The sequence below is a fragment of the Geomicrobium sp. JCM 19038 genome, from assembly GCF_000698125.1.
In the GTDB taxonomy this organism is placed as follows: Bacteria; Bacillota; Bacilli; order Bacillales; family Marinococcaceae; genus Geomicrobium_A.
Genome location: NZ_BAXA01000006.1, coordinates 1 through 55,081 on the forward strand (window position 1 = coordinate 1; position 55,081 = coordinate 55,081).

The 55,081-nt window shown below is 40.9% G+C and carries 71 protein-coding genes, 4 pseudogenes and 1 riboswitch; of the genes and pseudogenes, 20 read left to right on the plus strand and 55 right to left on the minus strand.

Annotated features, from left to right (window positions below):
• Window positions 1-79: 79 nt before the first annotated feature.
• The 7 genes and pseudogenes from JCM19038_RS08960 to JCM19038_RS08990 form a co-directional block, all read right to left on the minus strand.
• Complete coding sequence (locus JCM19038_RS08960; RefSeq protein ID WP_042416984.1) at window positions 80-1,360, minus strand: aspartate aminotransferase family protein; 1,281 nt, start codon at window positions 1,358-1,360, stop codon at window positions 80-82.
• A 66-nt stretch (window positions 1,361-1,426) separates the two neighbouring features.
• A complete protein-coding gene (locus tag JCM19038_RS08965; protein WP_042416987.1) occupies window positions 1,427-2,791 on the minus strand; it encodes a YjiH family protein in 1,365 nt (454 codons plus the stop codon).
• Window positions 2,792-2,941: 150 nt separating this feature from the next.
• A pseudogene (locus tag JCM19038_RS08970) lies at window positions 2,942-4,179 on the minus strand (dicarboxylate/amino acid:cation symporter).
• Window positions 4,180-4,542: 363 nt separating this feature from the next.
• Window positions 4,543-4,986 (minus strand): NUDIX domain-containing protein, encoded by a 444-nt coding sequence (locus tag JCM19038_RS08975; RefSeq protein ID WP_042416990.1) that lies wholly within the window; start codon window positions 4,984-4,986, stop codon window positions 4,543-4,545.
• Between the two features lie 210 nt (window positions 4,987-5,196).
• Window positions 5,197-5,838, minus strand: coding sequence for a DsbA family protein (locus JCM19038_RS08980; RefSeq protein ID WP_042416994.1), 642 nt, complete (start codon window positions 5,836-5,838; stop codon window positions 5,197-5,199).
• Window positions 5,839-6,026: 188 nt separating this feature from the next.
• Window positions 6,027-6,296: a hypothetical protein gene (locus tag JCM19038_RS08985; RefSeq protein ID WP_042358600.1), complete on the minus strand. Its 270-nt coding sequence runs from the start codon at window positions 6,294-6,296 to the stop codon at window positions 6,027-6,029.
• Window positions 6,297-6,570: 274 nt separating this feature from the next.
• Window positions 6,571-7,023, minus strand: coding sequence for a DinB family protein (locus tag JCM19038_RS08990; RefSeq protein WP_042416996.1), 453 nt, complete (start codon window positions 7,021-7,023; stop codon window positions 6,571-6,573).
• 110 nt (window positions 7,024-7,133) lie between these two features.
• On the opposite strand from JCM19038_RS08990, the gene JCM19038_RS08995 reads away from it, so the two are divergent.
• Complete coding sequence (locus JCM19038_RS08995; protein WP_052361325.1) at window positions 7,134-7,835, plus strand: 1-acyl-sn-glycerol-3-phosphate acyltransferase; 702 nt, start codon at window positions 7,134-7,136, stop codon at window positions 7,833-7,835.
• On the opposite strand, the gene JCM19038_RS09000 is transcribed toward JCM19038_RS08995, so the two are convergent.
• The 5 genes from JCM19038_RS09000 to JCM19038_RS09015 all read right to left on the minus strand — a co-directional run bounded on the left by JCM19038_RS09000 (window position 7,832) and on the right by JCM19038_RS09015 (window position 10,453).
• Window positions 7,832-8,563 (minus strand): tryptophan-rich sensory protein, encoded by a 732-nt coding sequence (locus JCM19038_RS09000; protein WP_052361328.1) that lies wholly within the window; start codon window positions 8,561-8,563, stop codon window positions 7,832-7,834. The two genes, JCM19038_RS08995 and JCM19038_RS09000, sit on opposite strands and share 4 nt — an antisense overlap.
• Before the next feature lie 127 nt (window positions 8,564-8,690).
• A complete protein-coding gene (locus tag JCM19038_RS22760; protein ID WP_193745091.1) occupies window positions 8,691-8,858 on the minus strand; it encodes a hypothetical protein in 168 nt (55 codons plus the stop codon).
• Window positions 8,859-9,022: 164 nt separating this feature from the next.
• Window positions 9,023-9,481, minus strand: a complete 459-nt coding sequence (locus JCM19038_RS09005) for a hypothetical protein (protein ID WP_152549384.1) — start codon at window positions 9,479-9,481, stop codon at window positions 9,023-9,025.
• Between the two features lie 303 nt (window positions 9,482-9,784).
• Window positions 9,785-10,141 (minus strand): VOC family protein, encoded by a 357-nt coding sequence (locus JCM19038_RS09010; protein ID WP_042417001.1) that lies wholly within the window; start codon window positions 10,139-10,141, stop codon window positions 9,785-9,787.
• Between the two features lie 117 nt (window positions 10,142-10,258).
• A complete protein-coding gene (locus JCM19038_RS09015) occupies window positions 10,259-10,453 on the minus strand; it encodes a hypothetical protein (protein ID WP_042417005.1) in 195 nt (64 codons plus the stop codon).
• Window positions 10,454-10,549: 96 nt separating this feature from the next.
• Between JCM19038_RS09015 and JCM19038_RS22265 the strand changes: the two genes are divergently transcribed.
• The 4 genes from JCM19038_RS22265 (at window position 10,550) to JCM19038_RS09025 (ending at window position 11,801) form a co-directional block, all read left to right on the plus strand.
• Window positions 10,550-10,693 (plus strand): lmo0937 family membrane protein, encoded by a 144-nt coding sequence (locus JCM19038_RS22265; RefSeq protein ID WP_152549385.1) that lies wholly within the window; start codon window positions 10,550-10,552, stop codon window positions 10,691-10,693.
• 293 nt (window positions 10,694-10,986) lie between these two features.
• Window positions 10,987-11,319 (plus strand): hypothetical protein, encoded by a 333-nt coding sequence (locus JCM19038_RS09020; RefSeq protein WP_042417008.1) that lies wholly within the window; start codon window positions 10,987-10,989, stop codon window positions 11,317-11,319.
• Window positions 11,309-11,485, plus strand: a complete 177-nt coding sequence (locus tag JCM19038_RS22765) for a hypothetical protein (protein WP_193745092.1) — start codon at window positions 11,309-11,311, stop codon at window positions 11,483-11,485. Before JCM19038_RS09020 ends, JCM19038_RS22765 begins: the two co-directional genes overlap by 11 nt.
• A gap of 52 nt (window positions 11,486-11,537) precedes the next feature.
• Window positions 11,538-11,801, plus strand: coding sequence for a DUF1450 domain-containing protein (locus tag JCM19038_RS09025; protein ID WP_307190001.1), 264 nt, complete (start codon window positions 11,538-11,540; stop codon window positions 11,799-11,801).
• Window positions 11,802-11,812: 11 nt separating this feature from the next.
• Here JCM19038_RS09025 and JCM19038_RS09030 read toward each other — a convergent pair whose 3' ends face one another.
• Window positions 11,813-12,430, minus strand: coding sequence for an HAD family hydrolase (locus JCM19038_RS09030; RefSeq protein WP_042417011.1), 618 nt, complete (start codon window positions 12,428-12,430; stop codon window positions 11,813-11,815).
• A gap of 106 nt (window positions 12,431-12,536) precedes the next feature.
• Between JCM19038_RS09030 and JCM19038_RS09035 the strand changes: the two genes are divergently transcribed.
• Window positions 12,537-13,409 carry a DNA-3-methyladenine glycosylase gene (locus tag JCM19038_RS09035; RefSeq protein ID WP_373902784.1) on the plus strand — a complete coding sequence of 291 codons (873 nt, stop codon included), beginning with the start codon at window positions 12,537-12,539 and terminating at the stop codon, window positions 13,407-13,409.
• Between the two features lie 29 nt (window positions 13,410-13,438).
• On the opposite strand, the gene JCM19038_RS09040 is transcribed toward JCM19038_RS09035, so the two are convergent.
• Window positions 13,439-13,942, minus strand: coding sequence for a DinB family protein (locus JCM19038_RS09040; RefSeq protein WP_042417017.1), 504 nt, complete (start codon window positions 13,940-13,942; stop codon window positions 13,439-13,441).
• 140 nt (window positions 13,943-14,082) lie between these two features.
• Here JCM19038_RS09040 and JCM19038_RS09045 point away from each other — a divergent pair, with 140 nt between their 5' ends.
• On the plus strand, window positions 14,083-14,586 hold the full coding sequence (locus JCM19038_RS09045; RefSeq protein ID WP_042417019.1) for a cupin domain-containing protein: 504 nt from the start codon (window positions 14,083-14,085) through the stop codon (window positions 14,584-14,586).
• Here JCM19038_RS09045 and JCM19038_RS25450 read toward each other — a convergent pair.
• The 5 genes from JCM19038_RS25450 to ssuE all read right to left on the minus strand — a co-directional run bounded on the left by JCM19038_RS25450 (window position 14,570) and on the right by ssuE (window position 18,593).
• Complete coding sequence (locus JCM19038_RS25450; protein ID WP_373902714.1) at window positions 14,570-14,716, minus strand: hypothetical protein; 147 nt, start codon at window positions 14,714-14,716, stop codon at window positions 14,570-14,572. The two genes, JCM19038_RS09045 and JCM19038_RS25450, sit on opposite strands and share 17 nt — an antisense overlap.
• Complete coding sequence (locus JCM19038_RS09050; protein WP_238554354.1) at window positions 14,713-15,621, minus strand: nitronate monooxygenase family protein; 909 nt, start codon at window positions 15,619-15,621, stop codon at window positions 14,713-14,715. Before JCM19038_RS09050 ends, JCM19038_RS25450 begins: the two co-directional genes overlap by 4 nt.
• A gap of 71 nt (window positions 15,622-15,692) precedes the next feature.
• Complete coding sequence (locus tag JCM19038_RS09055; protein ID WP_042417022.1) at window positions 15,693-16,499, minus strand: hypothetical protein; 807 nt, start codon at window positions 16,497-16,499, stop codon at window positions 15,693-15,695.
• 23 nt (window positions 16,500-16,522) lie between these two features.
• A complete protein-coding gene (gdhA, locus tag JCM19038_RS09060; RefSeq protein ID WP_042417025.1) occupies window positions 16,523-17,869 on the minus strand; it encodes an NADP-specific glutamate dehydrogenase in 1,347 nt (448 codons plus the stop codon).
• A 181-nt stretch (window positions 17,870-18,050) separates the two neighbouring features.
• On the minus strand, window positions 18,051-18,593 hold the full coding sequence (gene ssuE, locus JCM19038_RS09065; RefSeq protein WP_042417027.1) for an NADPH-dependent FMN reductase: 543 nt from the start codon (window positions 18,591-18,593) through the stop codon (window positions 18,051-18,053).
• Between the two features lie 350 nt (window positions 18,594-18,943).
• On the opposite strand from ssuE, the gene JCM19038_RS09070 reads away from it, so the two are divergent.
• From JCM19038_RS09070 to JCM19038_RS09080, 3 genes are read left to right on the plus strand one after another with little or no spacing between them, the layout of a single operon-like run.
• Window positions 18,944-19,276, plus strand: coding sequence for a PadR family transcriptional regulator (locus tag JCM19038_RS09070; protein WP_042417030.1), 333 nt, complete (start codon window positions 18,944-18,946; stop codon window positions 19,274-19,276).
• Window positions 19,263-19,811 (plus strand): HAAS domain-containing protein, encoded by a 549-nt coding sequence (locus tag JCM19038_RS09075; protein ID WP_042417033.1) that lies wholly within the window; start codon window positions 19,263-19,265, stop codon window positions 19,809-19,811. Before JCM19038_RS09070 ends, JCM19038_RS09075 begins: the two co-directional genes overlap by 14 nt.
• Window positions 19,808-20,566 (plus strand): DUF4097 family beta strand repeat-containing protein, encoded by a 759-nt coding sequence (locus JCM19038_RS09080; RefSeq protein WP_042417036.1) that lies wholly within the window; start codon window positions 19,808-19,810, stop codon window positions 20,564-20,566. Before JCM19038_RS09075 ends, JCM19038_RS09080 begins: the two co-directional genes overlap by 4 nt.
• 71 nt (window positions 20,567-20,637) lie before the next feature.
• Here JCM19038_RS09080 and JCM19038_RS22770 read toward each other — a convergent pair whose 3' ends face one another.
• The 4 genes from JCM19038_RS22770 to JCM19038_RS09095 form a co-directional block, all read right to left on the minus strand.
• Window positions 20,638-20,889 carry a hypothetical protein gene (locus JCM19038_RS22770; RefSeq protein ID WP_042417037.1) on the minus strand — a complete coding sequence of 84 codons (252 nt, stop codon included), beginning with the start codon at window positions 20,887-20,889 and terminating at the stop codon, window positions 20,638-20,640.
• Between the two features lie 287 nt (window positions 20,890-21,176).
• Window positions 21,177-21,323 (minus strand): hypothetical protein, encoded by a 147-nt coding sequence (locus tag JCM19038_RS22775; RefSeq protein ID WP_193745093.1) that lies wholly within the window; start codon window positions 21,321-21,323, stop codon window positions 21,177-21,179.
• Window positions 21,299-21,616: a hypothetical protein gene (locus JCM19038_RS09090; RefSeq protein ID WP_042417038.1), complete on the minus strand. Its 318-nt coding sequence runs from the start codon at window positions 21,614-21,616 to the stop codon at window positions 21,299-21,301. The genes JCM19038_RS22775 and JCM19038_RS09090 overlap by 25 nt, the downstream gene beginning before the upstream one ends.
• Window positions 21,600-22,034: a TetR/AcrR family transcriptional regulator gene (locus tag JCM19038_RS09095; RefSeq protein WP_042417040.1), complete on the minus strand. Its 435-nt coding sequence runs from the start codon at window positions 22,032-22,034 to the stop codon at window positions 21,600-21,602. The genes JCM19038_RS09090 and JCM19038_RS09095 overlap by 17 nt, the downstream gene beginning before the upstream one ends.
• A gap of 145 nt (window positions 22,035-22,179) precedes the next feature.
• Between JCM19038_RS09095 and JCM19038_RS22780 the strand changes: the two genes are divergently transcribed.
• Window positions 22,180-22,329 (plus strand): hypothetical protein, encoded by a 150-nt coding sequence (locus JCM19038_RS22780; RefSeq protein ID WP_193745094.1) that lies wholly within the window; start codon window positions 22,180-22,182, stop codon window positions 22,327-22,329.
• On the opposite strand, the gene JCM19038_RS25455 is transcribed toward JCM19038_RS22780, so the two are convergent.
• The 5 genes from JCM19038_RS25455 to JCM19038_RS09115 all read right to left on the minus strand — a co-directional run bounded on the left by JCM19038_RS25455 (window position 22,326) and on the right by JCM19038_RS09115 (window position 26,738).
• A complete protein-coding gene (locus tag JCM19038_RS25455) occupies window positions 22,326-22,601 on the minus strand; it encodes a hypothetical protein (protein ID WP_373902719.1) in 276 nt (91 codons plus the stop codon). The two genes, JCM19038_RS22780 and JCM19038_RS25455, sit on opposite strands and share 4 nt — an antisense overlap.
• 40 nt (window positions 22,602-22,641) lie before the next feature.
• The gene (locus tag JCM19038_RS09100) at window positions 22,642-23,586 is read right to left on the minus strand and encodes an MFS transporter (RefSeq protein ID WP_373902721.1); all 945 of its coding nucleotides are present in this window, start codon (window positions 23,584-23,586) and stop codon (window positions 22,642-22,644) included.
• 181 nt (window positions 23,587-23,767) lie between these two features.
• Window positions 23,768-24,610, minus strand: coding sequence for an ABC transporter ATP-binding protein (locus tag JCM19038_RS09105; RefSeq protein WP_042417042.1), 843 nt, complete (start codon window positions 24,608-24,610; stop codon window positions 23,768-23,770).
• Complete coding sequence (locus JCM19038_RS09110; RefSeq protein WP_042417045.1) at window positions 24,607-25,611, minus strand: iron ABC transporter permease; 1,005 nt, start codon at window positions 25,609-25,611, stop codon at window positions 24,607-24,609. Before JCM19038_RS09110 ends, JCM19038_RS09105 begins: the two co-directional genes overlap by 4 nt.
• Window positions 25,612-25,631: 20 nt before the next feature.
• Window positions 25,632-26,738 (minus strand): ABC transporter substrate-binding protein, encoded by a 1,107-nt coding sequence (locus JCM19038_RS09115; RefSeq protein ID WP_042417047.1) that lies wholly within the window; start codon window positions 26,736-26,738, stop codon window positions 25,632-25,634.
• Between the two features lie 147 nt (window positions 26,739-26,885).
• Here JCM19038_RS09115 and JCM19038_RS09120 point away from each other — a divergent pair, with 147 nt between their 5' ends.
• Together JCM19038_RS09120 and JCM19038_RS23550 are read left to right on the plus strand one after the other, a co-directional pair.
• Window positions 26,886-27,521, plus strand: a complete 636-nt coding sequence (locus JCM19038_RS09120) for a hypothetical protein (protein WP_042417050.1) — start codon at window positions 26,886-26,888, stop codon at window positions 27,519-27,521.
• A 318-nt stretch (window positions 27,522-27,839) separates the two neighbouring features.
• Complete coding sequence (locus JCM19038_RS23550; protein ID WP_238554355.1) at window positions 27,840-28,118, plus strand: hypothetical protein; 279 nt, start codon at window positions 27,840-27,842, stop codon at window positions 28,116-28,118.
• Between the two features lie 53 nt (window positions 28,119-28,171).
• On the opposite strand, the gene JCM19038_RS20670 is transcribed toward JCM19038_RS23550, so the two are convergent.
• Together JCM19038_RS20670 and JCM19038_RS20675 are read right to left on the minus strand one after the other, a co-directional pair.
• Complete coding sequence (locus JCM19038_RS20670; protein ID WP_152549386.1) at window positions 28,172-29,836, minus strand: hypothetical protein; 1,665 nt, start codon at window positions 29,834-29,836, stop codon at window positions 28,172-28,174.
• Entirely contained in the window at window positions 29,767-30,663 is an 897-nt protein-coding gene (locus JCM19038_RS20675) for a M14 family zinc carboxypeptidase (RefSeq protein WP_052361330.1), read from the minus strand. The genes JCM19038_RS20670 and JCM19038_RS20675 overlap by 70 nt, the downstream gene beginning before the upstream one ends.
• A gap of 303 nt (window positions 30,664-30,966) precedes the next feature.
• On the opposite strand from JCM19038_RS20675, the gene JCM19038_RS09135 reads away from it, so the two are divergent.
• Window positions 30,967-31,185, plus strand: a complete 219-nt coding sequence (locus tag JCM19038_RS09135; RefSeq protein WP_042417053.1) for a hypothetical protein — start codon at window positions 30,967-30,969, stop codon at window positions 31,183-31,185.
• Window positions 31,182-31,730 carry a hypothetical protein gene (locus JCM19038_RS09140; RefSeq protein ID WP_042417055.1) on the plus strand — a complete coding sequence of 183 codons (549 nt, stop codon included), beginning with the start codon at window positions 31,182-31,184 and terminating at the stop codon, window positions 31,728-31,730. Before JCM19038_RS09135 ends, JCM19038_RS09140 begins: the two co-directional genes overlap by 4 nt.
• Before the next feature lie 227 nt (window positions 31,731-31,957).
• Here the strand turns inward: JCM19038_RS09140 and JCM19038_RS25460 are convergent.
• The 10 genes and pseudogenes from JCM19038_RS25460 to JCM19038_RS22795 form a co-directional block, all read right to left on the minus strand.
• Window positions 31,958-32,967: pseudogene (locus JCM19038_RS25460) on the minus strand (LLM class flavin-dependent oxidoreductase).
• A gap of 18 nt (window positions 32,968-32,985) precedes the next feature.
• A complete protein-coding gene (locus JCM19038_RS09150) occupies window positions 32,986-33,546 on the minus strand; it encodes a pentapeptide repeat-containing protein (protein ID WP_042417057.1) in 561 nt (186 codons plus the stop codon).
• Window positions 33,547-33,625: 79 nt separating this feature from the next.
• Window positions 33,626-33,799 (minus strand): hypothetical protein, encoded by a 174-nt coding sequence (locus JCM19038_RS22785; protein ID WP_193745095.1) that lies wholly within the window; start codon window positions 33,797-33,799, stop codon window positions 33,626-33,628.
• A gap of 118 nt (window positions 33,800-33,917) precedes the next feature.
• Entirely contained in the window at window positions 33,918-34,310 is a 393-nt protein-coding gene (locus JCM19038_RS09155; protein ID WP_042417060.1) for a hypothetical protein, read from the minus strand.
• 22 nt (window positions 34,311-34,332) lie between these two features.
• Entirely contained in the window at window positions 34,333-34,635 is a 303-nt protein-coding gene (locus JCM19038_RS09160) for an HNH endonuclease (protein ID WP_238554358.1), read from the minus strand.
• Between the two features lie 90 nt (window positions 34,636-34,725).
• Complete coding sequence (locus tag JCM19038_RS09165; RefSeq protein WP_052361332.1) at window positions 34,726-35,217, minus strand: GNAT family N-acetyltransferase; 492 nt, start codon at window positions 35,215-35,217, stop codon at window positions 34,726-34,728.
• Between the two features lie 11 nt (window positions 35,218-35,228).
• Window positions 35,229-35,960, minus strand: coding sequence for a nucleotidyltransferase domain-containing protein (locus JCM19038_RS09170; RefSeq protein WP_052361333.1), 732 nt, complete (start codon window positions 35,958-35,960; stop codon window positions 35,229-35,231).
• A 76-nt stretch (window positions 35,961-36,036) separates the two neighbouring features.
• On the minus strand, window positions 36,037-36,546 hold the full coding sequence (locus tag JCM19038_RS09175; protein ID WP_042417071.1) for a MepB family protein: 510 nt from the start codon (window positions 36,544-36,546) through the stop codon (window positions 36,037-36,039).
• An 11-nt stretch (window positions 36,547-36,557) separates the two neighbouring features.
• Window positions 36,558-36,716 carry a hypothetical protein gene (locus JCM19038_RS22790; RefSeq protein ID WP_193745096.1) on the minus strand — a complete coding sequence of 53 codons (159 nt, stop codon included), beginning with the start codon at window positions 36,714-36,716 and terminating at the stop codon, window positions 36,558-36,560.
• 77 nt (window positions 36,717-36,793) lie between these two features.
• Window positions 36,794-36,961 (minus strand): hypothetical protein, encoded by a 168-nt coding sequence (locus tag JCM19038_RS22795; RefSeq protein ID WP_193745097.1) that lies wholly within the window; start codon window positions 36,959-36,961, stop codon window positions 36,794-36,796.
• A 514-nt stretch (window positions 36,962-37,475) separates the two neighbouring features.
• On the opposite strand from JCM19038_RS22795, the gene JCM19038_RS24725 reads away from it, so the two are divergent.
• Both JCM19038_RS24725 and JCM19038_RS24730 read left to right on the plus strand, forming a co-directional pair.
• The gene (locus JCM19038_RS24725) at window positions 37,476-38,285 is read left to right on the plus strand and encodes an ATP-binding cassette domain-containing protein (protein ID WP_202963047.1); all 810 of its coding nucleotides are present in this window, start codon (window positions 37,476-37,478) and stop codon (window positions 38,283-38,285) included.
• On the plus strand, window positions 38,177-39,091 hold the full coding sequence (locus JCM19038_RS24730) for an ABC-F family ATP-binding cassette domain-containing protein (RefSeq protein WP_304412582.1): 915 nt from the start codon (window positions 38,177-38,179) through the stop codon (window positions 39,089-39,091). Before JCM19038_RS24725 ends, JCM19038_RS24730 begins: the two co-directional genes overlap by 109 nt.
• Window positions 39,092-39,132: 41 nt before the next feature.
• On the opposite strand, the gene JCM19038_RS25005 is transcribed toward JCM19038_RS24730, so the two are convergent.
• From JCM19038_RS25005 to JCM19038_RS09210, 7 genes are all read right to left on the minus strand, one after another.
• Window positions 39,133-39,381, minus strand: coding sequence for an SDR family oxidoreductase (locus JCM19038_RS25005; protein WP_081831716.1), 249 nt, complete (start codon window positions 39,379-39,381; stop codon window positions 39,133-39,135).
• Window positions 39,377-39,874, minus strand: a complete 498-nt coding sequence (locus tag JCM19038_RS09185; RefSeq protein ID WP_052361334.1) for an SDR family NAD(P)-dependent oxidoreductase — start codon at window positions 39,872-39,874, stop codon at window positions 39,377-39,379. Before JCM19038_RS09185 ends, JCM19038_RS25005 begins: the two co-directional genes overlap by 5 nt.
• A gap of 19 nt (window positions 39,875-39,893) precedes the next feature.
• Window positions 39,894-40,826, minus strand: coding sequence for a phosphotransferase enzyme family protein (locus tag JCM19038_RS09190; protein WP_042417073.1), 933 nt, complete (start codon window positions 40,824-40,826; stop codon window positions 39,894-39,896).
• Between the two features lie 16 nt (window positions 40,827-40,842).
• On the minus strand, window positions 40,843-41,559 hold the full coding sequence (locus JCM19038_RS09195; RefSeq protein ID WP_042417076.1) for an N-6 DNA methylase: 717 nt from the start codon (window positions 41,557-41,559) through the stop codon (window positions 40,843-40,845).
• A 205-nt stretch (window positions 41,560-41,764) separates the two neighbouring features.
• On the minus strand, window positions 41,765-42,700 hold the full coding sequence (locus JCM19038_RS09200) for an ABC transporter permease (protein WP_042417078.1): 936 nt from the start codon (window positions 42,698-42,700) through the stop codon (window positions 41,765-41,767).
• Window positions 42,690-43,568, minus strand: a complete 879-nt coding sequence (locus JCM19038_RS09205; RefSeq protein WP_042417081.1) for an ABC transporter ATP-binding protein — start codon at window positions 43,566-43,568, stop codon at window positions 42,690-42,692. Before JCM19038_RS09205 ends, JCM19038_RS09200 begins: the two co-directional genes overlap by 11 nt.
• On the minus strand, window positions 43,565-43,948 hold the full coding sequence (locus JCM19038_RS09210) for a GntR family transcriptional regulator (RefSeq protein WP_042417084.1): 384 nt from the start codon (window positions 43,946-43,948) through the stop codon (window positions 43,565-43,567). The genes JCM19038_RS09205 and JCM19038_RS09210 overlap by 4 nt, the downstream gene beginning before the upstream one ends.
• Before the next feature lie 279 nt (window positions 43,949-44,227).
• On the opposite strand from JCM19038_RS09210, the gene JCM19038_RS09215 reads away from it, so the two are divergent.
• Window positions 44,228-45,109, plus strand: a complete 882-nt coding sequence (locus JCM19038_RS09215; RefSeq protein ID WP_042417087.1) for a glycine betaine ABC transporter substrate-binding protein — start codon at window positions 44,228-44,230, stop codon at window positions 45,107-45,109.
• A 35-nt stretch (window positions 45,110-45,144) separates the two neighbouring features.
• Here JCM19038_RS09215 and JCM19038_RS09220 read toward each other — a convergent pair.
• From JCM19038_RS09220 to JCM19038_RS09255, 8 genes and pseudogenes are all read right to left on the minus strand, one after another.
• A pseudogene (locus JCM19038_RS09220) lies at window positions 45,145-46,715 on the minus strand (acyl-CoA synthetase).
• Between the two features lie 140 nt (window positions 46,716-46,855).
• A complete protein-coding gene (locus JCM19038_RS09225) occupies window positions 46,856-47,260 on the minus strand; it encodes an NUDIX hydrolase (RefSeq protein WP_042417091.1) in 405 nt (134 codons plus the stop codon).
• Window positions 47,261-47,340: 80 nt separating this feature from the next.
• Window positions 47,341-47,820 (minus strand): 6,7-dimethyl-8-ribityllumazine synthase, encoded by a 480-nt coding sequence (gene ribH / locus JCM19038_RS09230; protein WP_042417094.1) that lies wholly within the window; start codon window positions 47,818-47,820, stop codon window positions 47,341-47,343.
• A 17-nt stretch (window positions 47,821-47,837) separates the two neighbouring features.
• Window positions 47,838-49,027 (minus strand): annotated as a pseudogene (gene ribB, locus JCM19038_RS09235) (3,4-dihydroxy-2-butanone-4-phosphate synthase).
• A gap of 58 nt (window positions 49,028-49,085) precedes the next feature.
• Window positions 49,086-49,619, minus strand: coding sequence for a riboflavin synthase (locus JCM19038_RS09240; RefSeq protein WP_081831718.1), 534 nt, complete (start codon window positions 49,617-49,619; stop codon window positions 49,086-49,088).
• Window positions 49,600-50,673: a bifunctional diaminohydroxyphosphoribosylaminopyrimidine deaminase/5-amino-6-(5-phosphoribosylamino)uracil reductase RibD gene (gene ribD / locus JCM19038_RS09245; protein WP_042417097.1), complete on the minus strand. Its 1,074-nt coding sequence runs from the start codon at window positions 50,671-50,673 to the stop codon at window positions 49,600-49,602. Before ribD ends, JCM19038_RS09240 begins: the two co-directional genes overlap by 20 nt.
• Before the next feature lie 161 nt (window positions 50,674-50,834).
• Window positions 50,835-50,982: riboswitch (FMN riboswitch) on the minus strand.
• 159 nt (window positions 50,983-51,141) lie between these two features.
• A complete protein-coding gene (locus JCM19038_RS09250) occupies window positions 51,142-51,447 on the minus strand; it encodes an MTH1187 family thiamine-binding protein (RefSeq protein WP_042417100.1) in 306 nt (101 codons plus the stop codon).
• A 79-nt stretch (window positions 51,448-51,526) separates the two neighbouring features.
• Window positions 51,527-52,147 (minus strand): hypothetical protein, encoded by a 621-nt coding sequence (locus JCM19038_RS09255; protein WP_152549389.1) that lies wholly within the window; start codon window positions 52,145-52,147, stop codon window positions 51,527-51,529.
• 186 nt (window positions 52,148-52,333) lie between these two features.
• Here JCM19038_RS09255 and JCM19038_RS09260 point away from each other — a divergent pair, with 186 nt between their 5' ends.
• Both JCM19038_RS09260 and JCM19038_RS09265 read left to right on the plus strand, forming a co-directional pair.
• Window positions 52,334-53,692 (plus strand): sigma-54-dependent Fis family transcriptional regulator, encoded by a 1,359-nt coding sequence (locus tag JCM19038_RS09260; protein ID WP_042417106.1) that lies wholly within the window; start codon window positions 52,334-52,336, stop codon window positions 53,690-53,692.
• Window positions 53,693-53,834: 142 nt separating this feature from the next.
• Entirely contained in the window at window positions 53,835-54,965 is a 1,131-nt protein-coding gene (locus JCM19038_RS09265; protein ID WP_042417110.1) for an acyl-CoA dehydrogenase family protein, read from the plus strand.
• The last annotated feature ends 116 nt before the right edge of the window (window positions 54,966-55,081 follow it).

Consider the following 55,081-nt stretch of genomic DNA (forward strand, 5'->3'; position numbering starts at 1 on the left):
CTCCCGCGCTTGGCTCTTGCTACACCACGCCTGGCTCTTGCTACACCTCGCACGCTGCTAACTACATCAGAGCACTAGTTCAACTAAGGCGTCCTAGTGCGATATCCAACATCCGCAGTCCATCGTCAATTTGCTCTTTAGTGACGGTGAGCGGTGGAATCATGCGGATCACTTCGCCTTTGTTGCCACAAAAGTAAAAAAGAACGCCTTCTTCAAGGGCAAGATCGAGTATGCGCATAGAACGTACTCCGTCAGGTTTTCCTGTTTCTGGATCTATGATTTCAATGCCGATCATGAGACCGAGTGAGCGAATGCTACCGATCATAGGATGCTTCTCTTTGAGCTTTTCTAATTGTTCGTGTGCGTATGCACCGACGTTCTTTGCATTTGTTATCAATTCTTCTTCTTTTAGTACTTCTAGCGTTGCGAGTCCGACGCGACAGCCGATCGGATTGCCACCGTATGTTGTGGCGTGACTTCCGAGTGGCCATTGTTGCATTAATTGATGATTAGCAACGGTTGCACTGATCGGTTGTCCTGAAGCCATGGCTTTAGCAATCGCCATAATGTCTGGCACAACGTCAAATACGTCTGATGCGAACCATTCTCCCGTACGTCCAAAGCCGGTTTGTACTTCATCAAAAATCAAGAGAAATCCTTTTTCATCGCAAATTTCTCGGATGCGTTGTACCCATCCTTTTGGAGGGATTACATAGCCGCCTTCACCGAGCACTGGTTCCATAATGACCGCTGCAACTTCTTCTGCTTCCACTTGATGCGCGAAGAGCTTATCAAACTGGTCATCAAGTTTTTGAATCGCCTCCTGCTCATCATCGCTCGGATCGTAATATGGAATTTGGTACGTTCCACTAACTGGTTGATGTTTACGGTATTTCGCTTTTGATGTACTTACCGCTAGCGACCCGAGTGTACGGCCGTGAAATCCTCCGACAAAAGAAATTACGTACGGCTTTTTCGTAACATGACGAGCCAGCTTTAACGCGCCTTCGATTGCTTCTGTCCCGCTATTGCCAAAGAAAAAGCAGTCTAAATCCCCAGGCATGACGTTTGCCAATTCATCAGCATACTTCAAAATTGATTCATATTGGATCACACCAATCGGTCCGTGAGTTAACTCGTCCGCAGCATCTTTGATTGCTTGAACAACTTTCGGGTGACGATGACCGACATTTGTTACGGCAATGCCTGACGTGAAATCAAGGTATTCCTTGCCATCAAGACCGTAATAATAGACGCCTTCTTCTTTGACGACCGGTAAATTCGGGTGATCTTTTGCCATACTCGGCGCTAAACGCTCTGGTAATTTCTCAATAAGGTGATTCCAATTATTATGTGACACGAAAACGTCTCCTTCTATAGAAAAGAGGCCCGCTCGGGAGCCTCAACATCGTTTGCTTTATTATACTTAAAAAATAATGAAATGAGCAATGAAAACAACGATCGGTAGTGTAATCGCTGTACGGATTAAGAAAAGTGCGAGCAGTTGCCAGAAGTTCACAGGAATCTTTGAGCGGATTAGCATAACGCCAATTTCAGATAAATAGATGAGCTGCGTGAGAGAAACAGCACCAACTACGAAACGAGTCAGTTCGCTCTCTATACCACTTGCGAGGATCGCTGGCAAGAACATGTCTGCAAAGCCTACAAGTAGTGCAGGAGCTGCTAAGTGCGCTTCAGGAATTTGCATCCATTCCAGGATTGGAATTAACGGATACGAAATGATTTGGAAAAAGCTTGTGAACTCAGCAATGATTAGTGCCAGTGTACCAATCGCCATAACAATCGGAAGCATCCCTAGCCAAATATCCGTAGCATTGAACAATCCTTTTTTAACGATTTGTACAGGCTTGTCTGATTGAGCCGCTTTTTGAACTGCTCGTTCAAACGCAAATGATAACGTTGATTGATTGTTTGGTACTTCTTCTTTTATTTGTTTCCCAACTGGACCGTAATACTCATTTTGCATTTTAGAAAGTGGTGGAATTCTTGGGCAGATGATTGCTGCAACAAACACCCCTACGAGTACCGTTCCATAGAAAGGTAAGAACATGCCTTCGAGTTCTAACATTGAAGCAATAATTAATGCAAAGCCGATGCTCGTAATTGTAAAGTTTGTTACAATGACCGCTGATTCTTTCTTTGTATAATAGCCATTTTCATATTGATCAATTGTAATTAAAATACTTACCATGTTGTTACCCATCCATGATGCCATCGCATCAACTGCAGATCTACCTGGAAGTTGGAAGAACGGACGCATCACTTTACGTGCCATCGTTCCAAGCCATTCCATCAGACCGTAGTTAACGAGAAGAGGAAGTAGCATCCCCATCACAAACGTCCAAACAGCGAGAGTCGGTAAAAGTCCTGTTAAAACCTCTCCTCCGGTCGTTTCATGCAAAACGACTGTTGGTCCAATTTGAAAGTAAACGAGAACAGCAAACACGGCACCAACAACACGAATGGATAGCCAGATTGGATGAACGACAACAAGTGGATGAAGATTTGATTTCATGAGCCATTCTGGCTTTGTCATCGTTGCTAATAGCGAACCAAAACCAGAGAAAAATAACACGGCTACGAGTAGCTCAACAATCATGGGCTCAAGAAAGCTTTGAACACTATTCGCCAAGACGGCAATAAGTACAAGCCATTGTCCATCGATAGGAAGTGGAATAAGAAATAAAAATGCGCCGATAATCGTCGGTATTAAAAACTTTAATTTATGATTAGTCATTTTTGTATTTGTAGATTGAATTGCTGTCTTCATGACATTCCCTCATTTCTATATTTATTAATATACATTAATAATAATAAGTATGCAATTGAAATAATGACTATATAAAAATAAGAGAATTGCGAATGTGTTACTTATTCCATATGAGTATACAAAAAAAGACGAGTGCCTAAGCACTCATCCTTATGATAATTCGTCTGCATTTTTGTAATCACGCTTCTTTTCCATTCGAGCAACAATAACGGATGCAGCAGCGTCACCTGTAATATTAACAGCGGTACGTGACATGTCTAGAATACGGTCTACGGCTAGAATTAATGCAATACCGTCGAGCGGAATTCCTACTGATTGTAATACCATTGCAAGCATAATGATACCGGCACCTGGAACACTGGCCGTACCTAAGCTTGCGAGTGTTGCTGTAAGAATAATTGTTAGTAACTCTGTTACTCCTAGGTCAACAGCATAAACTTGCGCTAAGAAAATCGTAGCCACAGCTTGCATAATCGCCGTACCGTCCATATTGATCGTTGCACCTAACGGTAGTGTAAAGGAGCTAATCGATTTAGGTACGCCTAAATTCTCTTCTGCTGAGCGCATGGTAACTGGTAGTGTTGCAGAACTACTTGACGTACTAAAAGCAACTGCCATCGCTGGCATAAAGCCTTTAAAGAATGCAATAGGATTCATTCGCCCCCATACGGAGACGAGTCCACCATAAATGAGCATCATTTGAATTCCTAATGCAAGAATAATTGCAAGCATATACATAAACATTGATTGTAATGCGCCCCAGCCAAGTTCTCCAATGGCCGATGCGATTAATGCAAAAGCACCGAATGGCGCGAGCTTCATGACAAGTTTAACGAGCCAAATCATGACTTCATTTGCTTGTTCTACGAGACTTAATAAACCTTTTGTCTTCTCACCTAGCATTGCAATACCGAAACCGATCAGTAAAGCAAAGACGATAATTTGTAGCATCTCACCTGTTGCTAATGATTCAACAGGGTTGTTCGGGATAATATTTACGAGCGTCTCCATGATCGGTGGTGCTTCATTCGGCTCGTAACCCTCCATGTCTTGGGTCATTAAGCCTCTGTACCTGGTTGTAAAAGGTACGCAACAGCAATACCAATTGTAAGCGCTATCGGTGTCGTTAATAAATAAAAACCCATGGTGAAACCACCGATACGTCCAAGTCGTTTTACATCGCTCATGCTCGCAGCTCCAAGCACTAACGAGAAGAATACGAGCGGGACAACGAGCATGGAGATTGCTCTTAAGAAAATGTCTCCTACTGGGCTAAGTAGGTAGTAATCAATCTGATTAAACGTTTCTGTAGGTAGAAATGCATTTAAAGAAAGACCGACAATTAGGCCGGCAATTAATGCAATTATAATCTTTTTTGTTAAACTCATTAAAATTCCTCCCCTAAACCACATGGCAAACAATATAATCTAATAGTTCACAATCGTTAAATAATATCGTTAATTTCCTTTTGAGATGTGATTGGAAAGTTTCGTCGACTTCTTTCTCAAACAGTAGATACATCATATTATGTATGTTTGCTATTTGTCTATATTTTTTTTTAGATGAATGTTTATTCATCTGCTTTTCCACTAAAAAATTCAGTGCTATCAAGCCTTTGCTTTCATTTTGGATATGAACGGAAATGTGTATTTTTCGTGCATTTCTATGTTCCTTTGCTTAATATGCTCAAATAGTAACAGGCTCATACAGCTATTTTTTGATTCAAAAAAGACGAACTCGTGGCTCGTCTTTTAAAGCAATTTGTACAGTTCAACTAAACCAGGTTGCAATTTGTCCGCGAGTTTTATTACGTGATTGATATTCATCGTCTTCCATTCATAGTGATAGAGCCATCCATGATCAATGTCATTGCTTTCTACACTATGTGTAAACGCATGTTTACTATCACCCGTAAAGATCAAATGGTAATTGTGTCTTGTCATGATTTCTTGCGTTGTGCGTGATTGATAGGTATTGTGACCCAAATAATGAACCATCATTAATTGATTTTTAGAAATTCCAGATTCTTCAGCAATCTCTCTATACAATGCTTGTTCTAACGTTTCTCCAGGATCAACGGTGCCACCAGGTACTTCTACACCTGCCCAATTCGTATCCTCAGAAGTTAGCGTTAGTAACTGTGTTTCGCCAGCGTATTCTCGAGTAATATACGCCGTCACTTTTTGTTGTGACATGATGTATCAAACCCCTTTTACACTACGTATTAGTATAGCATGGGAAACAACGAATGAAATCATGCAACTGCCTATCTTAACGCCTAAAAATTTAAATTCTCTTTATTCATTATTATGTATATCTATAAATTCGTTGAATGGCGTTAGCGTTGTTTCTACATATAAAAGGCAATGACGTCTTACAACGATCATTGCTTAGCACTTTATTTATTACAATTCTGCCTCAATCGTCTTAACGATTTCTTCGTAATCAAAAGGGTCTTCTATTACATGACCATTGATAACAATCGTTGGCGTTAATTGAATGTCATGTTCTTGAACAAGATCAATATCTTCCTCAACCTGCTCGCTATACGTTTGATCTAACAGATCATTCGTCAGAATCTCAAGGTCGATCTCTTGGTCGACGTCTTCAGCAGCAACACGCAGTAACTCATCAACGGTCACCCACTGGGCGTCATGCCCTGCTGCTTCAGGTTGTGCATGGTAAAGTGCCTCATGGTATTCCCAAAACGCCTCAGGATGATTGTGCCAAACCGACTCACTAGCAAGAGCTGCAAGCATTGATTCTGCACCGTGGAAAGGAGCATTAATTAACGCGAAATTCGCTTGTCCATTCTCTATGTAATCGTCTTTTAGTTGTTGAAAAACCGTCTCATCCCAAACTTTACAAGCTGGGCACTTATAATCACCAAACTCAATAATCGTCACTTCAGCCTCTTCTTCACCGAGGGTAGGTTGTGTTGCTACTTCAATTTGTTCCATTGTATCTTGACTGCCAGGGTAGAAAAAGTAGAAGCCTGCAATAACAAGTACTGCTACCGCAATCGTCACAGAAACTAGATATTTCATAAAATAATTCCCCTTTCTTCTATTCTATCCTACATGCTTTTTTCTATTAAGTCGGAACTAAATCGTGACAAGTTTTTAACGGATAAGCTGCGTAAATTTTTTCATTATTAATCATAACGTTGTCTAAGCTTCCCACATTCAGACAAAAATAAAACGCTGCAATCGCTCGCAGCGTATGTTCATTCATATTAGTTTGCGTTTTGTAACCCACCAGGTTGGCATGTGACGATTAAAACATCGGCATCAGTATCTGTAAATTCATTGAGTGTGACTGGAATGTCGGTCGTTGCTGGATGATGGTCCATTGCAAAACGCATAAGGGCGTAATCTCTAGAACATTCTCTCCAGTCATCTGGCCCATTCTCCCAAACTCTTTTTTTATAGATACTCATTGCCTTCTGCTTCGTCGGTGCCTTTACTAACGCATAAAATGGCGCAAAGAACTCGTAGTACTTCATCCCCTAATCCTCCAACATTGCAGTCTCGTGCTGTGAATCTATACAGCTTATGCACGTAAGATAAGAAAATCCATTTCATTTACCTACAGCACGGAAAATTAGGCTCCAAAAATGATGAATGTGACAATTTGCCAACAATGTTATTTATGGTAGCCGGAGACTAGAGTACTCCTATTCTGAAGGACTGTCAACACCTTTAATGCAAAAAATATTCGTCAATTTTTGCATGTGTAATTGTAAGGCTTTTCATATGAAAATTAGCAGAAAACATTGCTCATTGATCATTTAATTTTGTATGAATTTGTTCAAGGTGATGTTGATCGTGTTTAGCAAACATTTTCGCAAAGCTTTCCGCAGAAAATTCACGTTTCCCCTCGCCAATTGTAAATCGAACCTCAGGGTCTACCGTCGATAATTGATGCACAAGTTTTCGACGGTCTGTTGTGAATGCCGAAATAATCTCTTTTACACCTAGTTCTTCTCGTACTTGCAACTGTTCTTTGTTAAACTGCTCTACTTCTGGAAATGCTTCCAAGACAGCACCTTCTTTCATATCTGGTAACCAGTTGTGTAAGCATTGTTCGTCCCAAGCGTTCAAATGAGCAACGATTTCTCGAATTGACCATTTTCCTTCCTCAATTGGATCCACGAGATCTTGTTCAGGAAATTCTTGTAGTCGTTCAATTTCTACAATGGTTTGTGTAAATGATTCGAATGGTTTTTTCAAAATCGTTCACTCCTTATAAATTGTTGATTTCCTGTCATTCAAAGTAGTTGATAACGAATAACTGACGCGGTATAGTACTCTCGTACTGATTTTAAGAGGTGAGACATATCATGAGGACTTTTTTAGCCTATACACATGCTGCACTCTACTTGCTACGTATTCTTCCGTCGATGATAATACTTAAACGCAAGCAAGACGAGCACGCGTATAATAAAACGAATCAATTTGCCAAAATTTTATCTGATCGTACGTTGCGCATTGCAAAAACTGAAGTTGTCGTAAACGGAAAAGAAAATATTCCTGATGACAATCGTTACGTGCTCGTTTCTAATCATCAAGGAAACTTCGACATTCCAATTCTTTTATCTCACATCAATCCAAATCTTGCTTTTATCGCAAAAACCTCACTACAAAAGGTTCCATTCTTCGGTACTTGGATGACGTTAAAACGATGCATCTTTATTGATCAATCCGACCCAAGGCAATCTGTGCGCCAACTCTCTAAAGGCGGCGAGCAAGTGAATCACGGTACGCCACTTTGTATTTTCCCAGAAGGCCATCGAAGTAAAGACCATTCAGTGCAATCGTTTAGCAACGCTGGCGCTAGAATGGCTAAAAAAGCAGGTGTGCAGATCTTACCTGTGAGCATTAGTGGCTCTTATCGCGTCATGGAAGAAAATGACGGTAAGATTAAACCAGCACATGTCGTGGTCACCGTTCATCCTTTAGTAAACCCTGAAGAACATGCAAGCGCGTCAACACTCAACACGCACATTCACACGATGATTACGAGTAGCGTCAACACTCCTTAACGAGAGCGTTGACGTGCTTTTTGTCGTACGACAAGTAAAAACATTGCTAGAATAACAATCACACTTACGACCGTTATAACTTGTATGAAAGTAGATGGTGTTTCAGCAAAGATTGCTACATATGACCATACGATCACGAGTGGATAAATCACATCTTTGAAATAGAGCGTAATACCAACTGCTAATGCAGCTCCAATCAACAACATAATAACTGACCAAGCCATTTCATTTAAACCGAGAAACGTTGGTACATCATTTTGAACGAATGTAACAAATACATTCGCGATGCTTGCCACAGTGATCCAGCCTAAGTACATAGAGAAAGGCAAGCGATCAAAGAACTTAGCGTCTCGTGAATTCGTAATTCTTAAATACATCACAACAAGTGTAATTAACAACAAGAAAATAATAATCGTCGATACGACGAGCCATTGTTGAGTAAAAGCAATAATCCATGCACCATTTAATAAAAAGTTAATTGATGGTAGAATGCCTACTCTTTCATAGACCCCTCTCGTAGAACGCCCACTTACAAACGTTCGTAAAATCCAGATGAATAATAGTACATAAATAACTCCCCAAATTGAAAACGCAAAACCAGCTGGTTGAATCAGTGGCTGATCTTGATTAGCTACATCTCCAACATTCGTTGCAGAGCTATAATTTAAGATGATCATAATAATAAATGTAATGATATGCACAATCGCAAGTCTAAACGCTACTTTCAACTAGATTCCTCCTTTATATCTAGAACCTTTTCCTTTCTATTCCACTAACAGTTCTCGACATAAACGTCGGAATCACAAAAACTCATAAAAAAAGAGTGAGCACCGCTCACTTCATGTCACTTCTATGTTAGATTGATCTAATTTCCCACTTTGTTGCATTTGGTAATAAATGACGATTTAATGCAAACGCTAAATGACTTGCAGTAATCGAATCGACAAAGATTTTCTCCAAGTGGCTGCTAGAGTCCTTTAGGGTTTCTGTAACCCCATTTCGAACTCTTACGATTGTGAACATTAGGGCACCTCCTAAATTCTTACAGCCTTTAACTGTGGGTTAATTATGTCATAGTTTTTAGAATATTAATAGTATGTATCATAAATTAAAAACTTCTCTCTCTTGAACCGACATATAAGCATAAAAAAATCGGCACTTCGACATCGAAATACCGCATCGCTTTTCTATTCTCCTAACCTTACTGCCATCGTTTCTGGGTTTATTAGCACTTTCCAATGATCTTGCTCTGTAAAAGAAAGCTCTTGATTATCAATTAAATAGGTTCCTTGCCACTCTCCTCTAACGTGAATGACTGTCCATTCCTCATCATACGTCATATACGTGTCATGTTCGAGCCAACGAACATTTGATTCTCCTTCACTCGTCGATTTAAGGTCAACAATTTCAACACGATCGTCATCCTCAGTATCAATGAATAATTGAACACTTCTATTATAGTAGTTACCCGGATCGTCAAGATTATCTAGAATTAAGGTTACTTCTGTTATCGTCTCGTCGAGCTCCTTTTTTTGAAACGTATAGGTAGACTCATTTTCTCCTATAATTGAAGACAAGTAGTTGATTCGAATTTCAACGTCTTCCCACGAATAACTCGCTACTTCTTCTAGTTCTACTTCCTTCATTGTAAATTCCACCGGAAGGCGCTCTTGAAAATCTCTAAAAGCTCTTGCCTCTGAGCTACACGCTACGAGTAAAACATAGACAACTAGAAAAATTACATACTTCCACCTCAGTACGAACGCCTCCCCCCATCTTTGTGTGCTGTACTATACCCAAAACAGCCTTTTCCCCAAACCTAAATTGAGGAAAAATTACAAAATAAGGAATTTCACCAGTGAAATACTACATTCACCTATCACGCTCAAAAAAAGAAACAAGGCGAATGTTAGCATTCATCCTTGTCTCTTTTTCAGACTATATACGACTCACGTGTTCCAAGAAATGACTTCCCAATGGTACCCATCAAGATCTTGAAACATCCCCGCGTACGTACCTTGTTCCTCCAATGGCACTTCAACGATTTCAGCTCCAGCTTCCCTGGCTCTTCTAATAAGTTGGTCGACTTCCAACGTTGATGTGGCCTCTTGAGTGAACATTAGAGAAGGCTCTTCTATTACGCCTTCCATTAAAACGACGGATATGCCTTGTTCAAAGAAAAAGGCAATATGATCACTTTCAATTAAAATTTGCTCGAAAGGTAACTCGAACACGTCCTTATAAAAGCGATACGCACGGTCTAAATTATGAACCGTTATCGTTATACTCGTAATTTTTGGCTGCACCTTCGTCCCTCCAATGAATTTCTTGCAGGTATTACGTTAACTATAGCACGTTCATAAGTATAGATGTACGTTCGATTACTTTCATCTTTTAATGGCTTTGCTTATGAGAATAACGCATTAGACTTTTGATCGATTTCTTCGACCACGCACTAAAATTGGCAAGATGCCAGCACCAAATATAACGCCAGCAACAGAGAGAAAACATAAACTTGCCCAATCCATTTGACCCTTTGAAAAGCTAATAATAAGGGAAATTATTCCAAGAACAACTGCAGACATGATCCCGTGATACAAACGCTTCTTTATTCCCACAAGCCCACCTCCAACAGATAATGTATGCATTCCCTCGGACGAACAATCATAAACTTGAGTGAGACAGTGATTCCAAACGAATAAGGAGGAACATACATGCTTTGGACATTGCTATTAATTATTGTAGTTTTATGGGCGTTAGGACTAATCGGCGGAGTTGGAGGAGGACTTATTCACCTTTTACTCGTTGTTGCCCTCGTCGTTCTCATCGTTCAACTTGTAAGTGGTCGACGAATGTAGCAGGGGATCTTCCCCTAGCTACATTTTTCATTGTCGATTTCCCGGGAAATAATTGTTGATTCGTCTCTTTTTGTCTATATGTAGTTTATTCAAGAGGCACTATTGATGTATGATCGTTACTTACATACGAGTTGCTTTTAATTTATGATAATTCAAACTTTTTTATATTGGCGTAGACAAGCCTTGAATCATGTGTTGCATTGAAAGATGACAATACGATGAATAGCCTCGAATCTCAAAGTAAGATTTAGTATACTAGTCTTGTTGACTACAAGTATAGAAAGGCAGTCGCTATGAAAACGATGCTCGACTTTTTAAGAAATAGTATTCGCCTCCCTCAAAAAGAGGCCGTCTTTACGTTAAACCGTGAAGGTTTTGGCTTACCGATTGTTTTCCTCTGTTTTATCTTATTGCTAGTTAGCCTACCCTTAGGTGTCCAAATGGCATTATCCGGCGAAAATATGGCTGCAGAGGTCGCTTTGCCGATCTTTCTCGTTTTCTTTTTCTTTGTTTATTATCCGTTTTTCGTCTTATCTGTACTCATCCCGCTTGTCGCGATTACATTGCTTGCACTGCTTGTTGCGAAATTTGCACACCGCAAAATGAACTTTTTTTATGTTATATAAAATTGCTGCGTTTGCGGCTATTCTACCTGTAATTGGACTTGGAATTACAATATTGATTGGTTCTGCTTTACTTGAAACGATCTGGATTGGGATTAGTATTGTTTATCTCACAGTGATATTAATTCGTGTTGTGTTCATCTATCCGAAGCGCAAGTCTGCTCGTTGACTTTCATCCCCGTTACACGCTAAGGTAGCGATGCAAGAAGGATGATTGTTCAGTGGGGATTATCATCGTTGAATTATGCCAAAGCAACGCCATTACAAAGCTTGAGATCGAATCAATTCTTGAAGAGAAGTATCCCGAAGTTGACGTGATTGAGTCAGAATGTCTGTCTACTTGTGGACTTTGTGCACTTCGACCGTTTGCACTCGTGAATGGCAATCGAATTTTTGGTGATAGCCTGAAGAGTGTTTGGAGAAATTGCAATTTCGAATTGAAGTTGAGCTCGAACTTTATTCTATGTAACACCCTTCAAAAGTGAAGGGTGTTTTTCTATAAAATTTGAAGAAGTTCCTTCGGTTGGTGAATCATCTTGTCATAAGTTTTTACGTCACCAAATCCATAACTCGCATAGATAAACGGAATGCCTGCTTTTTTGGCTGCTTCTTGATCACCCAACGTATCACCAACATAGACAGAAGCGTTTAATTGGTTACGACTTATTACCAGCTGTATGTTCTCAGCTTTAGATAGGCCTGTTCTTCCAGGGTTCTCATAGTCACGAAAGTATTTCCCTAAGTTGTGATAATGGTAAAATGCCTCAATATACCCATCTTGACAATTACTGACGATGTACAATTGGTAACGAGACGCCAATTGTTCGAGCGTAGACTCCACATGTTCATATAGCCTTCCACCCTGTTGACGCAACGCCTCATTTTCCGCGTTACTCACTTGCTTGAGTAACGTCTCTCGCTCTTCGCTTGTTAAGTTTGGGAATAATCGTTCCCCAATCTCCTCCATTTGTAAGCCCATTACACCTTGAAGGTCTTCTTTAGTAATCGTCTGCTTAATTCGTGAATCATACGAGAGCTTCGATTGCCACGTATTGACTACAACATCGCTAGAATCCCAAAGTGTTCCATCTAAATCAAATATAATACTATCCATGACTCCTCCTCACTCACGTCTTTGACGATTCGCGTAACCTATTTTTCAATAACACAGTCGTTCTCTCTCTCTGTTTGTTACACTAGAAGGTAATTTAAGAGATATGATTACGTTACATACTGGAGGTGTTCTTATCTATTCATTTTCATTTGAACAGAATCTCGCCTATTTAATGCGCTCTCCTCTTGAACCGATGTATGCAATTGAAGACAACAAGATCACTCGAGCAATTGAAGTTGACGATCACACCCACATCTTCCAACTCTCTAATCATGAAGACAAATTACGGATTGATACATTTGAAGGAAACTCTCAAGTCGTACACGATTTTGTTACTGAATGGCTTGATCTTCACTATCCACTATTTTCGTTCTATGAAATGGCGACAGAAGATCCTTTGCTTTCCAATGTTATTAAGGATTATAGAGGGTTACGTCTCATCGGAATTCCTGATTTGTTTGAGGCACTTACTTGGGGAATTATCGGTCAACAAGTGAACTTAACCTTCGCCTACACATTAAAGAAACGACTTGTTGAGACCTATGGTCAAACCGTACTTTTCAACAATCATTCACTCTCTCTTTTTCCAAAACCAACTACAATCGCTGAACTTTCTGTTAATGACTTACTACCTTTACAACTAAGCCGTAGAAAAAGTGAATACCTAATTCATGTTGCAAAATGTATTGCGGAAGGTTCACTTTCCAAAACACTGCTTTCCTCTGAACTAGAATCTGCTGAAAAACAACTTATGAGCATTCGTGGCATTGGTCCTTGGACTGCAAATTATGTGCTAATGCGTTGCTTACGATATGCACGTGCCTTTCCAATTGACGATGTAGGCTTTCAAAATGCGATGAAACATGTTCTGCATTCGCAGGATAAACCATCAAAGGAAACGATCATGGGTTATACGAAGCATTGGCGTGGATTTGAAGCGTACGCTGTGTTTTATTTATGGAGAACGTTACAAGGTTAAAATGAACAAAGAGCCGAATTACGGCTCTTTTACACATTAATCGATAGATCAGCTTTCAACTCTTGAATTTGTTCAATATGCCGTGTTTCGTGGTAAGGTAATAATTCGATCCATTGTTTAATTGACAGCCGTCCGAATTTAGGATGCCTTACTGATTTATGTGTATAATCTTCTTCTGGCGAGATACGCTCTATCACTCGTAAAAAATGGCGTCTTGAATGCTCAAACCCTTCTAAAATCTGACTAACTTGAAACGGACCATCATTTGGCAGAATGTTTTTTGGAGCATCCGTTTTTACAGAACGATCAAGTGTGCGCTCAATCGGCTTTTCGCGCACCACTGATTCTTGATCGTTTTTTTGTCCTTGCTCAATTGCATCAGCAAACGCTCCTTCGGACAAGATTAAATGATGACAAATTTGACCGATACTCCAAACATCATGACGTTGTTTCGCATTAAGTTGTTGCTCTGTAAGACCAGTAATTTCACGGACAACCTTTGCACGTACGTCTTGCAAATGGTTACAATCCATTACGATTCACCCCCCGTTACGACTTCGTTTGGTTTATCTTATTCAAACCTTGCATATTTTTATGTGAATGTTAAGAAAAAATCATTTGAAAGCATTGTTATTCGGTCTATGATAATCAACACATACAAAGGAGGCATCCTATGATCCATCCTAACTATTGGATTGACCAGCTCGGACTAAAGCCCCATCAAGAAGGTGGATACTTCACTGAAAGTTTCAAAGCCAATGAGCAGATCAAAAGTCAAACCGGAGACCGCAGACCATTGTATACGAGCATTTATTTTTTATTAACCACAAAAAGCCCTTCTCATTTTCACCGACTTAAAAGCGATGAAGTTTGGTATTACCATTACGGTGCGTCACTTACAGTACACATGCTACATCCGGACGGTTCCTATGAGCAAGTCATCGTCGGTCCGCAAATTGAACATGGTCAACAGCTGAGCACCGTTGTACGCGCGGGAACAATTTTTGGCTCCACCGTTTCATCGGACTATTCGCTTGTCAGCTGTGCTGTTGCTCCAGGCTTTGATTATTCAGACTTTGAATTATTCACACAAGATGAGTTAATCGGCGAATACCCTGACCATGAAGCGATCATTCGTTTACTAACGTATGAAACACTTCCTATTGACGAGGAATAGCTTTCGTTAGTCGCTGCATCAATTGCTCTACTGATAATTGTTCAGCTAATCGCAAACCTTGACCTGCCCATAAAGACATCGTATTCCAATCTCCCTCTTCTGAAGATGCCTTTCGCAAATCTTGCGTCACTGCATTTTGAATTGGATAAGGGGGATTTCTTCTAAACGTGTACAAGTATGAGCTTCGATAAAGGCGTTTCGAATTCCTCTCGCAGCTTTGCCAGAAAAAGCATACGTTACATCTGTATCCTCTTCATTATGTTGCAACAATTGCTCTTTATGGAGCGGATGCGCAGCACTTTCAATCGTCGTTAAAAACGCTGTTCCCAACTGCACACAAGTTGCTCCTAATGCAAAAGATGCAGCAACCCCACGTTCATCCATAATTCCACCTGCTGCAATGACTGGAATCGTGACGTGGTCAACAATTTGCGGGACAAGGGCCATCGTTCCAATTAACGGCAAATACTCACTTTGTATGAAACTACCACGATGACCACCTGCTTCACTGCCTTGTGCAACAACTGCATCAATGCCAACTTGCTCAATATGTATGGCCTCCTCTACCGTAGTGGCCGTCCCACACGTTACAATACCTGCAGCCTTCAACGCAGCCACTTGATTGTCAGTTGGTACCCCAAACGTAAAGCTAAACACTGGTACTTGTTCTTCAAGTACAACTTCGAATTGTTGCTCAAACGATTCTTGGACTTTCTCGACCGTTTTAGTCGTTAAACCGAAACGATTTCGAAACGAATGTGTGAGCTCCATACCTCTCTTACTATGTACTGCAATTTCTTCAGCCGTAAACGATTGCTCAGGGATAAAAAGATTTACCGCAAAAGGCTGATTGGTTAACGTTTTCACTTTTTGAATTGCCTTTCGTAAGTTATCGGGTGACATGTATCCACCCCCAATTGTTCCTAACCCTCCATAATTAGACACAGCTGCAACAAGTTGTGGAGACGTTGCCCCACCAGCCATACCTGCTTGAATAATCGGATATTTCACATTAAATACGTTTGCTTCTCCCATAAACTCACCCTTTAACTGCTGTCTTTTCTCTATTATACTACGCAAAAGAAGCTACCACTAGGTAACTTCTTTTAATTACGAGTACGCGTCATCGATTGTTGGTATAAACCGATCTTCTCTAAAAAACTTAATTCATCGTCGTTAACGACCGTTAGTTCATGCTTACGACCACGTTCTCCATCGTCTCCCTTGCTTGTCATACTGAAGAATGTGCGATTAACTTCCATCATCGTTGTTTTGTTACTCATAATTTTAGACTCTGTTGATAGTCGTGGACTGATCAGCTGATACTTCTTATTATCGACATGATAATCAAAAACCATTTCTTTTTGAATTTGCTTCATCGACAACGGTGCCACCTCAAATAACCCTCGCTCTTCTCCATTTAAATAGACATTCCACTTCGGTCGCCAAAGATTTTTGTGCAACGGATGCGCTTGAAAAAGAACGACATCATCATTACTATGACTCGTCACTTCAATATTTCGAAAATCCATAAAACCTGAGAGTGAGAACCACTTTTCATAAGTATTCCGAAACGTATACTTATAAGTTGCAACTCGATTTCCAGCAGCATCGTATACTTGCACCGGATGACCATGCATCATGTCAATCGGTTCTTGATATTGAAAATCCCCAGTTAGTTCAATGGACGTAGATAGCGTGTCTAGTTCATGATGTCGCGACCTTGCTCGATTACGCCTTACTGCTTGAACCGTAAAACGTAGGAACACGATCGCTAGAATAATTATAAATCCAAACAATATGAACCAGTAACTATCCATCATCTGATTCCCAGTTATTATTACCCGGATTGGCTCAATCAGGATTATCATGAAAAAAGCGAGCATGATGCCAAAACCTCTTGAGCTATTCATTTTTCAAACTCTCCTTGTTTAATTTACAATACTCCTTGTGCAATCATTGCATCTGCGACTCGTTTGAAACCTGCGATGTTCGCACCATCAATCAGATTGTCCTCACATTTGTATTGCCTTCCTGCCGATAAGCTTTGATTATAAATGTTTTGCATAATTTCCTTTAATTGGCGATCGACTTCTTCAAATGTCCATGAGACTCTCGCGCTATTCTGAGCCATCTCTAAGGCAGAAACAGCGACTCCACCAGCGTTTGCTGCTTTACTCGGCGCAAAACGAACGTGGTTTTCTCGGAACTGTTCCACAGCTTTAAGTGTACATGGCATATTAGCACCTTCAGCGACAATTCTAACACCGTTATGAATGAGCGTACTTGCATCATATTCATCAAGCTCATTTTGAGTGGCGCAAGGAAGTGCAATGTCACAAGCTACTTGCCATATTTTCTCCCCACCGTAAAACGATGAATGATCATGTTCTTCTGCATACGCAGAAATTCGTTTGCCTTCAACTTCTTTTAAGCGCTTAACCGTCTCAAGATCAATACCCTTTTCATCGTAGATGTAGCCTGAAGAATCGCTGCACGCAACCACTCGAGCGCCAAGCTCAATCGCTTTTTCCATCGCATAAATGGATACTTTACCTGACCCTGAAACAATAATCTGTTTCCCAGTTAAACTCTCATTTAATTCTTTTAACATGTTCTCGACAAAATAAATGACGCCGTAACCCGTTGATTCAGCTCTCGTTAAGCTCCCGCCAATATCTACATCTTTCCCAGTGAACACTCCCGCTTCAGATGAACCTCTTAATTTTCGATATTGCCCAACCATGTAGTTGATTTCACGGCCACCTACACCAATATCTCCAGCGGGTACATCGACGTTCGGTCCGATATGTTTAGATAGCTCAGTCATAAAGCTTTGTGTAAAGCGCATGATTTCAGCGTTTGACTTATTTTTCGGGTCAAAATCTGCGCCACCTTTCCCGCCACCGATTGGTTGTCCCGTTAATGCATTTTTGAAAATCTGTTCAAATGCAAGAAATTTTACGATGCTCGAATTGACAGTTGGATGAAAGCGTAGCCCGCCTTTATACGGACCAATGGATGCATTAAACTGAACCCGATACCCTCGGTTTACTTGCACACTACCTTGATCATCGACCCATGGAACGCGAAATGATATGAAACGATCTGGCTCTACAAGCCTTTCTAAAATGCCAAATTGTTGATACTTTGGATGCTCAGCTAAGTATGGCGCTAGTGAATCAAAGATTTCCTTTACCGCTTGGTAAAACTCTTCTTCATGTGGATCACGTTCTTTAACCGTTTCTAATACATCTTCGATATACTTTTTAGCATCTTCCATACATTCACCCCTTCAAAATAATGGCTATTCTTATCAATTCCCGACTTACTTCACAGATTAAACACTTAATCTACTGCTTTTAACCTCTACTTTAATGTTTTTCAATTTCAAAAAGAATCCATTTCGAATTACTACAAAAAAATAAATAGACACTCCATAGAGAAGTGTCTTTCTTAGCGAACTAATTCACTTTCTGGTAGCTTTGAAACCCTTGCAAAATTTGATCAACGGCTTGATCGACTCTCGCTGCCGTATCAACGTCTTGAATAAATAGGTGATCATCTTCAATGTGAATATCACTACTTAGCACATAGACAGGCTTTAATAAGTGTGTGCTGCCAAGCGTATGCAAAACAGGTAATAATGAAAAGTCTAAGGAAAGATAATGGGCAATACTCCCACCCGTAGCGAGAGGTAAAACCGTTTTCCCTCGTAATGCCCCTTCTGGCAACAGATCCAGAAATGCTTTTAAACCTCCGGTAATTGACGCTTTATAGATTGGACTTCCGATAATGATAACTTCTGCTCTTTCCACTAAAGCTGATGCTTCTTTAATACTTGGTGAACCGAATTTTGCATGCAATAAATCCTCCGCAGGTAAGTCTCGGACGTTGATAAAATCTACGGAACAATCTGCTTGTAACCTATTAGCAACTTCATGTAACACATGACTCGTTTTTGATGGTTCACTTGGACTCCCTGAAATAACGACAACATGATTCATACAACATCCACTCCCACTCGTATCAAGTTGGTAGACCGCACTTGCATCCAAATGAACGTTCAATTCGCTTCATTACAGACCTTTTGCGATTTTTCTATCTTTCCAATATGTCGCATACGCTCATACTTTCTAACATACATGAGCCGTCAAGTTATTACCTTGTATGCTAATCTTATAATACCTATTTGTCAAGTATGAATTATATGAATAATTGAACGAATGCATGCATTAAATTCTCTAAAATTCGTTAATCTGTGTTGACTTCAGGATATTTTACCTATACTCTATATTCAATACATCAACTACTGTTCAATGAACAGTACCGATTAAAGCGATGGTGGTGATCGTGTATGAACGCACAATGGAAAAAAGGAATTCTAGAATTGTGTGTGTTACTTCTAATTTCAAATAAAGATCGGTATGGCTATGAACTCGTTGAAGAGATTTCAAAAAAATTCACCATTTCAGAAGGTGGGTTATACCCGCTGTTAAGACGGATGACGAAAGATGAGTTATTTTCAACTTACCTTGCGGAATCAAAAGAAGGGCCTCCTCGCAAATATTATGCCATAACCGAAAAAGGTGAAGAAATGAAAGAAAAATTGCTGTATGACTGGAATGATTTGAAGCACGGTGTAAATCAATTTATCCAAGAGGAGGTCGATCAAATTGAGAAAAACTGACTATATGGCGTCTTTAGAATCAAAGCTTTCTAACCTTCCAAAGGAGGAACGTTTAGAGTTTATTGCTGATTATGAGGAGCACTTCACCATCGGCTTAGCTAACGGTCGAACGGAGGATGAAATTGCTGAATCACTTGGCAAGCCTGATAAAGTAGCGAAAGAAATTGTTGCGCAGTATAACCTTGAAGTTGCTCATAACCATCCTTCAATGAAAACCATTTTACGAGCATCGTTCGCTGCTATCTCACTAAGTATGTTTAATTTAATCTTTGTTTTAGGACCGTTTGTGGCAATCATGGTCATTCCGATTTCACTCGCCATCGTATCAATCGCACTGATTTTATCTCCATTACTTTTATTGATTCAAGAAGGTTTTTCTTCGGCATTTTGGATTCAAAGCTTTTTGCTCATCGGTTATGTTGGTCTTGGAATGATTCTCACTGTTGGGAGTTTGAAATTGCTTCAACTTTGTTACGCTCTTATCATTCGTTATTTAAACTTTAACTTAAACATTGTAAGAGGTGGTCAAGCATGAATTTACGCACTGTTCTGTTTTCCGGGATCGGTCTACTTACAATCGGAATTATTGGAAATATAGCACTTTTTCTTTTCGGAACGAGCCCGTTTCATTCTACTTGGGAAGAACACTATGAAACTTATGATTCTGCTCTCGTTGATCATGTGAAAATTGATGCAGACGTTGCATCAATCTCCATTCATTCACACGAACAAGACGACATTCTTGTTGGATATGAAGGAAGTATAATGAACATCCAACAGACAGAGTATGACCTCTCTACACAATTGAAGGACAACACACTTCATATTACGCATAAACATAAGCCTAGCGTCCAACTCTTTGGATTTTTCAATGCGGATTACGACATTGATGTTTTTCTTCCCGATATTCTGTTCGAATCGATAACAATTACAAGTAGTGTTGCAGACATCCAGCTAGATAACGTTCAAGCTGAATACTGGTCCATTGCAACTGAGGTTGGGAATGTTCATGCTTCAATGATTGCAAATACGATTGATGCGAAGTCAGAAGTTGGGAATTTTGAATTTCATTTGCCCGACTTGAACGAAGATTTGTCTATACAGACTGAAGTAGGCAACGTAAACGTAACCTTTAATGAACTGTCTGGTGCAATACAACCATCAATTTCAACTACAATTGGTCTGACCCACATCAATGATTTAGAAGATGTGGCAAGTGAGAGTCATGCACCTCAATTGAATCTGCGCTCTGAGGTGGGAAATATCTCTGTTTCTGTTAGTAACAACTAACGTACACTAAGTAGCATAAGCTGAGCTTCCTTCTGCAAACAAAATCGCCTAAATCGGCGATTTTGTACTGATCATCGATTGAAAAAAAGAATCCATAACTGTGAGTTCCACTTACTCGTGATGCGCCCGATCGTTTGCAGCTTCCTTCGAAACTGGGCATATAGTAGGATCCCAGTGATAATAAATAATAACAGTCCGATTGTGATTCCAAATAGTAGAATAAATATCGGTATTAGTAAAACGAAAATGCCTGCAAGAAATACATAAAAGCTGGCAACTTTAGACATTTCTTCTTTATGACGTTCAAGTCGCTTATTGGCCATCCGATTAAGGCTCTATTCAGTAAAGTAATCCGCTTATTAGAATGAATCATAAAAGCGCAAAAAAAGACAAATAGGCTAATGATTAGCGCCACAAGGTTTAGCATGCGGAAGTTCCTTTCTCAAAAAGAAGATGACAGACGCTCATAAGATGCATTGCATAAACGAAAGGTTCTGATGAAACCATATGACTTGCGCAAATCGCGCTTTTTGCATACAAAACAATTCATGTCGAAATAATCTGAATAAATTCATCATATCACAATCTGGTCACGAACGAAAAGAGGCAATTAACGAATCGTTAATTGCTCTAGTCGTTTGCAATAAAACTCTAAGTCTGGTGCATCTTCAAGTGTTTTTAGCATTCCTTGAATAATAATTGCTCGAGGCTCGTCTTTTTTTGCTTCAGCCTTTAGCACATCAAGGCTTCTAACCACTCCGCCACCTTCTCTTCCGAAGCCTTCAGTCCACTTATAACTTCGGAGACACTTTCAATCACATCATCAAGTTCTTGATCATGCTTCTCTTCATGCTTTTCTTGCAAAATGTCAGATGTAATAAAAGGAGGGACGCGTTTTATAAGAAGGGATTCTTTATGATCATTTAAGCGATCGAGAATCCACTCCGCCAAATCTTTCGGGTTGATCTCTAATTCTAAATGAAGAATCGTTTGCAAATACGCCTTGTTCATACCTTCTAAGAGAATGCTCAAGTCATACACATAGCTCAACTTCTTCTCCGTATAAGAGGGTGAAGTTTTTCTTAAACCACTCGTAACGAACTTCTTTCATCTCCGTAACAAAGCTTCGTATTGCTGGATTTGTTGATAACTCTTGTTCTTGTAACTGCATAATAATGAAATCCCGATGCTTAAAAATCGTTTCGTAATGTGCTTCAAGCTGTAACAAAAATGATTCGTAAGGAGTTTCAGCTTGTTCTTTTACTTGCTGAACTTGTTCATGAAGGCTGTCATAATAATATTCATAAATTTCCACAAGTAATTGATCTTTGGAATCAAAGTGGAGGTAAAATGCTCCTTTTGAAATCCCACTAACGGTACAGATGTCTTGAATCGACGTCGGATGAAAACCTTCTGTCGCAAAAAGATGAATTGCTTTTTCTATTATCTCGGTCTTTTTCTGATTCATCAACTACACCTCATAATTATCTTACCATTGACTGACCATCCACTCAAAAGATTAATCTTCACCTAAAACACACATTCAACGTTCTAAAGTTGTGCTAAACTATATTTATGACCAGTCAGTCATCATTTATAAGGGGTGTTGTTCGATGAATGATCACGTAAGCTACAGTCAAGAAAATGATGTGCACTGCATAGACGAGCCTCAACACTGTTCAGAAGACACGATTGAAGATATTGTTCGACGCTTACAAGATCAGGGTATTGACGTGACGATTTGCCGTAGACGCCCTAATTAACGATAAAGAAACGGAGAATGATCACTCTCCGTTTCTTTATCCTTCTTCTGCCTCTCGAGAATGCTTAGCCCAAAACACAATAGGCACGAGCTCAATGCCAAGAACCCTCCTAAGAGCGATAACCAAGAGAAGCTCATCCCTGAAGCAACCATCCCACTCATTGCACCTCCTGATGCACCTGCAAGTGCAACAAAGACATCAACAGAACCTTGAACTTTCGCACGAACGCTCGGGTGTGTTCCATCCACAAGTAGTGCGGTTCCACTAATCAACCTAAATTCCAGCCGAGTCCTAACAACCCAAGTGCCACAATTAATCCAAGTAACGAGTCTGGAGCGTAAACGCCGCAAGCAGACCTGCTCCGAGCAACGTTATTGCAGAACTTACGACCATAACGGTTCGTCCAAGACGATCTACAAGAATTCCAGTAAACAATGATGGCAAATACATCGCACCAACATGAATACTAATGACAAGCCCAATCTCTCTTAAACTATGCCCATGATGTTCCATATGGACAGGCGTCATCGTCATGATAGCAACCATAATAATCTGCGTTAAGATCATGACCATTGCTCCGACAACAACACCTTTTTGCATAGGTTTTGCTTCATATGCTGCATTCTTTTGTTCCTTTGAATCTAGCAACGATTGAGCAAGAAGAAATGGATCAGGTCGTAAAAAGATAAACAACGTTAAACCTGCAAGTCCATACGCTAGTGCTGCAAGAATAAACGGTCCAGCAAGCGGTGGGATTCCTACGCTAGCAGCAAAGTCTCCCATCACATCAACAAGGTTTGGTCCGAGCACAGCTCCAAAAGTTGTCGAAACGAGTGCAATGCTCACCGCAGTGGCTCGTTGTTTTTCCGTCGCTAAATCCGTTCCCGCATAGCGTGCTTGTAGATTTGAAGCTGTCCCTGCCCCGTAAAGAAAGAGCATCATCCATAAAAGCCAAATGCTATGTAAAACGGCTGCAACTAATATCCCGATTGCCCCAACAAACCCCGCTAAAAAACCGAGGGATAACCCTACTCGGCGCCCAAGACGTTGTGACATGCGTCCAATTAAAAATGCTGCAAGTGCTGACCCTAACGTAATTAGAGCCACCGGTAAACCTGCAAGCGCTTCCCCTTGCACCATGCTTTGTGCAAGTAATGCACCGACTGTAAGTCCTGCTGCAAGCCCCGCTCCCCCAAAAAGTTGCGCAATGACTACTACGATCAGTGTTCGTTTATACACGTATGCCTGATTATTCATGATGGTGCACTTCCCTTCACTACAAATGATAGCACAAAGATGGGCAGTCATTTTAATCCACCTAAGATTCATTGTTTCATTGATTATTTACGTTAATGCACAAACCAATCAAATAAAAAAAGACTGGTCAAAGCTCGGTACATTCCGAACCTCAACCAGCCATCTCATGATAAGACGAATTCTATAGATTGAACTGCTGCGAGTCTTGCGTTGCTTCACTTAGATAGTGAGGAATCATTGATGTAAACGTTCGATCTTCTACTTCTGTCTCAACTTTCTTCACGCGTATATCAAAGTACTTTTCCATATTCTCTTCAGTCATAATTTCTTCAGTTTTACCGACAATCACAGGTTGTTGTTTTGATACCATCATGACTTGATCCCCGAAGTAAAATGCATGATTAGGGTAATGTGTATTAATAATACAAGTGATGTTTTGTTCTTTTACTAGCTTTTTAATCGTTTGTAAGATTATTTTTTGTTTTTGAATGTCTAAGTGTGATTCTGGTTCATCTAAAATTAATAGTTTAGGGTCTGCAACGAGCGTGCGTGCAATTAAAGCAAGTTGCAACTCTCCTCCACTAATTGAATTGCATGATTGATATGCAAGATGCGCAATTCCAATCGATTCCAATGCTTCCATTGCCGCAGCTTCGTCTTTTGCGGAAGGCTGTGAATAGGAGCGAATGTACATCGCTCGACCCATTGTAACCATTTCTAATACCGAATAAGCGAATGCCATTTTAGAAGCTTGTGGAACGTATCCGACGAGTTTCCAGAGCTCTCTTGAAGAATAATCTTTAATCGATTTGCCTTCAATGCGCGTCTCACCTTGCTTCCAATCTTTAAGTCCGATTAAGCATTTAAGGAATGTCGTTTTACCAGCACCATTCGGACCTAATACAGACAGAATCTCTCCTTCACAGAGTTTGAGGTTAATAGAATTTCGATATAAGAATGACGGCTCGGTCTTTTTCTTCCTTTTTCCATAATAAAAGTTCCCACCGTTGACTTCTAATTTCATTTCCAACCTCCTCCTGTACGCATTAAAAGATAAGCAAAGAATGGTGCCCCTACGATTGCAGTTAGAATTGATAACGGAATTTCAGCAGGAGTTAACGTTCGTGCTAAGTTATCAATGATTAATAAATAGGAGCCGCCAATTGATATGGATACGGGCAGTACGAAGCGATTATTGTTTCCGACAAGCATCCTTGCAATATGGGGAATAATTAACCCAACCCAGCCGATAATACCAGCAATAGACACTGCTGAAGCGGTAATAATCGTTGCTGCGAAAATGACGAGCCACCTCGTCTTCGCTACTGAAATTCCAAGTGACTTTGCTTCTTCTTCGGATAGAGAGAGTATATTAATTCTCCATCTTAAAACGAGTAAGATCACCATACCAATGATAATAAAAGGCGCCCCAATCAAAATGTCGTAGTATGATGCAGTACCGAGGCTTCCCATTAGCCAATACGTAATGGACGGGAGCTTCTCTTCAGGATCAGCAACAAATTTAATCAATGATATAAACGCTTGGAATAACGCACTCGTCACAACTCCGGCAAGGACCATCATAAAAATCGGCATTTCCTTTTTAAATCCACCTACAAGGAAAGTAATTCCGATCGCTAACATCCCTGTTATTAACGCAATAATTTGAGTGGAAAATCCGTGACCGAATAACAAGATCCCAAGAGCCGCCCCAAAACCTGCACCAGCAGAAACCCCGAGAATGTCAGGGCTAACTAACGGGTTCGCAAACATCCCTTGTAATGCCGCTCCTGCAATGGATAGACCTCCACCAATCAAGATCGCAAGGATGACTCGAGGTAAGCGTAATTGGATGACCGCTGCTTCTTCCATGTCGGTCCATGTCTGTTCAATATCCATAAACTGCGAGAGAAGAATCTGTACTTGAACCGTAAAATCTACTTCGAACCTGCCAATACTAAGTGACAATACCCCAAGGAACAAGGGAAATAGTACAAAAAATAGTCCTTTCAACGTCGCTTTCATCGCTAGTGAACATCCTTACGTTAATATTTTGCTGCCTCTGATGATGGATTTAAGACATCATAGATTTGCTCATCACTAATGTCATAATCATAAAATTTATCGTAATACGTTTTAATCTCTTCTTCTATGCTGTACTCAAACCGCTCAGGATGATTCTTCTGTGCCATCCACTTCAGCATTAAAGGTGCATCACCACTTGGTGGCATCCAGCGATAAATTCCTAATGGAATTTTGTACACTTGTTGTTCTCGAACGGCTGTTACATCGCTCCAGTCCTGTCCTCTAAACACATTGTCATACAAATCTTCTGGCTGTGTTTCTGTGAAGTTTGTTATGTAAATAATGTCAGGATCCCAGTTATACACCTGCTCCATATTTACTTCCTTTATGCCATTAATGTCGCCTTCAGCAACATCTTGACCACCCGTCGCATTGATCCAACGGTTGCCGTGGTGATTCACTCCCCCAACAGATATTTCATTTTCACTATGATATTGCAACAGCATTACACTAGGCTTCTCCTCTTCTGAGACACCTTCAAGCCCCTCATCCACTTCTGCTTGTGCCTGTCGACCTTCTTCAATAATTTGATCTGGTCGATCACTCGTGCCCGTAATTTCACCGGTAATTGAAACCCATCGTTCAAAGTTATCAAGTGGGTTATCCGTTCTCGTTGCTGTATCAAGGGCAACTGTAGGAATACCTGTCTCTTCGACTTTTTGAACTGACATTTCCTCATTGGCTCTTTCGAAATAAACGTCAGGATTTAGCTGCATGAGCGTTTCAACATTTACTTCTCCATTTTTAACAAATGATGTATTTGCATCTGCCACTGCTGGGGAAATCTCTTTAAGTATTGAGTTTATCGCTGCGTTATAGGAGTTGGGATGCATACCGACAATTTCATCCGTTGAGTTTGTTGCTACAAACCATGTTGAGAAATACGGAAGGATACTTCCCATTACGACTTGATCGATCTCACTTGGTATTTCAACTTCTCGCCCGAGTTCATCCTCAATTAATTTATGCTCAGCTGTCGTCTCAACTTCTTGCGATTCTGTATTAGAACCACAGCCGGCAAGAATCGCCATACTTACGAAACTTAAGCCGATTATTTCTTTCTTCACATGTAGCACTCCTCTAAGTTATTTATAATAAATTACTTTACAAAGATAACATTTTAAATGATAATGAGAATCGTTATCACTGACTGAGAAGTAGTTTATATCGACTTTGACAATTCGTCAACCTTAAAAATTGGAGGTACACGCTTTATGACAGACCAATCATTGCTTATGCTCGACCCTGGGCACGCGTTTGGCTTACGTAATCGTATTCACCCGTTTACACGTGAAAATTTCCATCTGATTGATCAATATGATTTTTCAACGGTTGATTTGGAACCATACAAAGGCCTTGTCATTCAAGAATTTTGTGATCAAGAGTATTTATTGCAACAACAAGATCGAATTACTGAATTTCTTCATCATGGTAAAATCGTTATTTTTTGCGGTCATCTTTTCTTGAACTTATTACCAGGTACATTCCCATTTATCCCTAAATCAGTAAGTAGTTTTCGTGATTACATCATTTCAAAAGAAAGTGAACATGAAATCTTTGAAGGAGTACTTGCGGAAGAAATGACGTTCAATAAAGGCGTTGCTGGGTTCTTCGCAAGAGGAACACATCCCCACAAAGAGGAAGTCGAAGTGCTTTTACGTTTACCTGGTGGCATGCCGACAACTTATATTGATCGCACAAGCACAAACGGAACCATTTTCGTTCATGCAGGTAAAGATTTGTTCAACTACCACGCTCAAAACAAATCAACAAACCGAATTCCAGCGCAACTATTGCAATGGGTGCATGATGAGTATGGCCGGATTCAGGGGGAAGAAAAAGATGCGTAAAATCGGAGTGATCTACAGCGGAATTGCTTCACATTATCGAACATTTAAAGAATCTAAGTACCGTAAATATGTTAACGAGTATTTCTATTTCCCTGACTTTGAACATGCTTCACTTGCAAATGTTGATATCTTAATCGTCCCTTCACAATTAAACGGAACCTTGTTAAAACAAGCGAAATCCAAAATTCAGCAGTATACCGAAGATGGAGCATCGTCGTTGCTTTTGGTCCACAACCTTGGGAGTGGATTCCTAATCAAGATTGGGAAGAACGGGAAACGAACTTCTGGTGGTGGCTCGAAGAAAATCCTAAGAGTGGATTGCATTTACAACAACCAGAACATGATTTATTTACTTATATTAGCTTGGAAGATGCGACGTGGCACCAACACGGTGTATTCTGGCCGAGCCAAGAAGCTGACAAATTAATTACAACCGAAGATGGTGGTGCAGTTCTTTACATCGATAAAACAAGTACGAAGGGAACTTGGATCGTAACGACACTTGATCCTGATTATCATTTCGGTTCGTATTTTATGCCTGCAACGGAGCGCTTCTTGAATGGGTTCTTACCTTGGTTAACACACGGGAAAATTTAGTTATTAGTCTTTACGTCAAAAACCTGCTCCACACCGGAGCAGGTCTATTTCTATTATTCATAGTAAGCAAGTAATTCTTCTGCATCATAACGAAGTTCTGTATAAGCTTCCCGAGAAAATGAATTTAAGTTCCACTGCCAAATGACGATGTTCCAATAGTTTCGTGCTGCATCATAATTGTCTTCCTCAATCACTCGTTCAGCGGCTGCCGTCAAACGATTAATCGTTGATGCGTAATAAATTTGTTCTGCATCGACTAAGTTTTCAATAGTCATCAGCGCCCGCTCTGGAGTTACGAGTTCAACTTGGCTCGACGTAAAAATGACGTTTGAAAGCAACCGATATAAATACTCTGGGTGATCTCTAAATCCTGGTTCTAAGCCCATAATCGTTACATTGGGTTTCTTTCCTTCAATGACGATTGGTTGACCAGAAGCTTCCTTTGCATCTTTCCAAAAACCCGCCTTAAAAAAATCTTCTTCTGCAAAACGTGCGACAACCTCTTCATCTGTTACGTCAGAAAACCAAATCGTATTATAGACAAAGCCTAGATCTTCTTCATCGTAACCGTGGGTAACACTCGACGGAGTGTAGTCTACGTGCACGACACCGTTACTATTTCTTGGACCTGTATGCGTCGTTGCATCACTTAGCTCTAACTGATTGACCGCTACAGAAGATGCACTTTGACCAATGGCAAAGTAATGACCTCCTGCATCGATAAATTCATGAACACGTTTCTTGTAGTCTTCTGACTCGTCAAATTGACCGCCGTTCGCAATCACAAGATCAAAGTCTTCTAGTTTATGATTAATTACATCATTTGTTGAAATTCCAGTCACTTGATACCCCATCTTGAGGAGCGCTGCCCTCGTTCCGTGATTGCTTCGATCGTTCAAAATGGCAACCTCAGGCGAGTGAATCATTGAGCCATCACGAGGAATATCAGTCGTTTCTAGATATAAATTAGAGTCCGAAATTACTGATTCCAATTGCTCATTTCGTGTAGCATCAATGTGAAAATGACCTTCTTCACTGCGAATCACTTCAACACCTTCGTTAATCAATTCATTCACGAGTTGAACAGATTCAACAGAGTTATTCAGTAGAACATAAGGTCCATCTCCAATTAATTGACCTACGCTTTCCAAAGGCTCTGTAACCGGTTCAAGTGCCACACTTACATCCTCATAGAGTGGTGTTGCTTCAAATCCCCACAGTTCAGGAATATTCCAAGCGGATACATCGTACATAGCGCTTGCTTGATCGCTAATATCTTCGCCGTCCCAAAGCAGGACGTTTGCCAAGCTTCGTTTTGCTTGATCAAGTCTTACTACATACGTACCTTCTTCATACGATTGGTCGTTCGTCTCAAATGTTTCTGTCGTCTTTTCAACGATGAGCCCATGTCGTAATAACTCATTTACCCCTTTGATCGTTGCAGATGCGTTCTGCTCATCTAGAGGTAACAAATAAGCATTTGGAAAATAACCGTCAGGATGATCGACATGTTCGAATCCCACACCGCGTTTAAAGATCTCAAGTTGATCTTTTGTCATTTCAAGTTTGTTCTCGCTCGAGAACTTCAGCGATCCCATCACTGCATCAACCATCCAACGTACACCGTCTAAACTGTTATCTGGTGTCTCTAACGTATGACCATATACTCCGTGGTGATTCGCATACATCGGTGTAAAAATCGGTGGATAATCATCCAACCGTCTTCCATATCACGATATGGAATGTAGGTGCCTTGCATGTTGCGGTAACGATCGGTTTCATACTGATCGCGATTTGTCACGAGTTCCGCTTCCATCGCCTCAGCATTCGGCATCGCCCACTTTAAATAGAGGTCATGTTCGTAATTGGGATTGTGAGGGTGGGTCGTAGGTTCAATAAGCCCCGGATTGTCATCATCATAGATGACAAATCCATGAAGGTCTAACAACACCATCGGATTCCAATCTCGAATCATGTCAATATTCACCATCGTTTCTGGTTGAGAAAGCGTAACGTGATCACGATTCAAGTCAAAACCGTTCGCATTTTGTCTTGTTCCAAGCTCCCTTCCATCTGGATTGTTGACGACATTAAACACAAGCACATGCTCGTCCAAGATCGCCAGCGTCTCCTCATCTTCTGCAAAAGCGAAACGCTCAATGAGCTCTAACACTGCGTCAGTACCAGGGAATTCGTTTCCATGAATTCCGCCAATAATCAAAATTGGCACATGAAAATCAGGTTCATCTTTAATCGTTTGTAACGACGCTGTCGGTTCAACTTGCATCGTTTCTCGAAATTCTTTTACTTCTTCAACATCAACATCCGGATGAGTGATCACAACTTCATATAAGTCCCTGCCTTGAACGCTTTGCCCAATGACCTCAAACTCCATACGCTCACTTTGATTGTATGCTTCTAGAATCGGTAGAATTTCCTCATATGGAATCGGTTCGTAAGCATTAGCCTCACTTACAATTGGTGTGAATAATAAAAATATTACAGCTATTAGTAACGGTCTCATCGAATTATGTACTCGCTTCATATCGCTGCTACTACTCTCTGCTTACTTCTTGCAGGTCCTCGATTAGTAGCAGATTCACCTCCAAAATGATAGATTTTAAGTTTTGAGTCCCAAGTGATCCTCCTTCCTCATCAAAATCCCGTTTCATTGTGCAGATCTTTCCCTATTCTTACAGTGTATAAGAAAATATCACGTTTAATCGAATTTTAACGAGATTTTCTTACACGCTTCTACAATTCAATAAGTAAGGATCATGCCTTTCGTCTAGAATTGGTGCTTTTTTAATACATTTGCTAGAATATGTAACAAGAAAGGAGTTTCACCATGCAAAAACGACCAAAACATCTGTTTTTCTTAACTTTTGCTGCTCCGCTTTCCTTCATTGTGATGGTCGGATCGATTCTTTTACTTGCCAATCCAATTCCCCCAATTGTGATTTTTGGAACGCTCACACTGCTTTATCTACTTCTCGGTGTGTACCATTACAATCGTAATAAAAAGGGTATTGATAAAAAACGTTCACAAAGGGGTGACGTCCAATGATGTCTGTCTATCCTATGGAAGGTTCATGGGTAATCACTAGTTTCGTCATCCTTTTATTTATGATTAGCATGTATGTACTTAATGGACTGATTGCAACGAGTCAGTACCCATCACTGAATGGCCAACAAAAGAAAGAGTGGAAGTCTTATCGAAGTCACCCAACGTCTACAATTCTTTGGACAATTGTCACGGCACTAACTGCAGGGCTGATTCATTATGGCGCATCGCTTAGTGAGACACTTTGGCTAACGATTCCATTAAACTTAATCGCGTTTGCGATCTTCACCTACTTATTAATGGAACTTGCCTTTCTCATCGTTGCAAACCTACTGCTTCGACTGAGGACGTTTCACCACACAGAGCAACTTGAAAAACAAATAGGACTTATCTTTATGATTGCAGCACCAGTTGTTTTTGGACTTTCCTTTCTATTAAATTGGTTTATCCTCACCTGGCTCCCACTATTTCTGTTATTATTTGGTCTTACTTTTCGCTACATTACTGAAAAAGAAGCTCAGAAGAGACGCAAAAAGAAGTCCTATTAACCCTTACCTACTCATAGTAATGATACAATTCAGAAAACACATTACCTGAGGTGATTGCCATTCTTATTGCTGGTGGGTTCTCATTGGGCTTGGGATTGGACTGTTTCTCGATTACGTCACAGCCGGTCTCCTCATTGGAGCGGGCATCGGATTGATTGCTGAATACTTCGTTCAGCGCAAAGTATAAAGCAAGCCGCTGAGAATGGTCTCAACGGCTTGCTTTTTTGTTAAAGTGAAAAGGCTTTAGCAAGTAATTCATAAGAACGATGACGAGATGCTTTCTCTGTTAACATATTTAAAATCATCACTTCATCCACTTGCGCTTCATCTGCTAAAGTTCGAATCTCTTCTTTGACTCGTTCAATGCTTCCAATAATGAACTTGCCCTTATTCTCCTCTTTCACTCGTTGTTCTTGGATCGTATACGTATGATTTGCTACTTCCTCAAGTGTTGGTGGTGGATTCGTAAACTGTCCCGTTCCCCATCGAACCCACTGCAACTCAGCTGGTCCTGCTAAGTATTCAGCTTCTTCATCGGTTTCTGCAGCAATGACCATGATCGCTAAAATGCTCTTCGGTTGCTCCATAAACACGGATGGTTTAAAGTTCTCACGATACGCCCGCAACATCGGTACGGCAAGTTGCGGAGAGATATGCGCAGCAAAAACAAAGCCTAAACCGTTGTTGGAAGCAAAGCGCATGCCGCCATCACTTGAACCGAGCATAAATTGCGCAGGTGTTAATGGCTCAGGTGCGTGTGATATCGATGCAAATGGGTGTTCATCTTTAAACTCCCCTTTAAAGTAACTCAGAAGTTCATCGAGTTGACTCGGGAAATCATCGCGCACGACTGCTTCACGGGAGCGTCTAAGCGCGAGCGCGTTAACCCATCTGTTCCAGGAGCACGTCCAATTCCTAAATCAATTCGACCTGGGTTCAAAGCTTCAAGTAATGCGAAGTTCTCTGCCACTTTTAATGGACTATGATTTGGAAGCATAATCCCCCCTGAACCGATTCGTATACGGCTCGTGTTCGCCGCTACATGTGCACTAAGTAAGTCAGGTGATGTACTCATTTGATATTTCGTATTGTGATGCTCCGCAAACCAATATCGCGTGAATCCTAATGTCTCGACGTGTTGAGCGAGCTCTGTTGAATTAATGAGCGTTTGTGTTGCGGACTCTCCGTTGTAAATCGTGGCTAAATCTAATATTGATAGTTGTATGCTTCGTTCCATTAAAAGGTTTCCCCATTTCTAGTCATCGTCACGACTCGAAGCAATTTTTGCTTCAGAAAGATCCGCATTGGTTCCTCTCATGTAGGATTGCGTTGCTCGATCAATGATGGCATTACGAAAATCGACACGACTCAAATTGCACTGTTGAAAATTGACATTTTGCAACGTTGCCCCGTAGAATGACGTGTTCTTAAGTGAACAATAACTGAACTTAACGCCTTTTAACGTCTCATGACTAAAATCACAATCATTTAATGTTGAATGTTTAAACGTCGTACTTACGAGCGTACATCCTTCAAACGACGCTTTTTTCATCGTAGAATTCGTAAACTTCACACCGGTCAAATTCGTCTCAAGAAAAATTGCATCATGCAATGTAGACGAAGAAAACTTGCTATTTTTGAAATCAGAATGAAGAAACTCTGATCCAGTCAACGTGCATGAAGAGAACTTTCCGTTTACATTTGAGATGTGTGCAAACTCCGTATTTTTTAAGTTCTCACTCGAATATTTCACACGAACTTGATCGTCGAGAGCAATATCTTTAGGTTGAACAACTTCAAAATCTTCTTCCTTCATCCATTCACTCCCCCTTATACGTTCTATTATACTTGAAATTCACATCTGCAAAAAAAGCAAGTGAATCATTAACACCGATTCACTTGCTTTCTTTGTCTTTACTTTGCTCTTCTTCGAGTCGCTTTCTACGTCTAGATAGAAAACTCGTAACTAGAATGAGCGGCATTAATACAATTGCCGTATCTCTAATCTCATTAACCCCTGTTACGATGCCAATGAGCGCAAGTACAAAAACGACGAGACAAACAGACACATTAAGTATTGTAAAAAAAAGTTACCGAGAAATTGAGGAAAAAGCTTTTTTTTGTAGACATAGGACTAGTTTATCATAAACAAACGAATGGATTCTAGAATGTACGTTTGCCAATCTTTTACGATTCAGCAACTCTCCTTAAATGCAAATGCCAAAGCACAAACATCCCAATCCATATTAACGAGAGACAAATCGCAAGAACAATCGTGTACGTCGCAAGTGTTACACCTTGATTCATATGATAAATGACCGCGCTGATCGGGGCGATGATCCCAATAATAAAGCCGTACTTTAAAAAACGTTGCTCTTTATGTCCTCGACTGACAAATGTCATCGTAAGAAATGTGGCAATGCCTGCCCCAAGTAAAGGGAGGCCTATTAAATACAAGAAGGTGTCCACAATCGTAAAACCATTATAAATGAGTACAGATGACGTAATAAGTAGTCCGACAAAGACGAGCGCAAAAGAGACTCGTAAAGAAACAGTTCGTTCGTATTCATTTAAGTCCATAACAAAACATCCTCCCTTCGCTTTATTTCCCTTTTTGCCGTTTGGCATTCGACTTTGTCGTCTTTGGAATTGTGGAAGAATGTTGCTTACGAATCCACTTAATAAATGATTGCAACTTCGGATCTTGCTGAAGCGACTCCACCGTCGTTAATCGCAGGGCAATTTCTTGGTTCGTGTAGAGAGCATGAATTTGTTTATGGCAAGGTATGCACAAAAAGGATGTCGACTCTAATACACCACCCTCTTCTTTAGGTACAAGATGATGAATCGTTCGCTTCACCTCCTGCCTGCCACACAGTTCACACGTTCCTACAGTAGCCTTCAAGGTCATTGTCCTCCTTCTAGCCAAAATCTTGTCGAATTTACTTGCATTATAGCATGAATTGCAAAATGAAAACTTCCATGACGAGCTCAATTAAAACGGTTCGTTGTCCATTTGAATCGGTGTTATAGTTCCATGGAGCCAATCGCTCCTTGTTTTTGCATAACTAAGACAATCATAGACTGTCCCATCTTCATCAATCCAACCACTTCTATAATATGCTTCTTTCACAAAGCCTGCGGCATGGAACGTTTTTCGCATCGCCATATTGTCTACACGAGTGCAGCCCTCTAATCGAATAACCTTCTCGTAATTCGTAAACGTATAATCGGTTACCCATTGCAACATGTGCTTGCCGATGCCTTTTCCACGTACATTTGAAGCTAAGCGTATGTCTAGCATTGGATTGAGATCATCAATGTCTTCTATGACAACCAAACCAATCTTTTTATCAAACTGCTCCACCCAAAACGCTAGATTTTTACCGTGATATTTTCCTTCATCAAAAGCATGTTCATACATCGCTTCACTCGATTCATGATTGCTATGATAAGGCCAGTGCTCACGTTGCAGAAACGTGAGCAACTGCAAGCTTCTCATCTTTTAGCGGATAGATTTTTAGCGTAGCAAGTACGTTCACACGGCTCATCCTTCTTCGCTTCACGGTGGAACTGTTCACTTAACCAATTCCCTTCTTGCTCATGAAGCCTTGTTATCCAAATTTGAGAACGAAGCATAACCATTGAATAATACGTACGAATGAGCTTTCTCGCAAACGCCACCGTCGTCTGCCTAAACTCCTCATCGTCCCCATGATACATCCGCTTCATCGCTCGTTCATATACTTCATTAATATCTCCATTAAAACGAATTGCAATCTCAGAAGTTAAGCGATACGGACCGAAGTATGGACGTAAATCGTTACCATCCACACAGATTGATAACTCTTTCAAAAACGCTTGTTCATCATAGTTCTTAGGGTCCACCGTATAGTCATAATTCGTAAAAGCCATGCCAACATCACGAAAATTATCAACATACGTTTTCGATAATGATTGCCCCAGAAAATTTAATCGACGTTTCTCTTGCTCAGACACATCCCCCCTAAACAAGACGAGCAAGTCCAAGTCCGACTTCTTCTTCACAGCTTCTCCCCGTGCTACACTGCCATAAACGTAAACGCTATGCACTTGTTTAGGAAAAGCTTGCTTTAATTGAGCGACGCAGTCTTGAATACACGTGTTGTACAAACTAATTTGAGTCGCCACAACATCACTTTCGATGTACCCTTGCTCGTCTAACCCGTGCCCTTTATGGATGAGCGTCATTGCAAAGAACCTCCTTTTGATTATAAATATTCTACGGGGTAAACAGGAAATCCCTTCTTTTAATGACAAGATGGGACTACACACGATAGAGTTTCTTTAATCGTTCTAAAGGTAAACGACTTGGATTGCTCATGTCGATAAAGTAAGGCAACTGCCAGTTTTGAGTAGAGATTGCTTGTTTATTATTCGGTTCGTCCCAGCAAGGGTACACTCTCATTGCCATTTTCCCCTTTGTCGAAGGTGAGTGAAGAATGCCTCTTTTGAAAAGAACCTCTTTCGGAAAGATAAACTGCCCAAACTGTCGCTCATTGCGAAAGGTCGTGATCACAATTAAATCTGGAGATGCTTCATAAGAATAAGGCCGATTTTTACCATCCGTATCTTTTTCCCAAAGGGATACAAACTGACCAATCTTAGTCGGTGTCTGATGTGCGACTCTAAATCGCACGGTTTTAGACATTAAGTGAAACGTGCCTGCCCCGTACTTTTTATTGTGCACTTCTTCTTGAATTGCTTTTACTGTAAACTGATTTGGCTCATAAACCAGCTTATTTACATATGCAAACGCCTCATAAAAGTCATTCATGATCCCACTCCTTACGAAAACAGATCAATAAGATTCCTAGCGCCGCCACCCCTGTTCGGATCAATGGCTTTTAATAGGAGTGTAGCAGCCATAAATACAATTAAAACAGCTAGACCAATCTTCCCGCCAACGCTCATTTTATCTTTTTTGGTGTTCTTAATTTTCTTCAAAATCTATCCCCTAAGTACTTTATTAACTTTAATTTGCCAAATTACAGACCGTATTGATTTCCTTCTCTAAATCACGACTACTTCCCTTTCAAGTTTATGTAGATGAGTACGCACATCGCAAAGATCATTCCATGTATCAAAAAGAAGAACAACTCAATACTGATCCCTAGAAATGACATCACGGCTAGCAATAGCGCTGTTCCAAACATGCCTACTACACACGTTACAATAATGTTTAATACCAATTTGTTAACCCCCTTTTATAAAGAGTGAAGATGGAGTAGTAAAAAAACGGGGCTTGTTCCACGCTCGCCTTCTCTTGTTCCGTGCTCTCCTACCCTTAATTCGAACACGCGCCCAAAATAATTTATCAGCTCTGTTCACTTTTCACAACGGTTTTAGCGCCATTTGATACGTTGCTCTTTACGCCCACTTTCACTACCTTATAAGAAATAGATTCTTTACTTTTCTGAATACATTCGCTACATTAGAAGTAATTAAACGTTCGGGAGGTGAGTAGGCATGAGTCTTTTTAGTGGAAGTCTGGCACAAATTGGTGCGTTTTTGTCGCGGTGTCGGACGATATTTTCGACAATCGTTTTGAAATTGGATCAGTCTGTCCTTTTTTACAAAACGATACCGGAAATTCACTGAGAAGAGACGTGTCTATTCATCACATCATTGTGATTTGAAGGCGACGGAGCGATTCTCCGTCGTCTTTTTTATGTTCACGTCTCCTCTACTTTAGGAGGAACGAACATGATTGTATGTCATGGAAAAAATGTAGAGCAAATATACGGAGGAACTACAATCTTTACAGGGTTATCTTTTCAAATTCAATCAGGTGAAATTATTGGTCTTGTTGGCCGAAATGGTGAAGGGAAATCTACGCTTGCAAAGTTGATCGCTGGTCGTGAATCACCAACTACAGGAACAATTGGCTGGAAAAAAGAATCAACGAAAGGAATGCTCATCCAAACCCCTGCACGTGAGGACATCACTATCTATGATTTACTTCAACGTGGCTTTAGCGAACTAAATCATTTGCAACAGCAGCTACGACACTATGAATCACAACTTTCTAACCCGAACACCTCGGGTTTAGAAGCAACTCTCAACACATACGGCACGTTACTTGATCAATTTGAAAAAGCAGGAGGTTATGAGACTGAGGCGAATATTCGACGCATCACTGCAGGGTTAGGTATTGCCGACCTATTAGATAGTACTTGGTCGACCTTAAGCGGGGGTGAGCGAACCAAGGTCGAGCTCGCTGAACTACTTTTACAAAAACCTGATCTATTAATTCTTGATGAACCGACCAATCATCTCGACATTTATGCGTTGGATTGGTTATCTAAATGGATTAAAGATTACACAGGGAGTGTGTTCATCATCTCCACGATCGGGCGTTTCTTGATGATACGGTCACAAAGATTTGGGAACTTGAGCACGGTGAATTGTTCATTTATCACACGAACTACACGGACTATGTCAAGGAACGAGAAGCTAGAATTCTACGTCAATTTCAACATTATGAGGACCAACAAAAAAAGATTAAGAAAATGACAGAAACGATTAAACGTTTAAAAGAATGGGCGAATCGTGCAAAGCCACCTAATGCAAGTATGCATCGTCAGGCAAAAAGCATGGAGAAAGCTTTGAATCGTATTAAACGCTTGCAGCGCCCCGTTGAAACAAAGCAAGTTGCTTTAGCTTTTGACACCGAACAACGCAGTGGAAACGACGTGTTTACGTGCGAGAACATCGTCAAATCCTTTGATGCGACTCCCATTTTTAATGGTGTGTCTCTTCACATACGACACGGGGAACGAGTGGCAATAGTCGGTCCAAACGGTGCTGGTAAATCAACGCTTTTAAAGACGTTGTTACGACAACATGACGTTGATTCCGGCGAAGTGACAGTTGGTCATAACATTTCGATTGGCTACTTATCTCAACACTTAGAGCTTGGTACGAGTACAGATTCCGTACTTTCAGCTTTTCGAAATGCAGCAACGGTTACCGAGGCAGAAGCACGGCATATTCTCGCGAAGTTTCTATTTTATGGGTACGATGTGTTTAAGCCGGTCTCTGATTTAAGCGGTGGCGAGTCGATGCGCCTTAGATTGGCTCAACTGATGCAGCAACATCATAACGTTCTCGTATTCGATGAACCGACAAATCACCTTGATATTGACTCGAAGGAAATGCTCGAAGAAGCACTTGAAAGTTTCCAAGGTACCCTAATTGCTGTCTCGCACGACCGGTATTTTCTTAACAAGTCTTTATCGACGACTCTTTGGCTTGAAGACGGCCAATTGACTCGTTATGAGGGATCCTTTAATTATGCGAGTATGAAACGCTTTGAATAAAAAAACCTGCCATGAAGAGGTTCTTTTTCATGGCAGGTTTCTTACATGTAATGACCACCAGATACGAGTAACACTTGTCCGGTGATCCACCTTGCTTGTTTTGATGCAAAAAAGACGGCTGCCTCAGCGATATCTTTCGGTTCGCCTAGTCGGCGCAACGGAATATCTGGCATCACCATTTTTTCAAGTTGGTCATCAATGTATCCTGTCTGGGTCGGTCCTGGGGAAACACAATTGACTGTCCGTGTGGACCTGCCTCGATTGCAACACTTCTTGTGTATGCTTCTAATGCTGCTTTACTTGCTCCATAAGAAATTTGCCTCGCAACTTTTGGGATGCATCAGTTGAAATGTTAACGATGCTTCCTTCCTTTTTTCCTTGTTCTTTATGTAGAAGCACAAAACGATTCATAAGTTGCACAGGCACACGAGCATTCATCTCAAAATGTTCATCAATCGTTTCGCCTGTTGTATCAAAGATTGTATCCAGTACACAAGCAGCAACATTATTGATGAGCGCATCTACAGTTCCGAATGCTTTAATAGACTTCTCCATTAACTGATCGATGTCTTGTTCTTGACGTAAATCTGCATAAATGGCAACTGCTTCTCCGCCACTTTCTTGAATTGTGCGTACGAGTTGTGTCGCTTTCTCTTCCTTATCATAATAGTGGATGATGATTTTACTTCCCATCTCTGCAAACTGTTCAGTAATTGCACTTCCAATCCCTGAATTACCTCCAGTAATGAGAATGACTATTCCCTTCAGATTCGGATTAATCATAAACAAATCACTTTCCTTGTCATGAATCGATTGTCTCACCTGTTACGATTCTGTTCTTCATATCGTTTAGGATCTGAGCAACTTCTAATTTTTTCGCATCTGTAAGTGTGTGTTGGAAATACATATACGAATACACGAGTCGATATTTTAAAAAGAAAGGTAACAATGCCCGGCTTTCTTCTATTAACAATGTTTCCCGCTCATAACCACGAAGAAACGTTTCTGTAAAACGCAATTTGTATGAATGTTCCTCTTCAAATTGGCGAAAACGATTGTTTTCAAGGGCTGTATGCACTGCGATTGCAAGGTCATATACATACCAACTGTTTCGAAGATCACCAAAATCAAGAACATAAAGATCATTGTTTTGAAGAAGCAAGTTGTCATGATGCAAATCATGGTGAACGACGCCGAACGTATCTTTAGTCTTAGACAACGCTTTGAGTTGATCTTGATACGAGATCCAAATGCTTTGCACGTCTTGATCAGCCGTCAGAATAAAATTACGATGACAATGATCATAATCCCACGGTGCATACGACGAGTGCCAATCAGCATGTTGCTTTGAAATCGCGTGCATCTTTCCGAGTGTCCTTCCCCACCGTTCAATCAGAACAGAATCTTTAAGGAACGACTTTGACGCTGTCGCCTTAATTCGCTCTGTAACGGTCACATAAAAGCACGGTTCAATGCCGGTTATTCGTTCGATCGCCTTATCATTCTTAGACAGAACTGAACGAGGGACGCGAACTCCATTTCGGTCCATCAATTGCATCCAATCTACTTCTTGTTGCAAGCGTTCCAAGGAATGCCTTGAAGCATCAAGAAACTTAATCACAACATCATCTTCAACGCTTACGAATACATTGTCTTCGTAACCTCCTAGGCAGTAAAACTGAGCTGATTTAAGACCATAAGCCTCTTGAACTTCACGATAAATGTCTGCGTTCATCGCTCTCCCCTATTCTTTACTTCGGCTTCAACATGGTTACTTTCCGCTTTCCGTGTTTCATCGTTTTCACTTTTTCAAAACGATCATGAGTGATCGTTTCTTTTTTCTCACTTACAATGGCAATGATTGAATCTTCCTTATTCATGATCAGCTCTAAGTGACCGAGTAGATCTTGTACTGGATCGCTTGACGTCGTCTGCCAACCTACTGTGTTCCCATAAGGAATATCGGTAATGACAATATCTACCTTCTCGTTTACAGGTGGTGGCCCACCCGTAATATCCCAAGTAAAACTCGAGATAATGGGTGAAGTCATCTGTGCAGACATGCTTCGTAATCTTCCCACACTTTCTAGAGCTTCCTTATGAGATTCCTTCCCGTACGTATTGAACAGTGAGGATAACTGGTTCTCCCTCTTTATTAACCCGTCGTCGGTAAGTAAAGACAAGTTTGTTGTTGCAACCTCAATCACGTCACGATCAAAATCTGAACCATAAATCGCTTTGATCGCTTTACCGTGTATAAACCCCATTGCCGTCAATAAATGCGCTCCGCCACAACAAGGATCATAGAGGGTGAGGCTCTCCTTTTTCTCTAGTGATGCGATACAATGTTGCATAATTTCACTCGCCATCCGAATGGGGAAAGCTGTCGTCTTCTTAGCGTTCAACAAAACCCTTCCACTTGCAAAATCACGATAATCTTTATTCTCAGTTTCATATTTATAATTCATACGATCCTCTTTCATCATCGAATTCGTCGTCTCTTGCTACTATTGTATACGCTTAGCTTTCATCATTAAACATAAAAGGTGCACTCGTTCACCAAGTGCACCCCAAAGCTTTACCTATTTGTCTTTAACGTAACATTCATTTGTAGCAATCGCCTCGTAATTAAAAAAGCAATGCCTCCAACAACTAGTGCTCCAAACCAATAGATTAAAATCGCCCCGCTGAATGCCAGATAAAGAATGTGAAGATTGTTCCTCCAAGCATTCCGAAACAAGCGACGATTCCAATTAAAAAGATCGGTTCAAGAGATTGGAAAAGTAGAAATTCACCGTTTTTCTCACTTTTTCCTTTCTCATATAAGAACGTGCCTACTACTAAGCTTAGTACGAACACCACTAAGGAAACAGCGATATACACAATTGATATGTGGTCAATAGCGTGATTTACGGTAAATAAGTGAAACGGAATTGTGAACGCTAATATAAATTCATCCATTCCAATCCAAAAGCGACCCATATTCCCCATATGAACCGTAAAAGCAATTCCAATCAACATCGTAAAGCCGTACGGAAAAATAAGAAAGATAATACTCAACACGATTTGAGAAATCATCTCACCTGAAATTGTCCCCATAAATAACGTGAACATGTAAATGGCAAGCAAGCTCAACCATGGAACGATCATCATATCAAGCACATTCAAGTGAGAAAGCGTTTGGCTAAACTCAGAGAACTGAATGATGATGAGTGTCAATCCACTATTTAACCAGAACAAAAGTGTAATCATCCCTACACCGAGCGTTGCTTTCGTAAGAAAAATCTCTTTACGAGAAAATGGAAGCGACAAATTAAAATCATGTCGTCTCGTATTCCGCTCTAATCCAATGAGCATACCCGCTATAATTAAAATTGTTGCAATCACAAAAAGAGAAAATGCACTTGGGCCGAATAAATCTTCAATAAAAAAACCGTATTGACTGTTGATCATTTGTTGATTATTCAACGGATCCTCTGCAATTGAACGAAGCCATTCTAATTCTAATATTGCCCTGAGTGGGTATTGCAAGAATAAGAGAATAGCAAGAATTCCTAAAACCATCGACGTTGAACGCATGTCTATTTTAAGTAATCCTTTATTCAGCAATTTGTTCACCTCCTAATTTCGCAACGAAGATATCTTCTAGTGATAGTGGTAACGCTTCGTATAAAAGCGGTTCCGTTGCTTCAATCTTTGCTTTTCCTTCTTCTTGTTCGCCTTCGAACAAGAGACTGTAGACTCGACCTGTCTGATTCAAGATGTGTACATCCGCTTTTAGTGCTTCCGGCATCGACTCCTGATAAACGACTTGCCATTTTTGATAGTCTTCTTGTAATGAATGCAATTGGAATGTCTCTTTCATTGTGCCATCTTTCATAACGAGAATTTGATCTGCAAGCGTTTCAAGTTCATCCAGTCGATGAGTGGCGATAATAATCGTCATCTCTTCTTTGGAAACTTCATCTACTAAAAATCGCATCAGTTCTTTTTTGACGATGACATCTAATCCGTCTGTTGGTTCATCAAGCAGGACGTATTCTGGTTTAGAAGCAAATGCTAGAATAAGTGAGAAAAGTGCTTTTCGTCCTTTAGAGTAGTTTTTGATCTTCTTTACTTTCGGCATTTTAAAGCGCTCCAATAGTTCTTGGAAGTAAGCTTCATCGAATTGATCGTAGACGTCTTGATACAACGATGAAATTTGTTGGATGGAGTAGTTCTTCAGAGCTTCAACACGATCTGATACGTACATCACTTTATTTTTTGCTTTTGGTTCACGGAAGATGTCTTGGTCGTTAATCATGACAGTCCCTTCGTCAGGATCAACAATCGTAACAAGTGCTCTTAATAGTGTGGTTTTCCCAGCACCATTACGTCCAACGATTCCCGTAATCGATCCTTTACCGACAGAAAACGATACGTTGTTTAGTACAGTTTTATTCCCGAATTTCTTTGAAAGTCCACGTACTTCGATCATGATTTCCCTCCAAACTGGTTGTAATAACAAGCAACCCAATCTTGCATTACATCTTTTTCAATTCCAGCGTAATACCCTTCTAGTACGAGTTGTTTTACCTTTTCTTTTACTTCTTCTATGTCTTTAGAAACGATCTCTTTAACCACCTGCTCTGCGATGAACGTTCCCCGTCCTCGAACTGTGATAATAATCCCTTCTCTTTCTAATTCTTGATAAGCTTTGCTAATCGTGTTGGGGTTCACGACAATTTGCGAAGACAATTCCCTAACCGAAGGAATTTTTTCGTCTTGCGCCAAGATCCCCCGCGCCACTTGCTCCTTGAATGCCGTTACGATTTGACGATAAATCGGCTCTTTGCTTGATGGATCAATATTAATCATAGCTTCGCTCCTTAAGTGAACTATGTGTACTACATTAACTAATACACTTAGGATAAAATAAACCTTCTACTACGTCAAGTAATCATTTGAAAGATCGTTTACACTTTCAAACAGCGTATTCTGTTTAAAAAAGGCGTCTGCAAGTTGTGGATACTGAATCCGTGGAATGAGCATGGTTTTTCATGCTAAACGCTGTACAGAGCACTTTGACGTAGTTTAATAATCTCTTTAATATGTAATAGTTATTTAAAATAAATTACATACAAGGGGTACGTTACTATGAATACAAAGAAGTTCACAATGCTAAGTGTGACTTCGGCACTAGCGTTTACACTCGCTGCTTGCGGAGATGAAGACACATCCAACCAAACGGTTCAAGAACAATTAGATTATGAAATTATCGGTATTGATGCGGGAACCGGTGTTATGGCATCTACGGATGTTGCTATTGAAACGTACGATTTAGACTTCAATGTGCTTTCTAGCTCAGACGCGGCGATGACATCTGAACTTGGATCCCGTTATGCAGAAGAGGAACCAATTGTCGTGACGGCTTGGACTCCACACTGGAAATTTATTGAATATGATTTGAAGTTTCTAGATGACCCAGAGCTTGCTTTCGGTGAATCTGAAGATATCCATACGGTTGTTCATCCAAGTGTTGAAGAAGAACATCCGAGTGCATTTGAAGTGTTGGATCGCTTTTATTGGACAGAAGAGGATATGGGCTATGTCCAAGGTTTACTCTATGAAGGTACTGACGATGATGAAGCAGCAATAGATTGGATTACTGACAACCGTGACGTTGTTGACGAGTGGGTTGCAGGTGTAGAGCCTGTAGATGGAGATGAGTTTCTACTCGCTTCTGGCGCTTGGGATTCAGAACGATCTTCAACGGCTGTCGTTAAGCACGTTCTAGAAGAAATCGGTTATGAAGTCAGCGTCAATAATCTTGAGGTAACGATTATGTGGCAAGCAGTCGCACAAGGTGATGCGCATGCACATGTCGCAGCATGGCTTCCACATACCCATGCTGCTCAGTATGAGTCGTTTCAAGATGACGTCCTTGATCTTGGACCTAACCTAGAGGGTGCTCGTATTGGATTAGCTGTTCCAACGTACATGGACATTGATTCAATTGACGATTTACGTGAAGACTAAGAAAAACAGTGGGGTTGATGAACCCCACTGTTTTTTTATGATTGACTGTATTCTTCACGTAGTGATCGCTTTAAAATCTTTCCACTTGGATTTTTCGGTAAGGAAGGGACGATTTTAATTTGCTTTGGTATTTTGAATTTCGATAATCGCTCTTCACAAAACTTCATCACTGTCTCTTCTTGTAGTCCACTTCCAGCCTTCGTAACGACGAGTGCAGTCACCGCCTCAATCCAATACGGGTCAGGCGTACCAATCACGGCAACCTCAGACACACCGTCTAATTCATATAGTGTCTCTTCTACTTCTCGACTCGAAACATTCACGCCTCCGGTGTTAATCATGTCTTTCTTACGGTCAACGATTGTTACATAACCTTCTTCATCATAACCCCTAAATCTCCACTATGGAACCATCCACCTCTAAACGTTTCTGCCGTTTTCTCAGGATCGTCCAAGTACCCTTTCATCGCATGTGGTGTCCGGTGAACAATTTCGCCCATTTGTCCTCGTGGCACCTCTTGATCTTGGTCATCAACAATGCGCGTCTCGACATTTAAAGAAGCCACGCCAGCTGAGCCAAGTTTTCGAAGCTGATCTTCAGGTTGCAATGCCGTAGCAAGTGGTGCGATTTCTGTCTGGCCGTAGAAATTCCAAAAACGAGCATTTGGTAGACGAGTGGATAACTCTTTTAATACTTCCCGCGGCATAATTGCGGCTCCGTAGTAGCACTTTTCTAGATTCGATAGATCCCGTTCATCGAAAGAGGGATGGCGCAGTAGTGCAATCCATACAGTAGGGGGGCAAAACAACTGGGTGGCCCCGTCCTTTTCAACCGCATCGAATATCGCTTCTGGTTTTGGAGCACTCAAGATGATGTTTGTACAACCAAGGTAAACACCTGGACCTAAAAAAACATGAAGTTGGGCGCAATGATATAGTGGCAATGCATGAATCATCACATCACGTTCTTCCATCTTGCCATCAATAATAACGCTTACATATTCGCTAATTAAACTTTTATGGGTGAGCATAACACCCTTCGGACGGGACTCTGTTCCACTCGTATAGAGCACTTGTGCTAAATCATCGTCATCAAGTTCAACCTCACTATCCGTTTCTGGTTGCCGATTTCTTTGGTCACGAAGTGTTCCCCAACCTTCTCGCTTTGAGTCTGTGTCGATTAGGTAGCGGTTAGCCATGGGCATCTCACTTGATGACTCTTCTAATATTGGGGCATACTCCATTGAGCCAACCAACGTTTCTATTTTTGCATGATTCAAAATGTAGCGAATGTCTGATGCGGTTAACATATAATTGATCGGCACCATAACCGCCCCAATATTTGCCAAGGCAAACTGAACAACGACAAAGTCTAAGCTGTTCTTCGAAAGTAGTGCTACCCGATCTCCCTTCTTCATCCCTCTAGACGTAAATGTATGTGCGGTTTGATTGACTAACTTTGCTAATTGCTCGTACGTTAACCGTTCATTTTCATACACGATGGCTAGTTTGTTTGGCATACGTGCACTCGTTCGTTTGAGTAAGTCACCTAAGGTTTGTCTCCTCACTCGCTTTATCATTTGGTCCATAGACGTTGTTGTGTTCATTCATTCACCCCTTTAATTATCTTAATTATTAGTATAGTTCAGATAGCAGAAACCCCCAATGTATTTTTTTGTCTCGTTTTGTCGTATTCTGAACACAAAAAAAGCGTCACTTGATCAGCAAGCGCGCTAACATCACTTTACTACTGGTATGTATACGTTACGTGTTGGTCGAACAATGGCTCGATGCCACTTGCAAGATACGGCATCCGTTCGTTCGCAATCTCGAACGAAACCCATTCAATTTTCGTAATTTCTTCCGGGTAAAGGCGTTCAATTGTCCCTCCGACAACATCAACATGAAATGTAAAAAACACGCAATGATGACCGCTTTCCTGAAACTTCGTCTCATTAACTGATGCTAGTCCTTTTCGTTCGACATGAAGAGCCGTTTCTTCATACACTTCTCGAATGAGCGCTTGCTCTAACGTCTCATCCTCTTCTACAGCACCTCCAGGTAAACTCCAGCGACTGTTTTCGTTTTCTACAATGAGGACTTCATCGTTTTGATTTTGTATTAAAGCATAGACAACATCTACTCGTTTCATATCTTCACTCCTTTCTATGCTGTTCATCTTAACATGAACATACGCCTACCTTTAAAAATAAGATAGGCGTATCCACTACATCATGCTGTTGAGTGCTGCTTTACATCAAGGTTTATCATTTCAAGTACTGCCCGAGCTGCCGCACTTCCTTGATTATCGTGTTTAATCCCCGTTCGTGCGATTGCTTCTTCATTCGTATTGGTTGTTATGACACCAAACACCACGGGACAATTACTATTCTCCCGTGTATTAAGCTGAGTAATGCTACTTGAAACAATGTTACACACATAATCAAAGTGTGGTGTCTCTCCGCGGATGACGGCGCCAATCGTAATTACCCCGTCATATTTCCCGCTTTCAACCGCTTGCTTTGCGGCGTAAACGATTTCGACTGCACCAGGAACGACAATCGTATCGATGTGATCCTCTTGAACGTCATGTTGTCGAAGTGTCGCGAGTGCACCTTCGTGCAGCTGATTTGTTATAAACTCGTTAAACCTTGCTTTAATAATCGCCACCTTCTTATTTGTCCCAACTACTGAACCTTGAATCGTTGTCATTTCTATCTCTCCTTCACTTAGGGAATTAAATGCCCAAGCTTTTCTTGTTTTGTCGTCACATAGCGTTCATTTGCCGGGTAAATCGTCGGTTTCGTATGAATGACTTGGTGGACGTAAATACCTTGTGACTTTATACTTTCTACTTTCTCTGGATTGTTCGTAATCAGTGAGATCGCATCGACCCCAAGCTCGTGTAAGATATTCCCAGCTATCGAGAAGTCGCGTTCATCCGCTTTGAACCCAAGCTTTTCATTGGCTTCCACCGTATCTAAGCCACCTTTTTGCAACTCATACGCTTTAATTTTCTCGAATAAGCCAATGCCCCTTCCTTCTTGACGCAAGTAGAGCAGAATGGCCGTTTCCTCACGCTGCATCGCGTCGAGCGTTTGATGAAGTTGCTCTCCGCAGTCGCAATGTTTGGAATGAAATAAATCACCCGTAAGGCACTCAGAATGAATGCGTGTCGTAATCGGCCCTGCATCCGTAAGTGAACCTTTCACTAACGCCATATGCTCTTTATGGTCGTCTGTTTTAAAAATATAAATCTGGAACGTGCCATATTCAGTTTCAAGCTCTGTTTCCGTCGTTTCAGCGATGGATGCTGCCTGTCGTTGGCGGTATTCGATTAACCGTTCAATTGATATGATTGGAATTTCGTGTTTTTGAGAGAATTCCAAGAGCTCTGGCACTCTTGCCATCGTTCCGTCTTCGTTCATAATTTCGCAGATCACACCCACTTCTTTTGCACCCGAAAGCCTCGCGAGGTCAACCGTTGCTTCGGTGTGGCCTGCTCGTTCTAGTACGCCATTATTCTTTGCAATGAGAGGAAAGATGTGCCAGGACGCTGTATATCAAACCGGGAGGTTTCATCGTTCGCTAGTGCTTGAATTGTCGTTGCCCGTTCTTCAGCTGAGATTCCTGTCGTACTTGACGCATGATCCACACTAATCGTAAAAGCTGTTTCATGTGGGTCGGTTGATTCATCTGTCATGAGTGGCAAGCGCAAGCGCCTCGCAATCGCTTTTGTAATCGGGGCACAAATGAGTCCACGTGCATGTGTCGCCATAAAATTGACGGTCTCGGTCGTAATTCGATCACCAAGTGCGACTAAATCGCCTTCATTTTCACGGTCTTCACGATCACAGACGATGACCATTCCTCCAGCTCGTAACGTAACAATTGCTTCGTCAATCGTATGGAAAGTCATGAGGTTCTCCTTTCGAGTAACTTCTCCACGTATTTCCCAAGTTGGTCAACCTCAAGATTCACTGATCTCCGACCATTATGGTTTGAAATTGTGTCACGTCTTTTGTATGAGGAATGATGGATACAGTCATCACGTTCTCCTTAATATCTGCAATTGTTAAACTTGTGCCGTTGATTGCAACCGAACCTTTTTTTATCATGTACTTCGTCAATTGTTCTGGAACAACGACTTCATAAAGGGTTGAACCTTCTAACTCCTTAATCTGTTGAATGGTTCCCGTTCCATCTACATGGCCTGCAACAAAATGTCCGCCGACGCGATCGTTCATACGCATCGATCTTTCAAGATTCACAGTATTACCTTTATTCAAATGGTTCAGTGTTGAATGTTGTAATGTTTCTTGCATAATGTCTGCTGTAAATGTCGTCTTCGTGTGCGTACGAACGGTCAAACAAACGCCAGAAACAGAGATGCTGTCACCAATTTGAACATCCTCTAATACGACGTTTGCCCGGATAATTACCGTTATCGAATCATGAAACGTCTCAAGTTCATCAATCGTGCCAACCTCTTCAACAATGCCTGTAAACATCCTCTTCACCTACGATCGCTGTTATTTTTATATCTCCATCAAAGTGTTCAATACGCTCATATGTCACTTGAAGTGCATCGTTAAGCTGTAAAGCACCACTGCCTGCTATAAAACCATGAGCACCTGCTCCACCAATTAGCTTCGGAGCTAGATAAGTAATCGTTCTTTGTACAACACGATCCGTAAAGAAAGCACCATGGATCGTTGCTCCACCTTCCACCAATAACGATGTAATGTTGCGATTCCCTAAGTCTTGTAAAACAGATTCGGGTGTTACTTTTGAAAGTGTAACGATTTGTTTTGTTGTTTCAAAAACTGACGGTTGTTCTGTATAAATAATCGTTGGATAAGTGTCGGTTAATAACTTTGAGTTCCTTGGAATGCGTAAATTGCGATCCAAAACGACTCGAATTGGTTGCACGTAAGGATCTCTAGATGTAAGTGCTGGATTGTCTTGAATCACCGTCTCAACCCCAACGAGAATGGCATCATGATTCTTTCTTTCGACATGGCCATCACTTCGTGAAGCTGAGCTTGTAATCCACTGACTTTCCCCTTGTGAGGTAGCCGTCTTGCCATCCAATGAACCAGCCATCTTCAATGTGACGTAAGGCTTTTTCGTTTTCATCCAGTGAATATACGTGCGATTCATACGTCTTGCCTCTTCTTCAAGCACACCAACGTCAACAGTAATGCCCGAACGCTCAAGTACTCTCACACTCTTCCCTTGCATTACAGGATTTGGATCAAGCATGGCGATGACGACTTGGGATACATTTGCTTGAATAATTGCTGTTGTACACGGTCCCGTTCGTCCCCTATGTTGACACGGCTCTAACGTGACATAGAGCGTTGATCCTCTCGCTCGTTCACCAGCCATTTGCAGGGCGTGGACTTCAGCGTGAGCTTCCCCCGCTCGTAAATGTGCACCGACACCAACAATTTCACCTTCGTTCACAATGACTGCACCGACCGTCGGATTTGGAGACGTTTGTCCACTCACCATCTTGGCTTGCTCTAAAGCCAAATTCATATACTCATTCTGATTAGACATGTTCTCCCTTTCCTCTACACCTCTAAATTGGCATCAAAAAAACTTCCTGAAGAAAACTTCAGGAAGTTTAAGAAATCGTTAAAGTGAGCACCTACGTATACACGTGTGCCATTCGTACGGTATAACAAATAAGCTAAGCATACTCGCTCAGTTGTACCGCTTCCTCACTTCTCCCATCCAGACTTTAACTGTCGGCTCTGGAGTTTCACCAGATCCACCGAATCGAAAACATTCGACCCGGGTCACGGACTGAAAGGCTATCGCCTTATCACCGCCGGTAGGGAATTTCACCCTGCCCCGAAGTTGTAGATCTATAAAATTGTATACACACACTATACGACTCGCATTCAGAAAAATCAATAGACATTTTTAAACTAATTTCTATCGTTGCTCATTTATTCGATACGTCACCTTTACTATTCAAATAAAATAAGCATAGGTTAAAACCTATGCTTAACAGGTCAAAATCTACGCTTTCTGAGATTGTACAGATTGCTTTTTACCTTCGATGCTATGCTCTTTTCCGTCTCTGCGATCATCGATCCGAACGTTCATCGAAATCCGTTCCCAATCTCGATTTACAGCTGTCTTGTGTAGCTCTTGCAAAACAACCCATAAATCGTTCATCTCGCCTTCAATGATCGTACTCATCGATGTTTTTTCATACGTAATACTATCATATCGATCTAACACTTCATGAAAATGAGCGATTTCTTGTGAAAAACTCGCTGTTCCTTCTCCGCTTGGAGTTAATGTCACATCTGCAAATCCCATGAGTGAACCCTCCGTTTTATAGAATGAACGTGATTGTAGTTGGCTTTACCCCTCTGGCTTTTCTCTAAAACTGAGAAAGTTAATCTTGTGTCCACTCTTCAACGCTCATGACTCCTGCCCATTCATCTTCAGCAGAAAACACGACCTTCTGATCTTCATAGATAAACTCCCCACGCCACTCTCCAATCGTTGAGAACGACAACTCCTGTGAATCTTCATGACCGACTGGACTAACTTGCGCGGTTAATTCATGCCACTCAAGTCCTGGTACCATTCCCGTGATAAATGACGCTTCTTGATCGATCCCTGCAAAACTTGAAAACTCCTCATCCTCTGCGAGAGCTAGGTCAACGTTACTTTCCTCTAGCTCATAAGCAAATGAAAAATGACGCGTAATGTGAAACGGATGATCATTTTCATCAGGGTCATATTGAGTTTCCAATTCTACAGAAGTTGTACCGCCAGCTCTTAATCGGTGCGGCGGATTAGATAGAGAGACGGATTCCGCTTTTTCTTCATCAAGGGATTCTCGAATGTACATCAGCATATGTTCCACTTGTTCAACGTCTAATTCCAATAACTCTTCTGGTTCTACTTCTGTGGCTTCCTCTGTAGCCATTGTGATTGCGTATTTTTCACCCAATTGATGTACTTGTTGCTCCCCTTGGTTGCACCCACTAAGTGCGACCACGCCTATCAAAACAATGACCCAAGTCGGATATCGAATTGTTAATCCCTCTACAAAAAGTCTTATTATTAGAATATTCAATCAATCACACTTGTTAAACTTAGTGCTGGTGACCCTTCGATGTTTTTACATATTTCTGAACATAATAATTCCTTTCGTGATAAACTAATACCATTATGAAAACGTAGAGGTGACTGTATGCACCACCTTACCATGCTTAATGAAGTAGATTTCATGAGAGGCATCGACCAATCGTATGTAGGCATTCTACTTTCTGACTTAGAAGGCCGAATTTTTTATGCGAATGAACGGGTTTCGGAGATTTCTGGTGCACCCCTTCATGAAATAGTAGGTAAAACGCCAAAGGAAATGGAAGAAGCAGGAATTATTATTAAACAATCGATGGAAGTGCTTCAAAAAAATCCGCTCACAATTTTTCAAAAGCTACATAATGATGCGAAAGTGTTCATTACGAGTAAGCCGGTTTACCGCAGTAATGGTGAGATTCAATGTTTCATTGCAAATTATTACGACCTCTCTTCTTTAAATCATTTGTACACCGAGCACATGCGAAATATGGAAATGAACTATACCGAATTAAAGCAACTTCGCTCACAGTTTTTACATACGGATGATTGGATTGGTGAATCCCAAAGCACGAAGCAACTGCAAGATCTCGTTACAAAAGTCGCGAACACAGATGCCGTTATTACAATTATTGGTGAATCTGGTGTCGGTAAAGAGATTATTGCTAAAAATATTCACAAACAAAGCAACCGTCACCATGCTGCTTACATTCAAATTAACTGCGGAGCAATTCCTGAGAACTTGATTGAATCTGAACTCTTTGGATATGAAAAAGGCGCATTTACAGGCGCACAATCGTCACATGAAGGACTACTCGAAGCCGCAAATGGTGGCACATTGTTGCTAGATGAAATCGGAGAAATGCCATTACATTTGCAAGTTAAATTACTACGCGTCTTACAGACCAATGAAGTCACCCGCGTCGGTGGAACGAAACCAAGAAAGTTAGACGTACGGTTCATAGCCGCTACAAACAAAAATTTAGATGACCTCGTACAAGCAGGCCAGTTTCGAGTAGATCTTTATTATCGCTTACAAGTAATTCCGATATCGATTCCACCGTTACGGGAACGAAAAAAAGATATCCGTCCACTCGTCGACTACTTTTTAGCGAAATATAATCGTAAATACCATAAGGAGAATGTTGTGACAGATGACGTGATTGAAGCCTTTTATCATTACAGTTGGCCAGGTAACATCCGGCAACTGGAAAACCTTCTTGAACATTTAGTCATCCTAACTGAGCGTCCTGAAATCGATGTTGATTCCCTACCGAGTGAGATCCGCCAGAACCTTGAACCCTCGACGTTAGCCGGACCAATTCATTCATTAAAGCATGTCAAAGAACAAGCAGAAAAAGAGCACATTCAAAAGGTGCTTCGTCACAGCCCATCCATTCGTGAAGCTGCCAAAGTTCTTCGCGTTGATCACTCGACGCTAGTTAGAAAGATTCAGCGGTACGAGTTGTAACAAAGTCCGGTGCAGTATCACACCGGGTTTTGGTGCTTTTTTTCACCACCCCATCAATTTATGCTGACGCATTCACATCATGAAGTGGCATATTTTTTGCATTTTATAATCTCAAACTTACAACAAAGGAGTTTGCTAACTAATGTTACTTGAAGAACAAAAAATGATGAAAGACGTTGCGAAAAAAATCGCTCGTGACGTCGTTGCTAAACATGCTGAAGAAGTCGACCGACTCGGTGAAATGCCGTGGGAAAACATCCGAGTCCTCGCTGAAAATGGGTTATTTGGTGTTCATGTACCTGAAGAATACGGCGGAGCAGGTAGCGACATGTTAAGTCACGTTGCCGTTATCGAAGAAATTGCCGGTGCCTGTGCTTCAACAAGCGTTGCACTGTCTACACAAGCATTAACGATGGCTCCATTCTTACTTGCAGGAACCGAAGAACAAAAACAGAAATACATTCCACGTCTTGCAAAGGGAGAAGTTCTCGGATCATTTGGAATTACAGAACCTTCTTCTGGTTCAGACGTTTCAAGTTTAACGACAACAGCAACAAAAGATGGCGATGATTATCTTTTAAATGGCCAGAAAGTGTTTATTACAAATGCCGGTGAATCAGAAATTTATGTGTTCGTAACGAGAACATCCGAGGACCGTACAAATGGCATCACACTGTTCATTGCTGAAAAAGGAACGGAAGGACTCACGTTTGGAAACAAAGAAGATAAGATGGGCATTCGTGGCTCTGTCACTCGCGAAGTGTTTCTAGACAATGTCCGTGTTCCGAAGGAGAATATGCTTGGAGAAGAAGGTAAAGGCTTTAAAATACTCATGAATGTCTTTAATGAGACCCGTCCTGTCGTTGGTGCACAAGCGGTTGGGATCGCGAAAGGTGCGTATGATTATGCGATTGATTACGTTAAAAATCGCAAACAGTTCGGGAAAACGTTAGACAACTTCCAAATGATCCAAGCGATGGCGGCAGATATGCGTATGAAGATTGAAGCCGCAAGACTTCTCGTCTATCAAGCAGCTACAAAGCTCGATCAAGGTGAACAAGACGTTGCTCTACACTCTTCCATGGCGAAATGCTTTGCTTCTGATATGGCCATGAGTGTCACGACAGATGCGGTTCAACTCCTTGGTGGCTATGGGTTCATTAAAGAATATCCAGTAGAACGAATGATGCGTGATGCTAAAATCACTCAGATTTATGAAGGAACAAATCAAATCCAGCGTGTCATTATCGGCAACTATATTTTTAAATCATAACAACCATTTATCCCCCCCTTGCAAAAGCATATATTTACTTGCAGGGGCTTTTAATTTCCCGTATAAGAACATGTTAACCACCAGGATTTTCGCTACATGGCTTCATAAGAAGTTTC

Excerpts from the sequence above, each read along its gene's own strand:
- JCM19038_RS08965 (WP_042416987.1), bottom strand. The coding sequence starts at position 2,791 with ATGAAGACAGCAATTCAATCTACAAATACAAAAATGACTAATCATAAA.
- JCM19038_RS08975 (WP_042416990.1), bottom strand. The coding sequence starts at position 4,986 with ATGTCACAACAAAAAGTGACGGCGTATATTACTCGAGAATACGCTGGC.
- JCM19038_RS08980 (WP_042416994.1), bottom strand. The coding sequence starts at position 5,838 with ATGAAATATCTAGTTTCTGTGACGATTGCGGTAGCAGTACTTGTTATT.
- JCM19038_RS08985 (WP_042358600.1), bottom strand. The coding sequence starts at position 6,296 with ATGAAGTACTACGAGTTCTTTGCGCCATTTTATGCGTTAGTAAAGGCA.
- JCM19038_RS08995 (WP_052361325.1), top strand. The coding sequence starts at position 7,134 with ATGAGGACTTTTTTAGCCTATACACATGCTGCACTCTACTTGCTACGT.
- JCM19038_RS22760 (WP_193745091.1), bottom strand. The coding sequence starts at position 8,858 with ATGTTCACAATCGTAAGAGTTCGAAATGGGGTTACAGAAACCCTAAAG.
- JCM19038_RS09005 (WP_152549384.1), bottom strand. The coding sequence starts at position 9,481 with ATGAAGGAAGTAGAACTAGAAGAAGTAGCGAGTTATTCGTGGGAAGAC.
- JCM19038_RS22265 (WP_152549385.1), top strand. The coding sequence starts at position 10,550 with ATGCTTTGGACATTGCTATTAATTATTGTAGTTTTATGGGCGTTAGGA.
- JCM19038_RS09020 (WP_042417008.1), top strand. The coding sequence starts at position 10,987 with ATGAAAACGATGCTCGACTTTTTAAGAAATAGTATTCGCCTCCCTCAA.
- JCM19038_RS22765 (WP_193745092.1), top strand. The coding sequence starts at position 11,309 with ATGTTATATAAAATTGCTGCGTTTGCGGCTATTCTACCTGTAATTGGA.
- JCM19038_RS09030 (WP_042417011.1), bottom strand. The coding sequence starts at position 12,430 with ATGGATAGTATTATATTTGATTTAGATGGAACACTTTGGGATTCTAGC.
- JCM19038_RS09040 (WP_042417017.1), bottom strand. The coding sequence starts at position 13,942 with ATGGATTGTAACCATTTGCAAGACGTACGTGCAAAGGTTGTCCGTGAA.
- JCM19038_RS09045 (WP_042417019.1), top strand. The coding sequence starts at position 14,083 with ATGATCCATCCTAACTATTGGATTGACCAGCTCGGACTAAAGCCCCAT.
- JCM19038_RS09050 (WP_238554354.1), bottom strand. The coding sequence starts at position 15,621 with ATGGGAGAAGCAAACGTATTTAATGTGAAATATCCGATTATTCAAGCA.
- JCM19038_RS09055 (WP_042417022.1), bottom strand. The coding sequence starts at position 16,499 with ATGAATAGCTCAAGAGGTTTTGGCATCATGCTCGCTTTTTTCATGATA.
- gdhA (WP_042417025.1), bottom strand. The coding sequence starts at position 17,869 with ATGGAAGATGCTAAAAAGTATATCGAAGATGTATTAGAAACGGTTAAA.
- ssuE (WP_042417027.1), bottom strand. The coding sequence starts at position 18,593 with ATGAATCATGTTGTCGTTATTTCAGGGAGTCCAAGTGAACCATCAAAA.
- JCM19038_RS09070 (WP_042417030.1), top strand. The coding sequence starts at position 18,944 with ATGAACGCACAATGGAAAAAAGGAATTCTAGAATTGTGTGTGTTACTT.
- JCM19038_RS09080 (WP_042417036.1), top strand. The coding sequence starts at position 19,808 with ATGAATTTACGCACTGTTCTGTTTTCCGGGATCGGTCTACTTACAATC.
- JCM19038_RS22770 (WP_042417037.1), bottom strand. The coding sequence starts at position 20,889 with ATGGCCAATAAGCGACTTGAACGTCATAAAGAAGAAATGTCTAAAGTT.
- JCM19038_RS09095 (WP_042417040.1), bottom strand. The coding sequence starts at position 22,034 with ATGAATCAGAAAAAGACCGAGATAATAGAAAAAGCAATTCATCTTTTT.
- JCM19038_RS22780 (WP_193745094.1), top strand. The coding sequence starts at position 22,180 with ATGAATGATCACGTAAGCTACAGTCAAGAAAATGATGTGCACTGCATA.
- JCM19038_RS09100 (WP_373902721.1), bottom strand. The coding sequence starts at position 23,586 with ATGAATAATCAGGCATACGTGTATAAACGAACACTGATCGTAGTAGTC.
- JCM19038_RS09105 (WP_042417042.1), bottom strand. The coding sequence starts at position 24,610 with ATGAAATTAGAAGTCAACGGTGGGAACTTTTATTATGGAAAAAGGAAG.
- JCM19038_RS09110 (WP_042417045.1), bottom strand. The coding sequence starts at position 25,611 with ATGAAAGCGACGTTGAAAGGACTATTTTTTGTACTATTTCCCTTGTTC.
- JCM19038_RS09120 (WP_042417050.1), top strand. The coding sequence starts at position 26,886 with ATGACAGACCAATCATTGCTTATGCTCGACCCTGGGCACGCGTTTGGC.
- JCM19038_RS20675 (WP_052361330.1), bottom strand. The coding sequence starts at position 30,663 with ATGAAGCGAGTACATAATTCGATGAGACCGTTACTAATAGCTGTAATA.
- JCM19038_RS09135 (WP_042417053.1), top strand. The coding sequence starts at position 30,967 with ATGCAAAAACGACCAAAACATCTGTTTTTCTTAACTTTTGCTGCTCCG.
- JCM19038_RS09140 (WP_042417055.1), top strand. The coding sequence starts at position 31,182 with ATGATGTCTGTCTATCCTATGGAAGGTTCATGGGTAATCACTAGTTTC.
- JCM19038_RS09150 (WP_042417057.1), bottom strand. The coding sequence starts at position 33,546 with ATGAAGGAAGAAGATTTTGAAGTTGTTCAACCTAAAGATATTGCTCTC.
- JCM19038_RS09155 (WP_042417060.1), bottom strand. The coding sequence starts at position 34,310 with ATGGACTTAAATGAATACGAACGAACTGTTTCTTTACGAGTCTCTTTT.
- JCM19038_RS09170 (WP_052361333.1), bottom strand. The coding sequence starts at position 35,960 with ATGACGCTCATCCATAAAGGGCACGGGTTAGACGAGCAAGGGTACATC.
- JCM19038_RS09175 (WP_042417071.1), bottom strand. The coding sequence starts at position 36,546 with ATGAATGACTTTTATGAGGCGTTTGCATATGTAAATAAGCTGGTTTAT.
- JCM19038_RS24725 (WP_202963047.1), top strand. The coding sequence starts at position 37,476 with ATGATTGTATGTCATGGAAAAAATGTAGAGCAAATATACGGAGGAACT.
- JCM19038_RS09185 (WP_052361334.1), bottom strand. The coding sequence starts at position 39,874 with ATGATTAATCCGAATCTGAAGGGAATAGTCATTCTCATTACTGGAGGT.
- JCM19038_RS09190 (WP_042417073.1), bottom strand. The coding sequence starts at position 40,826 with ATGAACGCAGACATTTATCGTGAAGTTCAAGAGGCTTATGGTCTTAAA.
- JCM19038_RS09195 (WP_042417076.1), bottom strand. The coding sequence starts at position 41,559 with ATGAATTATAAATATGAAACTGAGAATAAAGATTATCGTGATTTTGCA.
- JCM19038_RS09205 (WP_042417081.1), bottom strand. The coding sequence starts at position 43,568 with ATGATCGAAGTACGTGGACTTTCAAAGAAATTCGGGAATAAAACTGTA.
- JCM19038_RS09210 (WP_042417084.1), bottom strand. The coding sequence starts at position 43,948 with ATGATTAATATTGATCCATCAAGCAAAGAGCCGATTTATCGTCAAATC.
- JCM19038_RS09215 (WP_042417087.1), top strand. The coding sequence starts at position 44,228 with ATGAATACAAAGAAGTTCACAATGCTAAGTGTGACTTCGGCACTAGCG.
- JCM19038_RS09225 (WP_042417091.1), bottom strand. The coding sequence starts at position 47,260 with ATGAAACGAGTAGATGTTGTCTATGCTTTAATACAAAATCAAAACGAT.
- ribH (WP_042417094.1), bottom strand. The coding sequence starts at position 47,820 with ATGACAACGATTCAAGGTTCAGTAGTTGGGACAAATAAGAAGGTGGCG.
- JCM19038_RS09240 (WP_081831718.1), bottom strand. The coding sequence starts at position 49,619 with ATGTTTACAGGCATTGTTGAAGAGGTTGGCACGATTGATGAACTTGAG.
- ribD (WP_042417097.1), bottom strand. The coding sequence starts at position 50,673 with ATGTCTAATCAGAATGAGTATATGAATTTGGCTTTAGAGCAAGCCAAG.
- JCM19038_RS09250 (WP_042417100.1), bottom strand. The coding sequence starts at position 51,447 with ATGGGATTTGCAGATGTGACATTAACTCCAAGCGGAGAAGGAACAGCG.
- JCM19038_RS09260 (WP_042417106.1), top strand. The coding sequence starts at position 52,334 with ATGCACCACCTTACCATGCTTAATGAAGTAGATTTCATGAGAGGCATC.
- JCM19038_RS09265 (WP_042417110.1), top strand. The coding sequence starts at position 53,835 with ATGTTACTTGAAGAACAAAAAATGATGAAAGACGTTGCGAAAAAAATC.